Genomic DNA, 51,625 nt, shown 5'->3' with positions numbered 1-51,625 from the left:
CGTCCCGGGTCGCGATGATCCTCGCGGTCCTCGAGCGGCAGGCGGGCATCCCCCTGCGGCGCTGCGACGTCTACGTGTCGACCGTCGGCGGCGGGGGCGGCGTCTAGGGGCAGTGTGCGACGGGCGGCCGCGGCGGATCGGACGCGCACGTGGTCGGGCGGAGCTGTCGGGCAGTGTCCATCGAGCCCGTGTTCGCCTCCGGTGGCGATCCTCGACCATGCGATGGACGGGGGCGCCGGCGGCTCCGAGCGGTGGTCGGGTGCGTGTGCAGCGTGCCGGGGACGCGGCCGTCAGTGCGTGGGCACCCGCTCTGGACGGATGCGCTCGGGAACGGGGACGAGCGCGTGGGTGATCGCGCTCGAGAGGGTGAAGGCGCTGGAGTCGAGGTGCGAGGAGTGCCCGAGTCGTGTCGCTTCGGAGGCGCGCTGCTTCGCTCCGGAGGCGGGCCGGATGTCTCCCGAGAGGCTGATCTCGCCGAACGCGGCGATCCCGGGCCGCAGCGGCGTGTAGGCGTGGGCGGAGGCGATGGCGACTGCGATCGCCAGGTCCGCCGCCGGCTCCATGAGCTTCACGCCGCCGACGGTCGACACGTAGACGTCGCAGCGCCGCAGGGGGATGCCCGCCTGCCGCTCGAGGACCGCGAGGATCATCGCGACCCGGGACGCGTCGACTCCGTTCGTGACGCGGCGGGGGTGCTCGCCGTCGTTCGCGATCACGAGCGCCTGGATCTCGACGGGGAGCGCGCGGCGTCCCTCCATCGCGACCGTGACGCAGATGCCCGGGGTGGGGAAGCGGGTGCGGCTGAGGAACAGACCGCTCGGGTCGGGGATCTCGGCGATGCCCTCGGCGGTCATCTCGAAGCAGCCGACCTCGTCCGTCGGGCCGAAGCGGTTCTTGAGCGAGCGGACGAAGCGCAGTGCCGTCTGCCGGTCGCCCTCGAAGTGGCAGACCACGTCGACCAGGTGCTCGAGCAGGCGCGGCCCCGCGATGGAGCCGTCCTTCGTGACGTGTCCGACGAGCACGAGGGGGAGCGCCCGCTCCTTGCAGACGCGGATGAGGGTCGCGGCGACCTCGCGGACCTGGCTGGGACCGCCGGGCAGGCCGTCGACGGTGTCGCTCGCGACCGTCTGCACCGAGTCGACGATGAGCAGGTCCGGCCGGACCTCGTCGATCTGGCCGAGCACGGTGGCGAGGTCGGTCTCGGCCGCGAGGAAGAGGCTGTCGTGCATCGCGCCGGTGCGCTCGGCTCGCATGCGCACCTGCGCGGCCGACTCCTCCGCGCTGACGTAGAGGACCCGCTGGCCCTCGGCCGCGGCGCGGCTCGCGACCTCGAGCAGGAGGGTCGACTTGCCCACGCCGGGCTCTCCCGAGAGCAGCACGACCGCGCCGGAGACGATCCCGCCGCCGAGCACGCGGTCGAGCTCGCCCACGCCGGTGGGGCGGTGCGCCGCCGACGTGGTCTCGATCTCGGTGATGGGCCGCGCGATGCGGCCGGCGGCCGGAGCCACAGCGGCGACCGCGCGGACGAGGCCGGTGCGCTCGGTGCTCTCGATCACGGAGCCCCACTGCTGGCACTCGCCGCAGCGGCCTACCCACTTCGCGGTCGTCCACCCGCACTCCGAGCAGCGGTACGGGGCGGTGCGCGTCTTCGAGGAGGCCATGAGGTCCTTTCGGGGCGGAGGAAGGGGACGAGCGCGACGCTACGGGGGACCCCCGACACCGCCGCTCGTTCGAACGTGTCTTCGACAGTACCGTCGACCACCGACGCCGCGAGCGGGGCGCGCCAGGCCGGGGGAGAGGTCTCGTGGAGGCCGCCTGTGGAGGAGCGTCGTCGCGGAGGAGCGGAGGCGGAGGATCGCGCCTCGGAGAACGACTCAGCCCCGAGCGCCGCTCCGTCGGCGTCGGACGTCTGCGGGAGACTGGGGGACATGCCCTCGACAGTGCACGTCCTCAAGTCCGGCCGCCCGCTCGGAGTCAGCTGGTCCGGCCCCGAGGGCTCAGAGCGGGTCGTCGTCCTGGCGCATCCCGCTCCCGGCTCCTCGGACTTCGACCCCGACCCGGAGGCGACCGCGCGCCACGGGGTGCGCCTGCTCTCGTTCGACCGCCCAGGCTACGGCGCTTCCTCCCTCCTGACCGACCTCGACCCCGCCGGAGCGGGCGTCGGCGCCAGCCCCGAGCAGGCCGCCGCCGACATCGCCGAGTACCTCGCGACCGTCGGCATCGCCTCCGTCAGCGTCGCCGGCTGGTCGGCGGGAGGCCGCGTGGCCCTCGCGCTCGCCGCGAACTACCCCGGCCTCGTGGAGCGCGTCGCCGTGATCGGCACGCCCGCTCCCGACAGCGCCGTGCCGTGGGTCGGCGACGAGAACCGCGCCGAGCTCGCCCGCTTGGCCGACCTCCCGCTCGACGAGGCCGTCCGCGCGCTCACCCGCACGCTCGAGGGCGCCTTCGGCCCGACCCCAGCCCCGGATGCCCTGCTCGGGATGCTCGGCTCCGGCGACGCCGACACCGCGGTGCTCGAGGCCCCCGGAGTCCGCGAGCGGCTCTCGCGCATGCTCGAGCGTGCCGCCGCCCAGGGCGCCCTCGGCATGGCCGCCGACCTCATCGGCTACGGCGTGCAGGAGTGGGGCTTCGCCGTCGAGTCCGCCGAGCCGCCCGCGCTCCTCCTCTACGGCGCCGAGGACGCGGTCGCCGGCCGCCGCCATGCCGAGTGGTACGCCGCCCGGCTGCCCGACTCCCGCCTCGAGGTCGTGCCCGGCCGCGGCCACCTGCTCGCGATCCCGGAGTGGGACCGCGTGCTCGGCTTCCTCCTCCCCGCCTGACGGCGGCCCGTCCGCTCGATTGGCGCGACTTCCGGCCGTCGCGTACACTCGACCCCGGTACCGTGTCCGAGCGGCCGAAGGAGCATGTCTCGAAAACATGTGTGGGCTTGCGTCCACCGTGGGTTCAAATCCCACCGGTACCGCCAACGAGAAGGGCCCCCCGCTTCCACGGAAGCAGGGGGCCTTCGTCGTTCTCGGCGTCGTGCGGCGGTCGCGACGTGCGGGTAAGCCGGCGCGGAGCAGCCAGGAGCCGCCGGCGCGCAGGGCCCGGTACAGGCGCCTGACCGCGTGGTCGGCCTCGGCCGAGCCGACGTCCGAGAAGGAGCCCGCCCCGCCCCAGAGCCCGAGCGCGTCGGCGGCCGCCGCCCGGACCTCTCGGCGGGTCGTCGCTCCGGCGAACAGCTCGTCGAGCCGGTCCGCGACGCGGGCCCGCGCGCCGTCCTGCTGCGACCGTGCGACGTCGCGCACCTCGGCGACGGCCGCCGTGATCTCGGCGAGCACAGCGGGGATCGTGCGGTCCATCCTCCTGAGCCTAGGAGCGCGAGCGCGAGCGCTGCGAGGCGGCGTGGGTCAGGAGCGTCGCCACGACTCCGACGAGCACGCCCAGCGCGGTCTCGAGCGCCCGGTCGCGCAGCAGCACGAGCTCGTCGACGGGGTGCGCGAGCTCGACCATGAGGATCGCGAGCGGAGTGACGAAGGCGAGGGTCAGACCGTAGTTGCGGCCGACGACGAGCTCGGCGGTCATCTGGAGGAGCACCACCACCACGATCACGGCGAGCGGCGAGAGCGGCAGGGCCAGGAGCGCGGCCGCGATCAGCACTCCGACGATCGTGCCGAGCATCCGGTGGCCCGCGCGCACGAGCCGGGCGCCCGCGTCCGCTCCCGAGACGGCTGCGACGGCGGAGACCATCGCCCAGTAGGGGTGGCCCAGGCCCGTCGCGGTCGGGATGGTGCCTGCCACCAGGACGACGGCCCCGAAGCGGAGCAGGGCGGCGCGCGTCGCCGGACGGGCCGCCGCCGCGCGGAACGAGGTGCGCCACGGCGTCGGGGCGAGGCGGCGTGCGCGGGGGAGCGCGAGACCGCTCAGGCCGACGACGAGCGAGAAGGCGGCGGAGCCCGCGGCGAGAGCGACGGCGAGCGGGATCCGCGAGGGCTCGGACGGGACGGACGCGCACGCCGTGACGGCGAAGACCGGGAACAGCGGGCCGGGCGGGTGCCAGTGCAGGGCGTCGCTGAGGTAGGCCGCCGCGACGGTCACGGCGACCACGACGGGGATGATCAGCCAGTCGCGGTGAGGAGAGAGGGAGACGACGGTGCCGAGGGTCACGGTGGTGACGAGGAACGCGGCGGCCGACAGCTGCATCAGCAGGCGCGGCCGGTGCGTGTGCTGGCGACCGTAGAGGGCCGTGAAGGCGCCGAAGGTCGCGTAGAGGGCGAGATCGGTGCGGCCGAGCGCCCAGAGGACGAGCAGCGGGACGGCGATCGAGACGCCGGCGCGCAGGGCGACGCGATGAGCGCCGGCGTGCGGGCCGAAGGCGAGGAGCTCGCGGGGGTGGGGCAGAACGGGGGTGGCGGCCATCGGGTCCTCTGATCGGGGTCCGAGCGGCGGCGGCCGGAGAAGTGTTTCACGGGTGAAGCAGATATACTTTACGTGTGAATCAGTCTGAAAGCCAGCCGGGCGACGCGGTCGACGAGATCAGGGCGGGCTGGGCGGTGCTGCGGCCCGAACTCGACACCTCCGCCGTCGACGTCGTCGGGCGGCTGATCCGCGCCTCCGCGCTGATCGTCCGGGCGACGGAGGAGCTGCTCGCCGCCCACGGGCTGACCCGCGGCGAGTTCGACGTGCTCTCCACGCTGCGTCGCGCCGGCGCTCCGCGGTCGCCGACGACCCTCCGGACGATCGCCCTCGCCTCCGCTCCCGCGATCACCAAGCGTGTGCACTCGCTGGAGCGGCGGGGCCTGGTGCGGCGCGCCGCGAACCCGGCGGACGGGCGCGGCTCGCTCATCACGCTGACTCGCGAGGGGGAGGAGCTGGTCGACCGGGCCTTCCCCGAGGTGCTCGACGCCGAGCGGGCGCTGCTCTCGGGGGTGCCCGCCGATCTGCGGGCGGAGGCGTCGCGCTCGCTCCGCGCGGTGCTCGCGAGCGTCGAGGCCGCCGCGAGCCGGTGACCCGCGTGGTGACTGCGAGGCGGCGGGCGCTCGCTACCGTGGTCCCATGCGCCTGACCTCGAGCTTCACCGTGCCGACGCGGCCGCCGGTGCTGCAGCTGGTCAAGACGGCGGCGGCCACGGTCGTCACCTGGCTCCTCGCCGGCGTCGTCTTCCCGGGGACGCTGCCCGTCTTCGGCGCGATCGCCGCGCTCCTCGTCGTCGCGCCGAGCATCAACCAGTCGTTCTCCAAGGCCCTCGAGCGCTCGGTCGGCGTCATCATCGGCGTGATCGTCGGATCAGTGATCGGCACGGTGCTCGGCGGCGAGAGCATCATCGTGCTCCTCGCGATCGTGGCCGCGATCGCCGTCGGGTGGGCCGTGCGCCTGACCCCCGCCTCCGCGGTGCAGATCCCGATCAGCGCGATGCTCGTGCTCTCGGTGGGCGCGGTCACGCCGAACTACGCGCTCGACCGCATCCTCGAGACCCTCCTCGGCGCGGCCGTCGGAGTCGTCATCAACGTGCTCATCGTCCCTCCGGTCGTGCTGGCACCGGCCGAGCGGGCGATCGGAGACCTCACCGCTCAGCTCGCCGCCGCCCTCGACGACCTCGGCGACGCCCTCCAGGCCCCCGTCCCGCGACGTCGGCTCGACGAGCTGCTCATCAACGCCCGGCTGCTGCAGACCATGCAGAGCAAGGCGGAGGAGGCGATCGCGACCGGCGAGGAGTCCCTCCGCCTCAACCCGCGCCGCTCCGCCCACCGCGACCGGCTGCTGGCCCTCGACTCCGTCGTCCCGCGGCTGGGGCGCATCGTGACCCGGGTCCGCGGCATGACGCGGACCGTGCACGACCTCTACGACGACGAGCTCGTCGGGGAGCCGACGATCGCCGACATCGCCGTCCAGCTGCACCGGGCCGCCCACGATCTGCGGCTCCTCGTGCAGTCCTCGGTCGACGTTCCCGAGCCGGAGGCGATCACCGACGAGCTGCCCGCTCTCACCGCGCCGCTCGTGATCGCGACTCCGCATCCGCAGCACTGGATCCTGCTGGGGGCGCTCGCCGAGGACCTGCGGCGCATCCGCGAGGAGATCGTCGGCGCGGAGTCCTGACGGGCGGGCGCGGAGTGGCGTCGGCGGGAGGGCTGCTCTTGCTGCGCTCGGCGTCTCACGCCGCGCGACGTGCGGGTCGTGGTGGCCTGTGGTGGTCAGCCGTCCTGCTCGCCGTCCTCCCTCGATCCGCCGCCCTCGACGAGCTCGCCGTCGCCCGCGTCCGGAGCGACCTGGTGCAGTGCCTCCGGATCGCTCGCCTCGGCGTGGAGGGTCTTGCCCTCGGCGATGAGGGAGTCGTCGTCCACGAGGATCCCGGCCAGCTCGGTGATGCGTCCCCGGAGAGCGCCGATCGGGTCCTCGGTGGGCGCGTCCTCCTCGGAGTGGTCGACCTCCGAGTCGGGGTAGCGGCGGAGGGCGGCCTCGTCCCGGTCGGGCTGCGGCGCCCGCGCGTGCTCGACGCAGAGGCGGGCGACCTCCTCCGCGTGCGCATGCATCACGGAGTGGGAGGCGTCGGGGATCTCCCAGGCCCGCGCGTGCGGCATCGACCGGGCGATCTCCTCCGCCCACTCGCGCGGAACGAGCCGGTCGAACTCGCCGCGGATGACGAGGGCGGACGCGCGGATCCGGGGGACGGTCTCCTCGATCCGGTAGTGCATCATCTCGGGCAGCACGCGGGAGAACCAGCGCGGTCCGCAGAGGAGGTAGGCGCCCGCGGCGAGGATCGCGACCTTGAGGGGCTCGCGGACGCTCGACTGGGCGAAGCGGAGCGCGGCGGTCGGGAGGCGGCGCTCGTGCCGGTTCATCACGGGTCCGAGCAGGACGATGGTGGTCAGCTCCGGACGGCGCGCGGCGAGCTCGGCCACCACCTGCGTCCCCATCGAGTGGCCGAGGACGACGGGATCGTCGAGGCCGAGCTCGTCGATGACGGCGCCGACCAGCTCGGCGTAGTCGCCGATGTCCATGCGCCGCGCGTCGATCGGGTGCGGTACGCCGCCGAAGCCCGGCAGGTCGAGAGCGTGCACCGGACCGAACTCGTTGAGCGCGGGCGCGAGGCGCTCGAAGTAGGTGGCCGCGACTCCGATCCCCGGCACGAGGACGAACGTGCGCTCGCCGTCGCGCCCCACTGTGCTCACCCGCGCCCAGACGTCTCGGTGGTGCACCCGCTGGACCGAGACGTCGGTGCTGCGGGTGCGGCGGTGCGGATCCCGCCCCCGGGAGCGCGTGGTCGCGAAGACGTCGCGGACTCCGCGCCGCAGGGTCGTGGCGAGAGTGGGGAGGAGGTCGCTCGGGCGGAGCACGGGGCCTCCTTCGATCGGGGGAGTCGGTCGCTGCGAGCCTAGGCGCTCGCCGCCGGGCTCAGATCAGCATGTCGTCCGACCTGTGGAGGATCAGGCGGGCCGGCCCGGTGTGGAGGACGCCGTTCGTCAGGGGGGGCGGTGCGGACGCCGCCGCGCCTCCGCATCGCCCGGAACGCCCCGGGGGCGAGCACGACGTCCATCCAGGCGCAGGGGTTGGCCGGTCGTCCGCCCTGGAACTCGATCCGCTCCCCGCCCTGCTCGATCGCGAACGTGCGGCTGGCGAGCGCATCGACGTCGGCGCCGCGGACGAGGATGTTGCGGCGGGCGTCGGCGGGGTCGAAGGGCCCTGCGCCGAGCTCGGCGGCGATGTGCTCGAGGGTCTCGACCGCGAAGAGCGTGATCGCCGCGGGGCGGTGCGCGCGCTGGGCGAAGAAGCGGTCGCCGACGATGCCGAGGCCTGCGCGGATCTCGATCCGCTCGGGCTGCTCGTTGCCCTCGGACGGCACCGGGCCATCGGCGGGGCGGCCCTCGTAGCGGTGCAGCGGAGAGACGACGAAGCCCACGAGCTCGATCGCGGCGGCCTCCATGAGCCCACGGTACGCCGTGAGGGGGAGCAGCGGCGTCCGCCCGTCGGAGGCTCTGCGACGCGTTCCGAATTGCCAGGGAGGAATGGGCGCCCGGGCGCCACAGGAGCGTCCAGGGAGGGAGCCCTCGCTGCCGCCGCCGCCGATTCGCGGAGGGGGCTCCCGACATGTATAGTCGTACCTCGTTGCGTGAGCCTCTGGCCCACGCGATGGATTGCGCCCGTAGCTCAACGGATAGAGCATCTGACTACGGATCAGAAGGTTGGGGGTTCGAATCCCTCCGGGCGCACTCTGGTTGAGACAGAGCAGAACGGCCCGCTTCGGCGGGCCGTTCTCGTTTTAACGGTCGCGGGTTCCGGTGGGTGTCGCCGTCGGTCTCACGGAGAGCGCACGGCGACGGTACGGCCGGTCCTCCGCCTTCAAGGGCGTGTCCTCTCCACGTCGTCGACAGTGCGGGACGTCCTTGGCCCGCGAGCTCATCGGCACCCGCGATCACGCCTCGCACGCTCTGCGATCACGTGACCGGACCGCGCCGCTCGCCCCTTCCCGCGCGCCGTTTCCTCCTCCACAGCGCCCATCTCGCGCCGTTCTCCACGGATGCAGCTGCCCCTACTGCGAGGACGTCGAACCGAGCAATACTCTCCTTCCGTGGGGCTGAACGGTCGCCGCCGACGCAGTGCGCTCGGTCGGCAGAGGAGAGGACACCGGATGAGTCGAACGGAACAGTCGGGGCGGGACGAGCGCGGACGACCCCGAGCGCGGACGGCACGAGCGCTGGTCGGCACGACGGCGGGCTGCGTGCTCGTGAGCGGGCTGCTGGGCGGAGGCCTCGCGCCGCCGCCCGCCCTCGCCGCCGACGGTCCTCACACGACGATCGAGAACACCCTCCTGCAGGGAGGCGCGACGAACGCCGGCGTGACGACCGTCTCGGCCTGGGTCCAGAAGGGCGAGACGCTCCGGGTGGACCTCCACCCGCTCCAGGCGGGCTCGGGGACCGGCGAGGGCGAGACCGGCGGCGGTACCGCCCGGGTGACGGCTCCGGGCGGAGCCGTCCTCGACGAGCAGGACTTCGCGCCCGGAGCGGCGCCCTCGGTGTCCGCCGGGGGCTCGTTCGTGGCGGACGAGACCGGGGTCTTCCAGATCCGGGTGTCCGACGACGACGTGACGGCGCCGGTGAACCTCGTCTGGAGCATCGGCGTCCAGGACGCGCGGGGCGCGGCGGTCGCGGGCCGGGTGTGGTCCGAGTCCTATGCGATCCAGTCCGGGGCGAAGGAGTCCTACTCCTCGCCCGAGGAGCGGCGCTCCTCCTTCACGCTTCACGCCGTCACGGAGACGGGCGCCCGCTACGAGCTGGGGCTGCGCGGCTACGACGGAGTCGCCTCGACGGTCCAGGCCACGAACAAGGGCAATGTGAAGGTCGGGTCGTCCGATCCGTCCTACCTCTCGGTCCCCATGCCGCAGTCGAGCGAGGCGGGCGGGATCGGGGCTCAGTACGTGCAGGCGTCCGGACGCTCCGGGATCGACGGCCTGCAGACCTACAAGCTCTTCCTGGACCCGCCGTCGTCCGACCTGCCGGAGTCGATCGCTCCGGCTTACCGCGCGCCGACGATCGAGGGCCTCGCCTTCCGGCGGTCGTCCGCGGGCTCCGACGCGGGCACGCTGACGGGCGTCCTGGGGACGCAGCCGGGCACCGTCGTCGTGGACGTCGATGCGGACGGGGACGGCTCCTACGACAGCGAGCGCGACGTGCACCTCACCCGGATCGCGGGGACGACCGGTCCCTTCTCGGTCGACTGGGACGGACGGGACGCGAAGGGCGGAACCGTCGACGTGACCGACCCCGACGTCACCTTCCGCGCCTCCATCGGTCGCACGAACGAGTTCCACTTCACGCGGGTCGACGCCGAGACGTCCGCCGGCGGCGTGTCCGTCGTGCGGTCGACCGGCGGCGGCGACGACCCGTCGACGGTGCACTGGGACGACTCGCTCCTCGCCGGATCGAACTCGGAGCGGTACTCCGGCACCTCCGCGGTGACGTCCGGCGACGGCGGCACCGACTCGTCCGGCGGGGTGCACCGCTGGGAGGGCGACGACTCCGGGCGGGGCCGCGTCCCCAACGCCAACGACTCGGTGCACGGCTCCTACGGCGACCTGCGGGCGATCGACGACTGGGCCTACGGCTCGGACGGTGCGGTCGCGGTCGCACGCCTCGATCCGCTCGCGCCGCACGTGAGCATCGCGAAGACCTCGTCGGTCGACTCCGCCACTCCGCTGCTCCGCGGCGCCCGCGTGCCCTACCGGGTGACGCTGACCTCGGACGGGACCGGGGACTACTCCGACGCCGCCGTCATCGACTACCTCGACAAGGGCGTGCTCGACGACGCCGAGCTCGACGCCGTCTCCCTCCGCACCTCGCAGGGCACGGCCACGATCGACGCGGAGACGGGCCGCATCTCCTGGGCGGCCGGCAGCCTGCCGGTCGGGGCGACGGCCGAGCTGACCTTCGACGTGATCGTGACCGGCGAGGGGGACCGTGCGCTGACGAACACGGCCTGCCTCGCCGATGCGCCCTTCGCTCCCGCCTCGTCCGGCACGGGGACCGACGCGAATCCCTGCGCCACCGTCCCGCACGACATCGGCGAGGGGTCGCTCCTGATCCGGAAGACCGCGTCCCAGGCGAGCGCCGAGCACGGCGGCACGGCGGGCTTCGACATCGTCGTGGCGAACACCGGAACGGTCGACGCGACGGACGTGACCGTGACCGACGTCCCGACGCTCGACCACCTGCTCGAGGCGACCATCGAGAACGGCGCCGGAGGAACGCAGCCGGCCACGGAGCCCGTCACGGGTCTCGACATCCCCGCCGGCGGCCAGGTGTCGCTGCACGTCAGCGGCCGGGTCGCCGACGGGTACGACGCCGCGACCCTGCCCAACCGCGTCTCGATCACCCACCAGCCCGAGGGCTTCGACCCGCCGACGGTCGAGAACGCCTGCGTTGACGATGCGACGTCGTCCTGCGCCGAGATCCCGGTGCCGCCCGTCGAGGGCAGGCTCTCCATCGAGAAGACGGCGATCGGGAATCAGGTCGACCACGGCGGGCGTGCCGGGTTCCGGATCGTGGTCGCCAACGAGGGGGCTCGCCCGGCGGACGGGGTGACCCTCACCGACATCCCCGAGCTCGCGCACCTGAGCGACGTCACGATCTCCCGGGACGGCGGCCCGGCGTCGTCCGACCTGACTGTCGAGAACCTGTCTCTGGCAGCGGGAGCGTCGACGACGTTCACCGTGACCGGACGGGTCGCCGACGGCGTGGACGCGTGGACCATCCCCAACCGGGCGCGCCTGACCGAGGTCCCGGAGGGCTTCGATCCGACGACCGTCCTGCACCCGTGCGCGGACGACGGCGGAGCCAGCTGCGCCCAGGTGGCGGTGCCTCCGGTCGGACTCGTGCCGACGGTGCTCGCCTCGACGGGAGCGGCGGCCGGGCCCCTCGCGGCCGGAGCGGGCGCTCTGCTCCTGGCCGGCGGCGCCCTGACGGCGCTGCGCCGTCGCTCGACCCGCACCTCGTGAACCGGAGCCCGGGCCGCTGCAGCGCGGCCCGGGCTCCCGGACCCTCTCCTCGAAAGGCACTACTGCATGACCGAGCACGGCCTCCCGTACCGCATCACCGAGCGCTTCCCTCTCCCCGATGGACGCGTCGGCGTCAGCACCTGGTGGTCCGCCGACCCGGAGCAGCTGGAGCAGCAGCTCCGCACGCGCTCCGGACATCCGCATCCCGAGAGGGAGCCGGTCCGGAGACTGCACCTCGCGACCGCGACGATCGTGCTGATCGAGGAGCGGACCGCTGGAGGCTTCCGCCCGCTCGACCCCCACCTCCGGGCCCGCACCGATCCGCGCTGGCGCCGGGCTCTCCTGCGGTCGCGCAGGTCGGCCCGGCTCCGACGGGTCATCGGTCCGCGGGACCTGCCGAGGACGGATCCGCCGGTCGAGGTGTCAAGGCACGTCGATGCGACACGTCGAGTGTGAAGGAGGCGGGCGGAGAGCTCGGCACCTGATGCGCGGTGAGGGTCTCCTCGCAAGGACGCCGTCGGGTCAGGCGGCTTCCTCGAGGTCGTCCTCGACTGCGACGGGCGCGTCGACCGGGGCGCACGGGGGAGCCGACTCGGCTGGGGATGCCGAGGCCGCGATGCGCGAGCGCTCGAGCCCGGCGAGGAGCACGGCGAAGGCCTCCTCGAGCTCGGCGGTGTCGCGGAGCAGGACGCGCTCGCCGCTCGTCGGATCGAGGCGGACCGTCCGGTAGGCCGGGCGGGGGAGATCGGAGACCAGGGTGATGATGCCGAGGACGACGCCGCTGCGGCGGGCGCGCGCGGTCCAGCGGTTGGCGTGGGTGCGGAGAAGGATCATGACCGGGGCCGTCCTCGGTGACGTGGTGCAGGAGCGGGGGGAGGGGGGTGTCGCTGGCGGTGCGGGGATCCTCTCGAAGCTTGCTGCACGAAGGGCCACCGCTTCCTGTGCTTGACAGCAGAGCCGAGCAGCGGTCACCGGCGCCGGGCGGCCGCCGCGGCGTGCAGGGCCCGCAGGAACTCGGGGACGACCGGGTTCCCGGTGTCGCGGGCGAGCACACCGATCTCACGGCTCGCGCCCGGATCGTCGATCGGGATCTCGCGGACGTCGTCGTCGACCGAGGACGGGCTCGGCGGCAGGATCGTGAGTCCGAGGCCGGCTGCCGCGAGTCCTCGGGCGGCGCGGTAGTCGCCGACCTCGAACGCCGGCACCGGGTCGCGGCCGTCCACGGCGAGCAGGCGCCGGGCCGACTCGTGGAGGCCGTAGCCGGGCGCCAGCATGATCAGGTCGAGGCCGCGGAGGTCCTCGACCGTGACCGAGCGCCGCGAGGCCAGCGGATGACGAGGGTCCACGACCGCGAGGAGAGGCTCCGAGTAGAGGGTCGTCGTGGTGGTGCCGGGGAGATCGGGCGGATCCCCGACGATCGCCAGCTCGGACTCGCCCTCCGCCACGGCCCGCAGGCAGAGCGCTCGGGAGCCGTGCCGGAGCCCGAAGCCGACCTGCGGCCAGCGGCGGCGGAACCGGCGGATCACATCCGGCACGAAGCTCTCCCCGAGGAGCGTCTGGAAGGCGAGGTCGATCCGGCCGTGCTCCACGTCGCCCGCCTGCCGCACCTCCGCGAGGCCGGCGCGGATCACCGACATGCCGTCCTGAGCGGCCTCGGCGAGACGGGTCCCCGCCTCCGTCAGCACCACCCCGCGGCCCTCCCGGCGGACCAGGGGAGTGCCGACCAGAGCGGACAGCCGGGCGAGCGACCGGCTCGCGGTCGGCTGCGGGATCCCGAGCTCGGCTGCCGCCGCCGTGACGCTCCCGGTCTGGGCGACCGCGACGAGCAGGGGCAGGAGGCGGAGGGTCGCGGGCCAGTCGTCGGACACTCCACCACCCTAGATCCAGACATGACCAGAACGCATGAACAGGACGAGAAAGGGCATTAGTGATGCACCCGCAGGCGGTCTACCGTCGGAATCATGAGCACCGCCGCACGCACCCGACCGATGCGCGCAGCGGCGCCCTTCTCGCAGCGGCGGCTGACCATCGCCCTCCTCGCCGCCGGGGTCGCGACCTTCGCCGAGCTCTACGCCGTGCAGAGCGTCCTCCCGCAGCTCGCGCGGGAATGGGCCCTCGCCCCGTCCGACGCCGCGCTCACCGTCTCGGCCGCGACCCTCGGACTGGCGCTCTCGGTGCTGCCGTGGGCCTCGGTGGCCGAGCGCATCGGACGGCTCGAATCCATGCGGATCGCTGTCCTCACGTCCGTGGTCCTGGCGCTGCTCGCCTGCGTCGCCCCGACCTTCGAGCTCCTGCTCGTCCTGCGCTTCCTCGGGGGAGCGGCACTGGGTGCCGTCCCGGCGCTCGCCGTCGCGGCGATCCACGACCGGGTCGGAGGCGCCGGAGCGACGGCCGCCGCGACCGCCTACGTCTCCGGGACCACGATCGGCGGTGCCGCCGGACGACTGCTCGCCGGACCGCTCGCGGCGGCGCTCGGATGGCGCGGCGCACTGCTCGTCGTGACGGCCGTCTGCGCGGCGGCGGCGATCGTCTTCGCCGTGCTCGCGCCCCGGGGCGGCGGCGCGCGCGAGGCTGCTCCCGGCGGCTGGCGAGGGAAGACGGCGCAGGTGCTCCGCGATCCGATGCTCGTCGCGATCGCGCTGCAGACGTTCCTCGCGGTCGGCGTGTTCGTCGCGGTCTACAACTACCTGGCGTTCCGGCTCGAGGCGCCGCCGTTCGCGCTGGCGCCCGCGCTCGTCTCCCTCCTCTTCGCCGCCTACCTCGCGGGAACCGTCTCCTCCCGGCTCGCGGGGAGATGGGGGCCGCGGATCGGTCCCCGCCTCGTCATGCGGATCGGCGTCGCCCTGATGATCGTCGGACTGCTGGTGATGCTCGCCGAGAACGTCGCCGTGGTGATCGCCGGACTCCTCGTCTTCACGGCCGGCTTCTTCGCCCTGCACGCGACCGGCGCCGCCTGGACGGGAGCGCGCGCGGCTCCGGCACTCCGCGGGCACGCCGGCGCGGTCTACACGATCGCCTTCTACGCGGGCTCGGCCGCCGGCGGCTGGCTCCTCGGCCTGGCCGTCGGATCCGGTGGCTGGCCGGCGCTGACGGCGGTGACGATCGGCCTGCTGCTGGTCGGAGCGGGGATCGTCAGCCTCCCGTCGCGCACCACCGCGGCCGGGCGCTGAACCCCCGCCTCCGCCGACCGCACCCCGAGCTCCGCCCGACACCTCCCCGCAGCGGGCGAGGTGCGACATGATGGCCCGACTGCACGAAGCGGGGGACGGCATGGCGCGGAGCACCGGAGCGGACGGCTCCCCACGCGAGAGCGGCGGGACGGACGAGGGCGGCACCGACCCGCGCTACCACGCGGGCTTCCAGCGCGGCTACGACGGACGCGGCGCCGAGCGGCGCGGCAGCGGTGAGGAGCGCCTCCGCTCCCCGTTCCTGTCGGGCGGGGCTGCGGGCACCGGGCGATCGGCTGTCCGGCGAGGTGGCGGGTCCGCTCCCGATCAGGAGGACGTGCGATCGGTCGGCGGCCCGACGGGCTCCCGAGCCTCCGGCCGACGGACGGCTCCGGAGCGCGAGAGATCGGCGGTGCGGGCCGTCCCGACACCCGCGGAGCCGACCGCGCCCCGACCCGCAGAGCCGACAGTCCCACTCCCGACCGAGCCGACCGTCCCGCTTCCCGCCGAACCCGACCCCGCTCCCGGCGACGCGGCACCCGACTCCGGTGACCGCCGCGACGCGACCGACGCCGACCCCCGCCCCGCTGTCTCCACTCGCCGCATCGCCGGAGCCCTGGGGGTCGTCGGCGCCGTGAGCGTCCTCGTCGGACTCCTCGCCCTCTGGAACAGCTCCCACAGCTGGTACGACTACTCGCCGTCGCAGAGCGCCTTCGGGCCCGAGCAGTACCTCCGCGTGCTCAGCGACAACGCGATCGGACCGTTCCTCACCGTCGGCCTGATCGCCCTCGGCCTGGCGGTCGTGGTGCCGCTGCTGAAGGCTCCCCGCCGATGAAGCGGGTCCGCCTGCTCTGGGCCGCCGCCATCGCGGTCACCGTCGTCCTCTGGGCCGCAGTGCTCGCGCTCCCGGTCGTGGTCCTCCTGCTGCCGAACCAGTACCAGGGCGATTCGATCACGGTCCCGCCGGAGCTCTACGTGCGGCAGGCGCTCGCGATGGTCGCGCCGCCGCTCCAGACCGCCGCCCTGGTGATGCTGGGAGCGCTGATCGTCGTCGCGGTCGCGCGGCGCCCGCCGGCGAAGGCCCGTACGACGGACGCGGCGAGCGGCTGGGACGACGCCGTGCTCCTCGACCCGGACGGCCGCGAGCAGCGCGGGACGGGCCCCGCAGGCCGCTGAGCATCCGCTGCTGCGTCGGAATCCACTCGCTCCTCCCCGGTCGGAAGCCGCTCCTCCGGATGCACCCGCCCTTCACGCCGGCAGCAGCTGGAACCGCTCCCGCGCCGCTCCGCCGGCGACGAGGTCCGCGAGCAGCTCGCCCAGGACCGGGCCGAACGTGAAGCCGTGCCCCGAGAACCCGGTCGCCAGAGTCACGCGGCCCACGCGGTCGAGCACGAAGTCCTCGTCGGGCGTGCTGTCGTAGAGGCAGCTGATCGGAGCGGCGCTCGCCGCGTCCACGCCCGGGATCCACTCCGCGACGTAGCCGACGAGGCGGGCGAGCGCTCGGGGCTCGGGCTCGAAGGTGCGCTCGTCCGGATCGACGACGACTCCGGTGCTGTGCTCGCCCACCTTCACCCCGACTCCGGGCGTCGCGAGCCCGTAGACGACGGGCAGGCCGGCGCGGTGGTGGGCGAAGCTCGGCCAGGAGTCGAGGGGCAGGTCGGTCGCGAAGTGCGCGGGCTGCTCCTGCGTCACGCGCAGCGGAGGGAGGCGTCGGCCGGCCGCGCGGACGAGGCCGTTCACGAGCGGCGGCGTCCAGGATCCGCCGGCCACGACGACCGCGTCGGCGTCGAGGGCGCCGTCGGTGGTCAGCACGCGCACGTCGTCGGCGCGCTCCTCGATGCCCAGCACTCGCGTCCGCGTCCGGAGGACAGCGCCGCGTCCGAGGGCGGAGTCGAGCATCGCGTCGATCGCGGCCGCCGCGTCGAGGCGTCCGCCCTCGGGGTGCAGCAGGACGTCGGTCTCGAAGCGGAGTCCCGGCCAGCGCCGCTGCGCCTCGTCCGCCTCGACCCGCACCACGGGGATCCGGTCGCGCAGGAGGACCGCCTCGACGGCGGCCAGGACGGCGGGGTCGCCGTGGTCGATCGCGCCGACCGGATGCAGCAGGCGGCGGCCGGTCTCGGCTTCGAGCCGTGCCCAGGCGCGCCCGGCCCGTCCGGTGAGGGCGCGGTAGTCGTCCTCGAGGTAGCCGCGGCGGAAGATGCGCGTCTCGCCGTGGGACGACCCGCGGTCGTGGCCCCGCTCGAACTGCTCGACGAGCACCACGCGATCGCCGCGCTCGGTGAGGGCGCGGGCTGTCGCCGCTCCGACCAGGCCGGCTCCGACGACGACGACCTCTCGGGTCACGGGGTCTCCCGGGAGGCGCGGCGCACGCCGAGCAGGACGACCAGGCGGAGGAACCCGACGAGTCCCATGCCGATCAGTGCGGCGATCAGCATCAGCACGGCGACACCGGCCACCCAGGTCGTGTCGCCCGTCACCGACTGAGCTGCGAACTCGGTGCAGAACAGCGCCAGCCCCGCGTAGCTCAGGATGAGGACGGTGATCGTCCCGGGGCGGCGGAGGCGCTGCGCGGGCGTCCGCCAGAGGGCGGGCGGCTCGAGCCAGCGGCGCAGCAGCCGGATCACGAGGGTGCCGACCAGGCCGAGGAAGCCGGCCGCGATCAGGATGATGCCCGCGCCTCCCAGCCCCGACGCCTCGACGCCGGCCAGCTCGAGGGCGATCCCGATCGCGACGCCGACGGCTCCTGCGCCGCCCGCGATCATCGCCGCCCACACTCCGAAGCCGCCGCGGAGGACGCTCTCACGCTCGGGACGTGACGGGTCGGCGTCCATCGGACGCTGCTGACGCGGACGGATCGGCGCAGGGGGAGCCGACGCCGGCGCTGCTGCCGGAGCGGCCGCGGCCTCGGACACGCCCCAGACCGGAGCGGCGTCCGGCGTCTGCGACTCGATCACGTTCTCGCGCACCGGCACGTAGCGCAGCGGCGCGTCGATCCGCACCTGCGGCCGCCCGCGCACGACGATGGTCGCCCCCAGGTCGGCCCCGCGCTCCAGCGCGACGGGTCCGAGGAGGAGCCCGACCGCCGGATCGATCCGCCACGCGTCCGACCGGGGAGCCGACCCGTACCACTCCGCCGACACGGCCCCGCCGAGATCGACCGAGATCGGCCGCCCGTCGCTGTAGCTCGTCACCGGCACGAGCGAGCGGCCGGAGTTGCGCACCCGCGCGCCCACCCGCCACCAGCCGTCCCCGGCGTGCGTCAGCCGCACCTCGACGTCGACCAGCGACGCCGGCACCGCCCGCCGCCGTCCGATGACCACCGCGACGACCGCGAGCCCGGCGATGACCAGCCCGCCGAGCAGGCCGACCACTCCGATGAAGATCTCCATGGGAGCAGTCAAGCAGGCGCGGGTCGACGGCGCGGGCGCGACGAGGTGGCCTCCGGGAGGCTCGAGCCCGGTCGTCGACGCCGTCGCTCCGCGCGGCCGCGTCCTCCTCGACGCTCGGCCTGACCGCGAGCCCGGAGCCGGTCACTCCGCATACTGAGGAGGCGCGTCGCGTCGACCGCATCGCGGGTCTCGTCGCAGGAGGGGTCGATCATGCGCCACTGGTCAGCTGCCCCCGTGCGCGGGCGCCCTCGGCGGCGGGCCGGTGCGGTCCTTGCTCTGCTGGGGGCCGCGGCGCTCGCCGTCGCAGCCGTCGCGCTGTCGGAGACGGCGGGAGGAGGCGGACCGGCGGCGGTATCCTCCCCGGCCGGTGCTTCTGCGGCGTCGAGCAGTCCCGCTGCTCCCGTGCCGAGCAGCCCGCCGGCGGTCGTCGAGCCGTCCGCTCCGGAAACGGAGCCGTCCGCTCCAGAAACGGAGCCGTCAACTCCGTCCCTCGCGACGCTGGCCGCTCTCCCCTCGGTCGAAGGCCCCGCCGCCGTCCCCTACGACCGCGACCTCTTCGGACAGGCGTGGTCGGACGTCGACCGCAACGGCTGCGACACCCGCAACGACGTCCTCGGCCGCGACCTGCTCGCCCCCGTGTTCAAGCCCGGCACCCGCGACTGCAAGGTCCTCACCGGCACCCTGATCGACCCCTACGACGGCGCCTCGGTCGCCTTCGTCTCCGGAACCGACACCTCCCGCCTCGTGCAGATCGACCACGTCGTCGCCCTCGGCTGGGCGTGGCACCACGGCGCCTGGTCGTGGACGGACGAGCAGCGCCTCGCCTTCGCGAACGATCCCGCGAACCTCGTCGCCGCCTCCGAGCAGACCAACCGCGCGAAGAGCGACGCCGGCCCGGGGGAGTGGCTGCCACCGGCCGCGGAGCTGCGCTGCGGGTACGTGGAGCAGTTCGTGGCGGTGCTCAGCGTCTACGGGCTCGGGATTGACGCGCGGGACCGGGCGGCGTCGGAGGCGGTGCTGGCGGGGTGCGGGGAGTGAGGGGCCGGTCCGGCCGTCGCGAGCGGAGCGTCGGCGACGGATGTCGGTTGCGCCGGCCAGAATGGCTGAGCCGAGAGGGGGCCCGATGACCGGGAGCGCGTACGAGGACTTCGACTACGAGGGGGAGCTGCCGATCGTCTGGAGGCGGGCTCTCCCCTGGCTCGAAGGGCACGCGACCGCCGACAGGGCGGTGCTCCGCTCCGTGCTCGCGGAGGCGGACCCCTCGGATCCGAGCGCGCGCTCGGCCGTCGTCGAGCACATCGTCGAGCACAGGTCCGCTTCGACCATGGGCGAGCTCTTCCCGTCCGTCCGGGTCCGCGGCCTGCCCGAGCGCATCGACAGCGTCCGGCTCGCCAACGTCCTCCTGAGGGAAGGACTCGTGGACTTCGAGGCACTGGCGCCGATGCGCGTCCGGGGGCTCATGGTCGTGCGCGGCATGGGCGCCCGCAGCCTCACGGATCTCCTGAGCTGGTACGTCGGAGAGGCTCTCCGGACCGGAGAGGACCGTGCGGCGCCGCTCGCCGAGCAGTCTCCGCCGTCTCGACGTTCCCGTCAGGCGGCCGAGGCCACCCCGCGCACGCGGCTCCTCGATGCGCTCCACCTCGCCTCCGCCTGGAACGAGGCGCTCGGCCTCAGCGACGAGCCGCTCCTCGCCGGTTCCCGGGACACGGCGAACGCTCCGGCCGAAGTCGTCGAGGCGTGGTCTCTGCTCGACTCGCTCACCTCTGCGGAGTGGAGCGGAGGAGCGCCGGCAGCGACGCTCGCCGAGCAGCTCGGAGTCCACCTGTCGGAGCTGGACGACCGTCAGCGGGTGATCCTGCTCGAGCGGCACACAGCCGGTCGCCGCGCGACCCTCGACGTTCTCGGGGAGCGGTTCGGCGTCACTCGCGAACGGGTCCGCCAGCTCGAGGTGCGCCTGCGCGCCGCTCTGCCCCTCTGGCTCGAGCGCGATCAGGCGCTGGCCTTCCGCGCCTCCGCGGTGAGGGCCCGCATCGGAGCGCTGTCCCACCTCGACGGGCTGTCCGACGTCCCCGGACTCCTGGACGAGATCGACGACGACGGCACGTCGGCGCTCGCCGTGCTGGACGCCGTCGACGACGGCTTCGAGGGCGACGGCGCCTGGTTCGCCGCGCCCTCTCTCGGGGCCGCACGCGCCGAGACGGCCGTCCGGTTCGCCGACCTCGTCGATCCTCACGGCGGAGCGACCCACGCGGAGGTCCTCGCCTCCTTCGCCGAATGGACGTCGCTCAGCGAGAAGAGGGTCGTCGAGTGGATGGCGATGCTGGGCCACGTCCGCATCGGGGACGTCTGGACGAGTTCGCGTCGGAGGTCGATCGGCGATCTCGCAGTCGTCCTGCTGAGCAGCGAGGGCGAGCCGAGGTCCGTCGACTGGATCGAGGCCGCTTTCGAGGGCGAGCGCGAGGTCCGGTCGATCCGCAACGCCCTCGCAGCCGACGCGCGTCTGGTCCGGGTCGGCCGCGACGACTGGGCGCTCGCCGAGTGGGGCGGAGAGGCCTACACGAGCATCAAGGACGCCATCGCCGCAGAGGTGCGCCGCAACGACGGAGCGGTCGCGCTCGACGCGCTCCTGGAGGATCTACCGGAGCGGTTCTCGATCTCGGCGAACAGCATCAGGACCTACGCCGGAGGCTGGCCCTTCGTCGTCCAGGCCGGAGTGGTGCGCTTCGCGGAACGCAGAGCAGTCGTCCGAACGAAGCCGGGGATGACCAGGAACCTGTACTTCCTCGACGAGGGGCGCATCGCCTTCCGCATCGACGTCACCGGGGAGCACCTGCGGGGGAGCGGGACCATGCTCTCGTCCGGAGTCGCCCTCGCGCTCGGCGTGGCCCCCGGGGAGACCAGGCAGTGGAGCGGGGACGGGTGGGGTCTGACGATCACCTGGGCCCGCACGCAGCCGATGATGAGCACCCTCCGCGCAGGGCTCGCGACCATCGACAGCGCGGCCGGAGACAGCGTGCGGCTCGTCTTCGACGGCGAGCACGTGACCGTGGCCGGCATCGAACGACCGGACGACCTGCTCGCCGTCATGGGCATCACCACCGCGGACTCCTCGACGATGGCCCGCGCGGTCGGCCTGCCCGAGGAGGCGAGCCGTGAGGAGCTCGAGGCCCGGCTGGAGGATCGGGGCGAGGGGGAGCTCGCGAGCGGGCTGGCTGAGGCCGGCCTGGGCTGAGGGGAGGGCGGCGGGGCGACCGCCTCAGTAGGCGTCCGCGGCGATGAGCCCGTGCTCCGCTACACGAGCCAGTGCTGCGAGAGCCCTCGTGGCCTGCCGCTCGGTCGGGGGCTTCCCCGGAGCAGTGAGGCGCTCGATCTGGGCGCGCTCGATCGGGCTGACGATACCCCGCTCGACGCCCTCGCCTAGGGCAGTCGTCCACACCGCCGACGGGACGTCGAGCACGCGCTGGACAGGATCCGCCTGAGGTGCCGGGTCCAGATCGGACTGGGGGGCCTCTGCGGCAGCATGCGCTCCTCCCACCTCGACCAGCTCGTCGACAAGGGCGGCAGGCAGGACGAACCGTCTCTTCTTGGCCGAGTCCCAGCACGCGACCTGCTTCGCCCACTGCGTCACGTTGATCTGCAGGCGGTAGGGGTCGGTAAGCACTCCGTGCATGGCATGCGCGAGGTCGAGGAGGACAGCCTCAGTGCGTGGTCCGAGCCGCTGCTCGCGCCAGACCCGCTCGAAGTCGAATCGGTAGCCGGGCATCTGTCGTCCGAGCTCGTAGGCGAACTTGGATATGGCGTAGGAGACGATGTTCGCGAGGTAGCCGGTCGAGTACCAGTCCGACTGCATGACCGCGGCGCGCAGCCGGTTGTACATGATGACCTTCGCGATGCTGTGCCGGAAGTACTCGTCGTCCACGGCGTCGGAGGCCTCTTTCCAGAGCCGGTCCGTCTCGGCGGCGAATGCCACGAAATTGCTCTGCGCACCCCTGCTGACCTCGTGGGGCTTCTGGTCCCAGGAGAAGGCGAACTTCGCCCAGTCCGTCTTCGCGATCACCTGGGCCCGGGGGAACTCGAGCTCGAACCGCTTCTGCTCCGGCGCCGAGCGCGCATTCTTCGAGTTCTCGTACTGCCCGCGGGTCCGCTCGTAGAACCAGCCGGTCGTGAACTGTGCACCGTCCTTCGCCGGTGCCTTGACTCGGAGACTGATCTGCTCGAGCTTCACGTGGTACGGGCTGTTCGAGAAGAAGTCGGCCTCGCTGACCTTGTTCTGACTGTTCGCGTAGCGGGAGACCTTCGCAACGAGTTCCTGAGCCTTGACAGGGGCAACCTTGACGAGCTTCATCTGGACGAAGACGCCGTCGAGCGACCTGTCCTTCGCCTGACGAACGAAGTGAGCGAGGGAGGACGTCGTCTGGCCTCCGTTGACGATCTGCCAGTTGTCGATCGCGGTCAGGTACGTCCCCCCGTCGCGCTGCTCGACGGTCACGTCGGAAGCGGTCGTGGTCAGGCCGTTGTTGTAGGCAAGGAACATCTCGGGCTCCTCAGCCAGCGTGGTCTGGATCCCCTTGTTCACCTTCCCCCGCGCACTCAGGAAGGTCCTCACATTCGATTCCAGCAGCTGGCTGCCGAACCGCTGGAAGGCGTCGGCGAGCACGCGGCCGGGGAGGACGGCGAGGTAGCTCTGAGCCTCCGCGCCGTTCTCCGCTCCGACCAGGCAGGGGAGGCCCTCGGGCATCCACTCCGTCAGGTCGAGCCGGATGTCATCCCGGCCGCTCTCCGAGGCGGCCAGCTCCTCGAAGCGGCGCAGATCCCAGATCGAGTAGGACGCAGGCCTGTCGAGGACGACCTCATCGTTGATCGTCGTGACCCTGGCGCTCAGAGTGGCATCGGTCACGAGGAGGAATTTGAAGCGCTGGAATCGGGCCAGATTGTCCCTCAGATACGCGGCATAGTCAGCCTCTCGGGAGCTGGGCTCGAGGTGCTCGGTGAGCCATCCGTCGAGTGCGTGCTCCAGGAAGGCGGCACCAGCGCCGAAGATCTTGTCCGACTCGGACTTCGTCAGCACGGCGCCCGTCGTCCCACGGAACGTCCCGACGATGATCACCAGCGAGTCGTCCGCGGAATCCTCTGCGGAGCCGAGGAGCTCGAGCTTCCTGCCCCGTCGCCCGATGCACCGCAACGGCTCGACCGTGGCATCGAAGACGACCTCGGCGTCCTCGAGACGCTCCACGAGCTCCTCGCCGAAAGCCTGGACTGCGAAGGAGGACGAGCCGGCGGCGCGCAGGGCGATCTGCTCGCGGAGATCTTCCTCGAATGTCATTGGTGCGTACCTCGTGTTGCTGATCAGTGCAGTCGGAGACTGGCGGTGAAGTCGGACAGCGACGTGATGTCCAGGCGGTAGCTGACGCTCCTGACGGCGGCCGGCACCGAGTGCGCGCGGATGCGCGGGAAGCCCTCCAGGACGTCGAAGGCGAGCATCTCGCCGAGGCGGAACCACCAGTCGGCGTAGTACGCATCGTCGCGGTCGAAGCCCAGCGTCTCGACCGCGTCCCGCCACAGCTTCCGGGAGACAGGATCAGCATCGGCGGCCTCTGCGAGCGCGTCGAAGAGCTGAAGGAGATTCCTGGCCTCGCCGTCGTCGGCGTTCGAGCGCTCCATCGGAAGGACCGCGAGCTGGAGAGTCGTGTTGGCGGGCTCGAGCTGCTGAAGACTCGAGATCGTCACCTCCATCGACGGCAGGCGTGCTGACTTCACCTCGACGCAGTGCCCCGAGGGGAAGATGAAGTCCTTGCTGTTGCCGTAGGGGCCGCTCCAGGCGCGGAGAGCGCCCGACAGGGAGTCCGCTTCGTCTGCAAGGCTCTCGAGGATCGAGAGCTCGGCCATCAGTCCGCGGAGCGCATCCTCTCCCAGACGGCCCCGGGGCCTGGCGAGGAGGTCCCGGAACGACTCCAGGCTACGCGCGAAGATGTCCACGCTCGCTGAAGCGCCGTCCGCTCTCCCGCTCTCGTCCAGGAGGTACTGGCACAGCGCCAGGAAGGCCGGCTGCACCTCTGAGTCCGACGAGCTGATCCTGAGGTAGCTCGTCGCGGAATGCACGGACTGCGTGAGCTGGACGTTAAATCCTCGACCGCCGTCGATGAAGTAGGCCGGCATAGACGGAAGCTCGAGGACGAGCGCAGGTTTCTGCTGGCTGTTCTGCGCGAAGACGCGCAACCACAGGTGCCGAAGCTTGACTACCTGGCCATCCGTCCCTCTCAATACCGCAGCGAATGCCTCGTCGAGTCTCACTCCTCGTCCCCCGCGAGCTCCTCGTCGTCGGGAAGTCCCAGGTTGAGCCGGGCGAAGACGGTGTTCGCGACGAAGCGAGCGACTCGATGCTTCTTGCTCCCAGCCCGCTCGGCGTCGTCGGGTGAAACAGGAAAAGCCACCACTACAGCGATCAGGGGGTCCTCCGGGGTGAACTGCAAGTCTGACTTGCGATCGCCGCCAGCTTCATGCTTCGACAGCATTTCAGAAGAGGAGTTCTTGTTGATCACAGAGAAGACGAGGAGAAGGGGGCGTACCAGCGCGCCCCTGATAACGTCCTGGTCGGACAGGCGCCTCTTCTTGCCCGAAACGTCGACCTCGAGCCCGTCCTCCAACTCGAGGATGCGAGCCGTGTCCATCGCGTTACGAATATCTGCGCCAGCTGCTACTCGCCGATTCCCGAAGCGCACCGAGCCGCCTGAGGCCGCCTCGAGGTTGTTGCGAATGCTCGGTTTAATCGCCCGGGGCAGTCCGAGCACGTTCGTCGTCTCATCATGCCGGCCTTCAACGAAGCCGACGTCCCAGGTCTCCGAGTTGACTGCATCGGCCAGGTGCGCGGCGAGCTGGGCCTTCCCACCGCTCTTGTTCGTCCTCCCGAAGAAGGTCTCGCTGTCGTGGCCGCGGAAGCGCGAGAAGAATCGCGCAACCACCTCGGCAGGCACGTTCGACCACACCATCGAGGAGCGCGTCTCATCCGGACCGCTGCCCGCATCCTCCTGCAGCGTCTCGGCCAGCTCCCTCGCCGCGTCCAAGTTCCTCTTCCTGTCGAGGGGATCGTTCGACAGCACATGAGACTCGAACGATGCGCCGTCGATGTCGACCTCGCCCTCGATCTGCGCGGCGTGCTTCTGCTTGTTCGCTGCGGTGATGAGGAACGCCTCGGGATGCCGTCGCATCTTCAGGCCGAACTGCTGAGGCGTCATCTTCAAGGAGTTCATCAGCCGCAGCGAGCCCCGCAGGTCGTCGGAGACGTCGGCGACGTACTTGAAGAGATCCACCACTGTGGAGTCGATCCAGACTCGGACAAGGTCCTCGTAGCCCGGACGGTAGCCGAACCACCGCCCCATCTGGAGGAGCGTGTCTGCTGCGGCGGCCTTGCGCACGAAGTAGCTGACCTGGAGCCCCTCGAGGGTGAGACCTCGAGCCAGCACATCGCCTCCGACGAAGATCGTCGGTAGCCGGGACTCGGCCTCCCGATCCTCTCGGGACATCTCGCTCAGCCGCTTGTTGCGCGGGCCCATCGTCCCGCTGTTGACGAGCACGACGCTCACCTCCTCGACGATCTGGAGGAGCAGCGGTCGCAGCTCGGCCCAGGAGGCTTCGTCGGCGAACTCGCCGTCGAAGGTGTCCTTCAGGATCGAGGCGGCTGTCGTCGTGTCGCCCTCCTCCTCCGGCATGGCGTACTCAGCCAGCACCGCCCGCCGGACATCGTCCACGAAGTTCTGGACCTCCGCGGTCACATTCGACTGGACGTCGTTGAAGCGCGAGACGTTGATCATCATCGATGCCGGTCGCACTGATCCATCGCGCCGGCGCCGGATGGCTGTCCCGACGAGGAACGCGCTGATGGCCTCAATCAGCGTGCCGGGGAGCTCGTCGAGCTGCGCCGTCCGCTTGTGAGTGAAGGGCAGCACCTCCAGGCAGTCCTGGACGTCGGTCCTGATCCGCGGGTCGGAGCCCCCCGCGTCGCGACCGAAGTACGCCTCGACGCCCGTGTAGTTCGAGGGGCTCTCCAAGGCCTGGATGAAGTCGCGAGGGAAGAGGTCCTCCTCGACAGAATCGTCGATCAGCACATTCGCGAAGGGCGTCGCCGTGATGCCGAGGTAGGAGCTGCGGCTGGAGGTGGCGAGCAACCGGCGGATGACGCGGTTGACTGCCGCCGCGTCATCCTCGGTCTTGGTGTTGACTGACGCCCAGTCGGCCTCGTCGTCGACGACGACGAGCGGCGCGGTGAGCTTCCCCTGGTGGGCCTGTCCGACGAGGTAGTTGGCGAGGTTCGCGAGCACTCGGGCGTTCTTCTTCACGACGAAGATCGTCGGAGTGTCGCCGCCCAGCGCTACGACCCCGGCGTTCTTGCTCGCCGCGCTGAAGTCGGAGCGGGTCGTCGTGAGTATGTTGCTCTGGATGGACCCGTCGATCGCTCCGACCCCGATGCGCATGTTGGCGTAGCGGGAGTCGATGTTGTCGGCGATGTACACCGAATCGACGCCGGTCATGTCCTTGTCGAGGCGCTGCTGCGTCTGACGGCGGAGGTCCTCCGTGTGTCCGCCGATGACGACGACGATCTTGTAGCCGTAGTCGATGGCCTTGTTGAGGATGCCCAGATAAGTCGCTGTCTTCCCCGACTGGACCTCGCCGATGACAAGTCCGCGACGGGCCCACTCGCCGCCCACTTTGGGATCGCCCATGCGCTCGAGAATGATGTCCGTCTGCTCGTCGAGCTTCCTGATGACGGTCGGGCCCCACTCCCGGTTGACGAGGAGCTGCTGGTACGCGTTCCAGCGCTTCGTCTCAATCGTCTTCTTGCGCTTCTCCAGCCACTCCGTGAAGGTCGTCGGGTCGACGACGACCGGCCCGATGATGATTGTGACCTCGTGGAGCTCCGTCACTCGTGCGATGACGGCGTCGACATCCCCTGGTTGCAGGTGCGGACCGACGATCGGCGCGAACAGGCGCGCCTTCGTCTCGAGCTCGTCCAGCTCGATTGAGTCATCGTTGACGAGCAGACCGGTGAGCATGTCCAGGAGCTTCTTCTTGTCCTTCTCGACGGCGGTGGTCGTCATGCGGGTGCGCTCCAGATCTGAGTGATGAGTCCGTCGAGGTCCTCGACGCGGTCGAAAGGCTCCGTGGCGCGGAGAGTGGAGGCCACCTGCGCCGGAGGAAGGTCGCCGAAGCCGCCCGAACGGCGGAGTGCCGCGAGCTGCGCGAGAACGTCGGCGGTAGCTGCCGCCGGTGCGGTGCTCGTCTGGCCCTTGGCGGCTTCGATGTAGAGATCCGCGGTCGGGAAGGTCTGGGCGAGATCGGTCAGCAGCCGGGAGAGCTGGCGCTTCTGCTCGTCGGTCATCGTCTCCTGCAGTGCCGCGACGAGCGGGTGCTCGGCGTTCACCTGGTAGCGGGAGCCCTCTCGATCGGTGATCTTGTCCCACATCCTGGCGATGGTCTCGCCGGACACGCGCCTTCCTCGGAACGTGTGGACCCGCTTGCTGCGATCGATGACCTTGTCCATGACCCGCCGGAAGTGGAGGCGGAAGGCCTGAGGCGGCTCCGCACGTGACTTCTTGATGTCGAGCTGCCAGAGGTGGTCGACGGTGTTCGGGATGTCGACCATCACGCGGGACTGCTTGGAGAGCTCCTCGCGACGGGAGAGCCCGAACCAGTGGCCGTAGGAGATGAGGCGGCGGTTCCGGTAGATGTAGAAGCCCTGGCGCTCGCGCATCCCGGCGCTCAGATCCCAGCGCTCGCGGTCCTTCTTCGAGAGTGCCGACGGGTGCGGGAGCGTGTAGGCCTGGAACTCGATCCTCTGCCCCTCGATCGTGAGCGGCTCGCGGTGGGACTGCTGCGTCCGAGGGTTCTTCGACAGGAAGGGATCGAGCGCCGGAACGTCGAGGCCGTTGACGCTGATGACGAGGGGGCTGCGCGTTCCGTCGTCGAGGAACCGGTGGAAGGTGAGGGAGAGGTGGCCCCTGAGGTCGGCCAGCCGCTCCGCCATGACGAGATCCGGCCGTGACGCGGCGCCGAGCATGTAGTCGAGCTCCTGCCACACGATCAGCGTCCCCGACGGTCGGGAGAGGAGCGCATCCGCCCGGGGAAGCGACGTGTACTCGTTCTCGGCAAGCACGCTCAGGGACCATTCACCCGACGAGAGGACGTGGTCGATGTCCCACTGGAGAGCCGTCGTCTGAGCGTTCTTCCGGGTGAGCACGGTCAATCGCCGCGCCTGCGAGAGCGATGCGGTCTTGAGGCCGAGGCCGAACCGTCCGAGGTCGTTTCCCGCTCTCGTCGTCGTGCGCGCGCTGCCGGCGAGCTGCAGTGCTGTCCGAGCCTCGTCGGGGCTCATCCCCGCGCCGTCGTCCAGGACGGTGAGGAATGAGGAGTCCACCGGGTCGCCGACGATCTCGACTCGGACCGCCCCAGCGCTGATGCTGTTGTCCACCAGGTCTGCGATAGCCGCGTGGAACGAGTACCCGACGGAGCGCATCGATTCGAGCAGCTCCACGCCGGGAACAAGAATCTCGTGCTGCAAGCCGCCCCCTCGATGAACTCATCGACAGCCTAAGGGCAGGAAAGGACACTGAGTTCTCCGCGGAATGCCGAGGCCGGGTGCGATGAAGCAGGAGATGAGGCGCAAGCTGGTGGGCCTTCGGGCATTCCCGCACCCGTGCAGCCGACTCCTCCGGGAACGGTAAGCTGCTCCTGGCCCGACGGGGCATCGCGCGTGCTCAGCGGGGAACGCTCGCGCGGCGGTGCGCAGCTGCTCCGCTCTGCGCATGTCAGTGGCAAGCCGCACACTGTGTCGGGGTCGAACGAGAGGCAGCACGTGGACTTCAAGATGGGTGAGCTCTTCTGCGGACCGGGCGGGATGGCGCTGGGTGCGCATCGCGCTGCGCAGGGCCTCGATGTTGGCCTCGAGCACGTCTGGGCCAACGACTACGACGCGGACACCTGTGAGACCTACCGTCTGAACATCCCCGGCGCCAGCCGGGAGTCCGTGATCCACGGCGACGTCCGCACCCTCGACACCGCTGCGCTCGACCCGATCGACGGCTTCGCCTTCGGATTCCCGTGCAACGACTTCAGCCGTGTCGGCGAGCGCAAGGGGATGATGGGGCGCTTCGGGCCGCTCTACAAGTACGGCGTGAACGTGCTGAACGAGCACTCGCCGTCCTGGTTCGTCGCCGAGAACGTGGGCGACCTGAAGGGCGCGAACGACGGCCACTCCTTCCGTCGGATCCTCCGCGAGCTGGAGGAAGCGGGGGACCAGGGCGGATACGTCCTGACTCCGCACCTGTACAAGTTCGAGCAGTACGGGGTGCCCCAGCGCCGGCACCGCATCCTCATCGTGGGCATCCGGAGGGACCTCGACGTCGAGTTCCGCATCCCGGCGGTGGAGCCCTATGCGCACATCGACAACTCGGCGGGCAATCGGCTCGAGAACCCGCCTATCGGCCCCGACGTGACTCAGAACGAGCTCGCCAAGCAGAAGCCCTGGGTCATCGAGCGGCTCACGCACATCAAGCCGGGGCAGAGCGCGTTCACTGCGGAGCTCCCTGAGCACCTCCGACTCAACGTCACAGGCGCGACGATCAGCCAGATCTACAAGCGTCTCGAGAGGGACAAGCCCTCGTACACCGTCACTGGTTCGGGCGGCGGCGGTACCCACGTCTACCACTGGGATGAGCCGCGAGCGCTGACGAATCGCGAGCGCGCCCGACTCCAGACGTTCCCGGACCAGTACCAGTTCGTCGGGGGAAGGGACAGCGTGCGACGCCAGATCGGCATGGCCGTGCCGGTGGAGGGGGCGGAGGTCGTCTTCTCCGCGCTCTTCAAGTCATTCCTCGGGGTGGACTACGAGACGACGCACACCAACCTTCCCCGCTCCGTCGCGAGCGTCCTGAGCTGAGGCCGGACCGCGGAGTGGGGGCAGAGTCGTGGGCGAGCACGCCCGGCTCCCGCCGGTCCATGCTCGGCAACAAGCGAAGGGACACCCGTCCTGAGCTCGAGGTGCGCCGTCGACTCCATGCCAGGGGGCTCCGCTACCGGGTCGATCACGCTCCGCTGCCGGGACTGCGGCGGCGTGCAGACGTCGTCTTCACCGCTCGTCGGATCGCGGTCTTCATCGATGGCTGCTTCTGACACAGCTGCCCCGAGCATGCCACGCAACCGAAGCGGAACGACGGCTACTGGACGGCCAAGCTGCAGGCGAACACCGCGCGGGACCGCGACACGGATGAGCGACTGATTGGAGCGGGATGGCTGGTGCTCCGCTACTGGGAGCACCAGGATCCGGATGAGGTAGCGGCAGATGTGGAGAGCGAATGGCGCAAGGCGGTCCTGCGCGGTGCGCGACTCAATCCAGGTGGAATGCCGTGATCAGGACCTCGATCAGTTCGCGCGCCATCTTCTCGTCGAGCTGGAGGCTCTGACTGCTCTTGGGGCCGGATTTGCGGTCATCTGATCCGAAGGTCGACAGATGGACGTAAGTCTGGCCGTCATCGGACTGGATCTCCTGGAAGGTGCAGTCGACCTCGGTCGGATGAACGGTGACCCGCTGGTCGCCGCGCTCCAGCGATCTGATCCTGGCCATTGTTTGCTCTTCTCCATGCTCATCCGGATGAGGTCGACGACTACTCTCGCACCGGCACGAAGGAAAGAAATCGTCCGGCTCTTCGTGATGAAATCTCGTGTCGTTGGAACGGATGAGCTCGATCTCGAAGCACCCCCCTCTTTGACGCCCCACCCACCCCCGTGTTAGCGTCGCTCTCGGACATGTGACTGGTCGTGCAGGCAGGATCCGACGAAACGCGTATTGAGCGTCGTCGGGTCCTTTTTTTGTGCCCGGACGCCTCCTGACGCTCCGCCGGAGCACCGATGACGGTGCCGGAGGGGGCGGGGACGGCGACGGACGGCCGGGCAGCACAGCGCAGGGAAGCGCGCGTCCCCACACACCCGGAGGAGTACCGATGAGTACCCAGGAGAGCGCGAAGGCGATCCTCGAGCACGTCGGCGGCGCCGCCAACGTGGCGAAGCTGCAGCACTGCTCGACCCGTCTGCGGTTCGCGCTGGCGGACGACGCGAAGGCCGACGTCGAGGCGCTGAAGGCGGTGCCCGGCGTGATCGGCGTCGTCACAGGCCCGCAGACGCAGGTCATCGTCGGCAGCGGCGTCAGCGAGATGTACGCGGCGGTCGAGAAGCTGCGCGGCGGCACCACCGCATCCGCGGAGCAGGCGAAGCAGCCGCGGTCCCTCAAGCGCCTCGGCGCGACGATCATGGACTTCGTGGTCAGCGTGTTCACGCCGATCATCCCGGCCATCGCGGGCGCCGGCATCTTCAAGTCGTTCCTCGTCCTCGCCTCGGCGCTGGGCTGGCTCGACCCGGCCTCCGACAACTTCAAGCTGCTGTCCGCCATCCCGGACGCGGTGTTCGGCTTCCTGCCGCTGCTCGTCGCCTACACGAGCGCGAAGAAGCTCGACGTGAACCGGCCGCTCGCGCTCGGGCTCGTCGGCGTCCTGGTCTTCCCGGCGTTCACGACGCTGCTCAACCAGGAGGGCGGCGTCGCGCTCTTCGGCATCCCGGTGCCGGTCATCGCCTACAACGCGCAGGTGTTCCCGGCGATCCTGGCCGTGCTGCTGCTCTCGGTCGTCGAGCGCTTCTTCAGGAAGCACTCGTGGGGCCCGATCCGCACGTTCTACGTGCCGCTGATGTGCCTGGTGATCGTCGCTCCGGCCACGATCTTCCTGCTCGGCCCCCTCGGCTACTGGCTCGGCTCGATGCTCACCGGCGCGATGATCGGCCTCTACGGGGCGCTCGGCTGGGTGGCCGTCGCGCTGCTGGCCGGCGTGCTCCCGCTGATCATCTCGGTCGGCATGCACAAGGCGTTCATCCCGCCGACCATCGCGACGATGGCCAGCGCGGGCAAGGACACCTTCTACCTCGCCTCCTCGCTCGCCCACAACGCGGCGGAGGCGGGCTCCAGCCTCGCGATCGCCCTGCGCACCAAGAGCGCGACCCTCCGCGCCACCGCCTTCTCGGGCGGCCTCTCGGCCCTCTTCGGGATCACCGAGCCGGCGCTCTACGGCGTCACGCTGCAGAACAAGCGCGCCCTCGTCTCCGTCATCACGGGCAGCGTGGTCGGAGGCGCCTACATCGGCGCCACGCAGGTCGCCGCGTTCGCGCTGGTCAGCCCCGGCGTCGCGAGCATCTCGATGTTCATCGACGGGCTGAACCCCTGGAACCTGCTCAACGCCGTGATCGGCCTGCTGATCTCGGTCGCCGTCTCGTTCGTCGTCTCCTTCGTCATCTGGCGCGACGACGCCTCCGCCAGCGTCCAGGCGCTCGGCGACGTGGCGGCCGACGCCGGGAGCCCGCTCGCGCTGCAGGCGCCGCTCACCGGCTCCGTCATCCCCCTCTCGGAGGTGCCGGACCCCGTGTTCTCGGCCGGCGTGCTCGGCGAGGGGCTGGCGATCCGCCCCACAGACGGAGCCGTCCGGGCGCCGTTCGCGGGCGAGGTCATCGCGCTGCTCTCCTCCCGCCACGCCGTGGGGCTCCGCCGCGCGGACGGCGTCGAGGTGCTCATCCACGTCGGCATCGACACGGTGCAGCTGGACGGCGCGCCGTTCGAGGCGCACGTCGCGGTCGGCGACCGGGTCGAGGTCGGGCAGCTGCTCCTCACCGCCGACCTGGCCGCGATCACCGCGGCCGGCTACGACACCACGACCCCGGTGCTCGTGACCAACTCCGCCGAGTACACCGTGCTCGTCGAGGCCGCCGAGCGGATCACCGCCGGCGACCGGATCATGACCGTGACGCAGAGAGAGAAGGAGCTCGCCGATGGCGCTTCCTGACGGATTCCGATGGGGCGGCGCCCTCGCCGCCAACCAGGTCGAGGGCGCGTGGCGCGAGGGCGGGCGCGGCCCGGCGGTCAGCGACGTCGCCTCCTACAAGCCGAAGGCGGACCCGAAGGAGTACGCGATCCACCACCGCAACACGGTGGAGAGCATCACGGCGGCGATGTCCGACGACGACACCGAGTACTACCCCAAGCGCCGCGGCATCGACTTCTACCACCGCTACCCCGGCGACCTCGCGCTGTTCACCGAGATGGGCTTCACCACCCTCCGCGTCTCGATCGCCTGGACCCGCCTCTACCCGACGGGGGAGGAGGCGGAGCCGCTCGAGGAGGGCATCGCCTACTACCTCGCCCTCTTCACCGAGATGCGGCGCCTCGGGATAGAGCCGCTGGTCACGCTCTCGCACTACGACCCGCCGCTCGCGCTCGCGCTGAAGCACAACGGCTGGGTCGACCGCCGCACGATCGGGCTGTTCGAGCGCTTCGCCCGCACCTGCTTCGAGCGCTTCGGCCACCTCGTCGACATGTGGCTGACCTTCAACGAGATCGACGGCATCATCCGCCACCCGTTCACCTCGGGCGGGATCATCGAGGAGACCGTCGAGGGCAGCGTGGAGCAGGCCTGCTACACGGCCCTGCACCACCAGTTCGTCGCCTCCGCCTCGGTCACGAGGACGCTGAAGGAGCTGTGGCCCGAGTCGCGGATGGGCTGCATGCTCACGATGCTGACCACCTACCCCAACACCTGCCACCCCGACGACGTCGCGGCGACGCAGGCGAAGGAGCGGATGCTCTACCTCTGCACCGACGTCCAGGCGGGCGGCGCCTACCCGCGCCTGGCGCTGCGGGCGCTCGAGAGCCGCGGAGTCGAGATCCCGTTCGAGGCGGGCGACGCCGAGCTGCTGCGCGAGCACCCCGTCGACTTCATCTCGTTCAGCTACTACATGTCGATGACGGAGTCCGTGCGCCCCGACGCCGAGCGCACCCCCGGCAACACGGTCCTCGGCGTCAAGAACCCGTTCCTCGAGTCGAGCGAGTGGGGCTGGCAGATCGACCCCGTCGGGCTGCGGATCTCGCTGATCGACCTCTACGACCGCTACGGCAAGCCGCTGTTCATCGTCGAGAACGGGCTCGGGATGCGCGACGAGCTGACCGAGGACGGCCGGGTCCACGACCCGTACCGGATCGACTACTTCCGCGCGCACTTCGAGCAGATGATCCAGGCGGTGGACGAGGGCGTGGAGCTGCTCGGCTACGTGAGCTGGGCGCCGATCGACCTGATCAGCGCCTCCAGCTCGCAGATCTCGAAGCGCTACGGGTTCGTCTATGTCGACATGGACGACCTCGGCCACGGCAGCACCGAGCGCTACCGGAAGGACTCGTTCTTCTGGTACCAGAAGGTCATCGCCTCCAACGGCGCGGATCTGGGATGATCCTCCTCTGCCCGGAGGCGCCGTCCGGCTCTCCGGGCAGAGGCCCCGCCACCCCCACCCCAGCCCTGACGCGGCCGTCGACGGAGACACGCATGCAGACCATCAAGAAGGTGCTCAACTCGAGCGTCGTCCTCGTCGTCGACGAGCGCGGCGTCGAGCGCGTGCTCCTGGGCAGGGGGATCGGCTTCGGAGCGAAGGCCGGCGAGGCGATCGAGCCCTCGAGCGTCGACCAGGTGTTCGTGGCGCTGGACGACTCGGATCAGCGCAACCTCGTCGAGCTCCTGGCGCAAATCCCGCCGGAGTTCGTCGAGCTCACCCGCGCGGTCGTCGCCGACGCGGAGGAGCAGGGGCTGAAGCTCGACCCGCACGTGTACCTCGCGCTCACCGACCACCTGCACTTCGCGGTGGAGCGGCAGCGGCGCGGGCTCTCGGTCGCCAACCGGCTGGCCTGGGAGATGCGGACGGTCTACCCCGTGCAGTACGCGGTGGGGGAGCGGGCGGTCGAGCGGATGCGCGAGCGCCTGGACGTGGAGCTGCCCGCCGACGAGGCCGCGAACGTCGCCTTCCACCTCGCCAACGCGGAGCTCGGCAAGGTCGGGATCGACTCGCTCCGGATCGTGCAGCTCATCCGCTCGGTGACCGCGATCATCCAGCACTCCAGCGGAGCCGCGCTCGACCGCGACGACCTCCGCTCCGCCCGCTTCGTGGCGCACCTGCAGTACTTCGCCGAGCGCTTCTTCTCGGGCGGCCTGCTCGAGAGCGAGGACGACTTCCTCTTCACCAGCCTCAGCGCCCGCTACCCGCGCGCGATCGCCTCCGCCGAGCGGGTCCGCTCCTTCGTGGCGGCCGAGTACCAGGCCGCCCTGCCCAACGAGGAGGTCGCCTTCCTGGCCCTCCACATCGCGCGCGCCGCTCCGGAGTAGCGCGCTGACCCCGGAGAACCGCATGCACCGCACCACCCCCGCCTGCCTGACCACGCCTGCGAGCGCGCGCCCGTGACCGGCACGATCCACCTCGTCCGCCACGCCGAGACCCTCTTCAACGTCGCCGGCCAGCTGCAGGGCTGGTGCGACTCGCCGCTGACCGAGCGCGGCGAGCGCCAGGCGGCGGCCCTCGGCGAGCGGATGCGCGGCGTGCCGCTCGTCGCGGCGTTCACGAGCGACCTCACCCGCACCCGGACCACGGCGGCGGCGGCGCTCGCCGGGCACCCGTCGCTCGAAGCCGAGCCGATGGTCGAGCTCCGCGAGTGGCACTTCGGCGCCTTCGAAGGGCAGCCGAACGCCTCGCTCTGGGAGCCGGTGTTCGCCGACCACGGCTACTCCTACGTGCCCTCCTCCGCCGACTGGCCGCGGATGACCGACGCCGGGCTCGACTCGGTGCTCGACGCGATCCACCGCCACGACCCCTCCGGCCGGGCCGACAGCGGTGCCACCGTGCGCGCCCGCGTGGAGGCCGCGATCGCGCGGTTCGCGCCGGCGGCGGAGCACGGGGACGTGCTGGTCGTGACGCACGGAGCGGTGCTCGGGAGCATCCTCCGCGCGCTCGACCCCGCGCACCGGCCGCAGCGGGGCTACCCGAACTGCGCGGTCGTGTCGGTGACGGACGGCGTCATCGGCGAGGTCGACGGGAGCTGCGCGACGGCCTGACCCCGCCCCTCCTCCTCCACGGACGCCCCTGTGCGCTCCGGTCGCCGACCGGACGAGCACGGGGGCGTCCGTCGTGCTCGGGACGCCGGCGGCCCGCACCCGGGCCGCCCCCGGACCTGCACGCGCGGCCGCCTCGGGACCTGCACGTCCGGTGATCCGGGACCTGCACTTTCGGCCACCTCGGCGCTGTACCGAAGTACAGGAGCCCGTCGCGAGAGCGTCCGTAGCGTCTGAGGAGTCAAGAGAAACGACTTCGAGGAGATGACATGCGAGGGCTTCAGCTCAGCGGCGTGAGCCGTGCATTCGGCGGCCACCGGGTCCTGCACGACGTGGACCTGTCCGTGGGCCGCGGCGAGATCGTCGGCTTCATCGGCGGCAACGGCGCCGGCAAGACCACGACGATGCGGCTGATCCTGGGCCTGCTCACCCCCGACACGGGGACCATCACCTGGGACGGCGCGCCGATCACCGCCGAGGACCGCCGCTCGATCGGCTACATGCCGGAGGAGCGCGGCCTCTACCCGCAGATGCGGGTCCGCGAGCAGGTGATCCACTTCGCTCTGCTCGAGGGGCACGACGCCCGGGGAGCCCGTGAGACCGCCGAGGAGGTGATCGACGCGCTGGGCCTGGCCGAGCGGGCCGACACCCTGGTGCAGGACCTCTCGCTCGGCAACCAGCAGCGCGTGCAGCTGGCCGTGTCCCTGGTGGGCGATCCGTCGCTCCTGGTGCTGGACGAGCCCTTCTCGGGGCTCGACCCGGTCGCCGTGGAGACGATGGCCGGCCTGATCCGGCAGCAGTCCGCCCGCGGCGTCGGCGTGCTCTTCTCCTCCCACCAGCTCGACCTGGTCGAGCGCCTCTGTGACACCGTCTGCGTGCTCGACTCCGGCCGCGTGACCGCGAGCGGAGCGGTGGCCGAGCTGCAGGACGACGGCCGCAGCCGCTGGCAGCTGCAGTTCTCCCGCCCCCTGGACGACCTGCTCGTCGCCGAGCTCGGCGTCACACCGGGACTGTCGGCCGAGCCGGTCCCCGGTGAGCCGGAGTCGCTGCTCGTCTCGATTGAGGGCAGCGGCCGGGACGTCCCCGAGCAGGTGCTCGCGACCCTCACCCGCCACGGCGGCCTCCGGAGCATCCGCACTGCGCAGCGCTCGCTGACCGAGCTGCTGTCCGAGCGGCTCACCGCCGCCTCCACCCCTGCGGCCGAGCGCCGCCTCGAGATCCAAGGAGCAGGACGATGACCACCACGCACCCCCGCGCCGCCCACGCCCGGACCGCCGAGAGCTCCGCTCCTCCGACGCCGGCCCGGGGAGCCGCGACGATCGTCCGCCGCGAGATCCTGACCCGCACCGGGAACCGCACGATCCTCACCGCGACCCTCGCGCTGGCCGCGATCGCCGGCCTCGGCGCCGGGATCGGCGGCTGGTTCCTGGTCGACGCGACGAGGGAGGCGGGGACCGTGGTCCTCGACACCCGGATCCTGTTCGCGACCGCGATGATCAGCGCCCTGCTCGCCGCAATGGTCTACTCCTCGTCGAGTCTGGCCTCGGGGGTGGTCGAGGAGAAGTCGTCCCGGATCGTCGAGATCCTGCTGACGAAGATCGGCGTCGCCCCGCTGCTCGCCGGGAAGATGATCGGCGTCGGCCTGGTGACCCTGGCCCAGCTGCTCGTGATCGGCGGCGCCGTCGTCGGCGGGTTCAGCGTGGTCGGCGGGTGGTCGGTCCTCGAGATCGAGCTCGGCCCGAGCCTGGTCTGGTTCCTCGTCTGGTTCCTGCAGGGCTACGTGCTCTTCGCGCTCCTCAGCACCCTGCTCGCCTCGACCGTGTCGAGGCAGGAGGACCTGGGCACCGCCGCCATGCCGCTCTCCGTCGTGCAGATGGCGCTGCTGATCATCGCGCTCTACGTGGTGCCGGCGAACCTCGACGAGGCCTGGGTGCACGCGCTCTCCTTCGTCCCCCTCTTCTCCTCCTACCTGATGCCGATGCGCTTCGGCCTCGACTCGGTCGGCACCCCCGAGATGGTGATCGCCGCCGTCGTCGCCGCGATCACGGTGCCGCTGCTGTTCCGCCTGGTCGTCCGCGTCTACCGCAACAACGCGCTCCGCACCGGCTCCCGCGTCTCGCTCCGCGCCTCCCTCAAGGCCGCCGACGCCTCCTAGGCCCGGCTCCCGATATCCACCACCACCACCCCTCGGAAGGACACCACCATGACCACCTCGCGCACCGCCTCGACCCGCCCCTCGCCCCTCAAGAAGCTGCTCGTCAACACCGCCCTCCTCGTCGGGGGAGCGGGCGGCGCCTACCTCGTCGTCACCTACCTCTTCTGATCCGCTCGACCGACCGAAGGACACGATCGTGACTCTCCTCGCGACTCCCGGGCTCCGCCCCGCGACCCCTGGGCACCGCCCCGCGGATCCGGCGGCCCTCCGGGCGGCGGCCTCGACCGAGCGGCTGCTCGGCGGCGGACGCCACCGCGTCGCCGCGATCGACCGCCCCGCCTTCGCCGGCCGGAACGCGTCGTGGACGATGACCCTCGACGACGGCGCCCGCGTCTTCGTCAAGCACGTCTCGCCCCGGACGGCGGGCCCCGCGGCCTTCCGCCGCTCCAGGGACTTCGCCGGCTTCGCCGCCCGGAGCCCCGAGCACGCCCCGGCCGGACCCCGCCTGCTGGCGGCCGACGAGGACGACTCCCTGCTGGTGTTCGAGCACTGCCCCGGCACCAGCCTGGCCCTCCTGCTCGTGGAGGAGCGCGTCCCCGCGGACTTCCCCGAACAGGCCGGCCGGCTCCTGGCCCGGCTGCACGCCGGCCCGGTGGCGGGCCTCACCGCGACCTCGCACCCCAGCCCTCCCGTCGAGATGCTGCGCGTCGGCATCCCGCACACCCGCTACGTCGACCTCACCCTCGCCGAGCTCGCCTTCTGGGGCGACCTGCAGCACGACGAGCAGCTCGTCTCGGCCACGGAGGATCTCCGCGAGTGGGAGAGCGGCAACCGCACGGCCCCGATCCACGGCGACCTCCGCCTCGACCAGTTCCACCTCCGCGACGGGCGCCTCCAGCTGCTCGACTGGGAGGAGTTCGGGATCGGGGATCCGGCCCGCGACCTCGGCACGCTGGCGGGGGAGTGGATCCACCGCGCGGTGCTCGACACCGTGACCACCCGGGAGGGCGCCTCCGCTCCTCCCCTCGCCTTCGACACCGCGGCCGCGGACGCCCGCATCGCGGAGCGGATGGCGGCACTGGTCCCGAGGATCCGGCGGATGTGGCTCGCCTACGCCGCCGAGACCGCCGGCGCGGACGACGCCCTCGCCGTCCGCGCCACCGCCCACCTGGGCTGGCACCTCGTCGACCGCACCCTCGCCCGGGCCTCGATGGTCTCCCGCCTCCCCGGGATCGAGCGGGCCGCCGCCGGCATCGGCCGCCGCGTCCTGCTCGCCCCCTCCGCCTACTCCACCGCCCTCGGATTCGACAGGAGCCCGCGATGACCGCCCTCACCACCCGCTCCGTCCTCGACGAGGCCGTGATCAGCGTCGACGCCGCCCGGCTGCGGGCCGAGGTCGACGGGACCGTGATCGAGGCCACCGGGCCGATCGAGCTGCGGGCCCGACTCGCCGCCACCCTCTACACCCACCTGCACCTCCGGAACCCGCTGCTCGGCGAGACCGCCGGAGGCGACGGCCAGGACCTCGCCCCCCGGCTGATCGACGCGATCCCGCACCGCACGGTCCTGCAGCCCGCTCCCTCCGGAGTGCTCGGCTCCGCCACCGTGCAGGGGGAGGAGCGCCGGGTCGTCGAGCTGGGCCGCGTCCGGGTCCTCGTGCCCGAGGTCGATCTCGTCCGCTCCGCCGACGGGGCCGTCGCCGGCGTCCGGCTGCCGAGCTGGCGCACCCGCACCACTCCCGGCTACCTCCTCGCCCTCGGCCCGGTGGGACTCGATCCCGCCGACCGGGTCGTGCGCCTCTCGCTCGTCGCCGACTCGGCGGAGGACGCGCTCGCCCTGTGGGGCCCGCTCCTGGAGGCGCTCGCCGCCTCCGGAGCCCGCCACCAGGCCAAGGCGCTCTCGGACTCGCGGGCCTTCCCCCGCTCCGACGCCCTCGTCGTCTACCTGCCCGCCGACTCCGCCGACGACGTCGCCCGGAGGATCACTCCGCTGCTCGATGCCCGGCCCTCGCCCCGCACCGCCGTCTCGGCCTTCGCCGAGAGGCTCGCCGACGGCCTCGCCTACGCCGAGGACCCGGCCGACGAGCGCTCCTCCTACCGCGGACTGAGCTTCGGCCAGCACCGCTCCCGCGTCCTCGCCGAAGCGCTCCTGCGCTCCTCGGCCGAGACGATCCCCGCCGCCGACGCCTGGGCCGACGCCGCCCGCGCCGCGCGCATCGACCCGGACCGCCCGGGACTCACCGCCCGCTAGGGCCCCACGAACCTCCCCTCGATCCCGAGGGGACCACCACCTCAGCCCGAGGTACTCCACGAAAGGGACACATCATGACCACCATCTCCACCGACGCCCAGTCCGCCGACCTCACCGCCCTCGCGGGAGCGCACGACACCTTCGCCACCGTCGACGAGCTCGGCTCGGACGCCGCGACCGAGGCGCCCGCCACCACGCCCCTGTGCGTCGGCATCATCGTCGGCGCCACCCTCGGCGCGGGCTGCTGACCCGGCCCTCCTCCCGCCCGGGTGCTCCCGCAGCACCCGCTCCCCGGCCCTCCGGCCGGACCACCCGCACCACTCCCCGCACGACCCGGCGGATCCGCCGCCACCACTCATCCAAGGAGAACACCATGTCGACCATCACCGCCCAGACCGTCCAGTCCGCCGACCTCGCCGACCTCGCCACCGCCCACGACACCTTCACCGCCGCCGACGAGATCGGCACCGACGCCGCCTCCGAGGCGCCCGCCACCACCCCGTTCTGCGCCGGCGTCATCATCGGCGTCACCCTCACCGCAGGGTGCTGACGGGCACGGGGCGACCGGTCCTCGACCGCGTCGCCCCGGCCCCTCCCGGGCGCGTGCCGTCCGCTCGCGCCGTCCGCCCATCCCCGTCCGCCCTTTCCGCGGGCACGGTCCGCCCATCCCCGTCCGCCCTTTCCGCGGGCACGGTCCGCCCGTCCGCCGCCGTCCTCACCGCCGGCCGCGACCCGATCCGCCCTCCCGCCCGCCGCCCTCTGAGGAGACCGCCATGACCACCCCGCCCGGTGCGCAGAGCGCCGCACTCTCCGACCTCTCGCTCGGCCGCTTCGGCTACTCCCGGGTGGCCCTCGTCCTGACCGGCTCCGCCATGACCCAGGTCATGCCCTACTGGATCCAGTGGGCGCGCGCCGCCGCTCCGGCGACCGAGTTCCGCGTGCTCGTCCGCGACTCGGCCTACCGCTTCACCACCCGGCACAACCTGGAGTCGCGACTGCGCGGCCGGATCCAGGACGACCGCTGGGACGACGAGATCGTCGTCGCCCACGTCGACCTCGCCGAATGGGCCGACCTCATCCTGATCTACCCGGCCACCCTCGACTACGCCTCGCGCCTCGCGCACGGCATCACCGACTCCCCGTCGCTGCTCGCGGCCCTCACGACGGAGGCGCCGGTGTGCATCGCTCCGTCGCTGCCGCCGCGGGCGCTCGGCAACCCGGTCGTCGAGTCCACCCTCGCGCTGCTGCGCGAGCCGGCCAACTTCACCGTCATCGACCCCGTGCCCGGGCCGAGCGAGTCCAGCGACACGGCGCTCGCCTGGGTGCCGCCCGCGTTCCCCGCGGTGCTGCGCCACCTGGAGTCGCTGCGCACGGCACCGGCGGCCGCGGAGGAGGCGAGGTCGGCGTGAGCACCACCGCCCCTCCGCGGGCCCTCGTCACCGGGCTGCTCGTCACCGAGCTCTCGGAAGGACCCGACGGGACCACCGTCTGGACCCGCCGCCTCGGAGAGCAGGCGCCGCTGCCGTTCTCGCCGGTGCCCGTCCGCCTCGCAGCGCCCGATCCCCGGATCGTGCCGGGAGGCGCCGACCCGTCGATCCGCCGCTACCGCACCACCGCCCGCGCCCTGCTGCCCGCGCTCCTCCACGAGCTGTCGGAGGAGGCGCTCGTCTCCGTCGGCCGCGAGTGGAAGGGCGCGCTGGACGCGCTCCACGGCGCCCGGCCCGCCGGGGAGCCGCTCCCTCCGCGTCCGCTGCAGCGCGCCCGCGGCTGGCTCGCCGGTGGCTGGGCGCCCGCCGCCGAGGAGCTCGGCGCCGGCGGTCTCCTCGAGCTCGCCGACTGGGCGGAGGCGGTCGTCGCCTCGCCGGCCGCGGTCGTGGTCCACGGCCACCCCGGCCTCGCCCACCTCGTCGTCGGCGGGACCCGCGTCGCTCTGCTCACGGGCGAGGACGTCGGGCTCGCCGACCCGGTCTGGGACGCCGCCTGGGTGCTCGGGGAGCTCGCAGAGCTGCACGCCTTCCACCCCGCGCTCCGCCCGGCCCTCGACGCGCTCCGCCGCGGACTCTCGCTCGAGGAGGACCACGACGCCGAGCTGCTGCGCGTCGGCACCGCGTTCCGGCTGGCCCAGCACGCCGTCGACTGGCACCGCTCCGGGGGCGCCAGCAGCGATCAGGCGCGGCTGCTGCTGAGCCTGTCCGCCGCACAGCTGGGGGAGCGGGCGGAATGAGCGCCCGCGACGTCCCGACCCTGTTCGCCGCCCTGCCCTCCGGCGCCCGCGCGCTCGTCGTGCACCGGCCGGAGGTCCGCAACGACTCGGTCGCCCTCGCCGTGCCCGCCGGTATGCGCCACGAGCGCGACGGCGAGGAGGGGATGCTGCACCTGATCGAGCACCTCGTCTACCAGGACAGCGAGGGGGTCGCCGGTCTCGTCCGGCAGACCCGCGTCGCCGAGAGCGGCGGCGTCCTCGGCGGTCACACCCACCTCGACTACTCCGAGTTCTTCGAGACGGGCTCTCCCGGGTCGGCCGCCGTGATCGCGGAGCGGCTCGTCGAGCAGGTCTTCCGCCCCGCCTTCCTGCCGGAGCAGATCGCGGAGCAGATCCGCGCGGTCGCCTCTGAGCGGGCCGCGCGCCTCGCCCCCGCTCCGGGCGGCGTGCTGCCGTGGCCGCACCTGACCGCCCGCTACTGGGCCGACGCCCCCAACGCGCACGACGGCAGCGGCGACCTCGACCTCGAGGGCCGCGCGACCGAGCCCGTCCTGCGCGCGCTGCACCGGCGCCACTACAGCCCGGCCGGCTCCGTGCTGGTCGGCGTCACGGCCGACGACCCCGCCCGGCTCCTGGACCGCCTGGTCGCGGCCCTCGCGGAGGCGCCCGATCGCGCGGCAGGACCGGTCGCCGTCCCACCTGGGACGGCCTGCCCCGAGTACCGCGCCGAGCCCGCCGCCCGCCGGCTCGCCGCGACCGCCGCCGCGCCGTCGACCCGCGTCTCCGACGAGCTGCTCGGCGACCTGATCGCCGCCGAGGCGCTCGCTGCGCAGGCCGGACTCGACGCGAGCGCCGGACTCTTCGGCCCGGGCGACACCGTCGCCGACGACCTCTTCGTGCTGGTCGACGACACCGCCGTGCCCGTCGATCCGTGGCACCGCCTCCGCGCCCTCGCGGTGAGCGACGACTCCGCCCTCGAGCACGCCCGGCATCGCGCGGTGCTGCGTGCGGAGCGGCTGGTGCACGACGACGAGCGTCTGGCCCGCACCGTCGCCCGGGATGCCCTGCTGCGCGGTGCGCCCGGCTTCGCGGGCGAGCTCGTCGACTCCCTCGCCGCGCGGCCGCCGCGCCCGCTGCTCGCGGACGCCGCGGCCCGCCTGGCCGAGCAGCCCTTCGCCGCACTGGGCGTTCCCGCCGCCTCCACCCCTCCAGGAAGGAGGAGCCCATGACCGCCGCACCCCCGCTCGCCGTCGTCGACGAGCGCTCCCGCTTCGCCGTCGTCGCCCTCGGCTGGCGCGACCCGGCCGGAGACGACGGGCCCGACCGCACCGCCCGCCTCCGCTCGGCCGTTCCCCCCGGAGCGGTCTCGCTCGCGTGGACGGCGACGGCCGGGGCGCAGAGCCTCACCGCGGTGCTCCCTCCGGAGGGCGCCGCGGCCTGGACCGCCCTGACGCTCGAGCGCGCCCAGGGAGCCGGGGATCCGGTGCTCGCCGTGGTCGGGCCCGAACGCGCCGTCTGCGAGACGTCCCGGCCCGTCTCCGTGCCCGCCGCGGCTCCGCTGCCGAGCGCTCTGCACCAGTCCCGCGAGCAGGGCTACGAGAGCACGATCGTCACCGGCGCGGACCCGTCCGGCGAGGTCGGCCACGCCGCGACGTTCCTGGCGCTGTGCCGCCTCACCGCGGGGGCCGAACCGCTCGTCCCCGCCGCACTGCGCTCCGCCGGCGGCGATGCGGTCGCCCAGGTCGCGCGGGGCCTGCGCTCGAGCCGCCCCTCCCTCACCTGGCAGGTCGTCTCCCCGGCCGGCCAGGGCATCCCGACCCTCGAGACCGTGCTGCGCACCGTCCTCGACGGCCGCGCCGCGCACGGGGAGGGAGCACGCGCCGCGCACGCGTTCGCGCGGGCGAACCTCCTCCGCGCCTGGCGGTCGCCCGAGACGCTCGCCCGCACCCTGGTGGAGTACGAGGTGATGGGCTGGGGCGGCGCCCTGGTGCTCGATCCGGAGCCGGCGCTCGCCGCGGTCGACGAGAGTGCGCTCGAGCGGGCGGTCGCGGGGCTCGTGCGGCCCGTCGCCGACGTGGTCGGCTGGGGCTGAATCCGGCGGGCTCGATCAGCTCCGGCCGGGACGCGTCCCCAGGTCGACGAGCCCGTGCTCGATCGCCGAGACCAGGATCTGCACCCGGTCGCGCACGCCCAGCTTCTCCATCACCTTCACGAACCGCGCCTTCACGGTCGACTCGGTGACGAACAGCTCCTGCGCCATCTCGCGGTTGCTCATCCCGCGGGCGAGCAGGCGGATCACCTCGAGCTCCTTCTCGGTGAGCGCCTCGAGCAGATCGGGGTCCGGCACCGTCTCCGCCGGCACCGACTCCTCGAGCCCCTTCACCACGTGGCGCGTGACCTCGGCGGAGAGCACGGACTCGCCCGCGAGCACCGCGTGCACCGCCGCGATGATCTCCCGCGGCTTCGTGTCCTTGACCAGGTAGCCGGAGGCGCCCGCGCGGAGCAGGTCGACGACGTAGCGGTCCGTGGTGAACGTGCTGAGCCCGAGGATCGCGATGCCCGGGTGCTCGGCGTGGATCCGCTCGGTCGCGGCGACGCCGTTCATGACCGGCATCTGCATGTCCATCAGGATCAGGTCGGGCTGGAGCGTCGCCGCCTGCTGCACCGCGATCCTCCCGTCGGAGGCCTCGCCCACCACCTCGATCGCCGGGTCCTGCGAGAGGTAGTCGCGGAGGATCTCGCGGGTCATCGATTCGTCGTCCACCAGCAGCACGCGGGTCATCGCTCTCGTCCTTCGTCGGTCGCCCCCGCGACGAGCGCACCGGACGCCCGGCCCTCGAGGGGGATGGTCATGGTCGTGGTCCAGCGGCCGCCGCGGGCTCCCGCCTCCAGCCGCCCGCCGAAGACGGCGCAGCGGGCCGACATCGCCTCGATCCCGAGGTGCGAGGAGACGATCGGAGCCGCGGAGGCGATCGCGTTGGAGGAGCTCAGCTGCACCTCGCCCCCCGACACCTCGAGCCGGAGCTGCACCTCACCGGCGGTGTCGCCGTGCTTGAGCACGTTCGTGCCCAGCTCCCGGACCGTGCGCCGCAGCACCTGGCGGAGGCTCGCGGGCACCTGCGCCACGGAGCCCGCCACGTCGAGGCGGACCCGGAAGCCCGCGCGCTCGATCGCGTCGGCGACGTTCCGCACGTCGTGGACGAAGCCGACAGCGGTGGTCGTGGCGCCCGAGACCTCCGGGGTCCCGAGCAGGTCGGAGTCGCCGCGGGCGGGAGCGCCTGCCTCGTCCTCGTCCTGGAGGAGCGTCACGAGGCTCCGCAGATCCTGCAGCGCCTGCTGCGCCGCGTCGCCGATGCTCTCGAGGATGCGCTCGGTCTTGGCCGGGTCCTCGACCGAGGTCGCGCGGCGGGCCTGCATGGCGATGATGGTGACCTCGTGCGCGACGATGTCGTGCAGCTCGTGCGCGAGCCGGGTCCGCTCCTCGTTGCGGATCCGCGCCTGCTCCTCCTGGATGCGGTCGGCCCGGCGCTCGCTCCGCTCGCTGCGGCCCCGGAAGGCGTTCAGGCCCAGCCCGGCGGTGCCGCCGAAGAGGACGAACGCGCCCAGGACGTAGACGGCCGTGCCCATGGCGCGGTCGACGAGCAGCACCGCGGGCAGGAGGACGAGGGTGCCGAGCACGAAGACGAGCCCCGCGCGCCAGGGGAGGAGGAAGGTGACGAAGCCGACCACCACGATGGTCGGGAAGATCAGCGCCGCGAGCAGCAGCGGCGGGGCGCCGAGCATCAGGACGACGGCGTAGACGAGGTAGAGCGAGACCGCCGCGGGGATCGCGCCGGCGAGCAGCGCCAGGAGCGGCAGGTAGGGGAGCGCCAGCTCGATCCAGCCGCGGACCGACGTGAGGTCGACGCTGCCGCCCATCAGGTCGATGACGACGAGGAGCGTGAAGGAGCCGAGGAGGAGGGACCGGGTGATCCAGCCGCCGGGCAGCGTCCGCACGTCGTTCGTCCACCGCGTCGTCCCCACCACGGGACCAGGGTACCGAAGCCTTCTCCGAGCCCCGTCGGCCTTCCGTACAAGGGCGGACTGGTCTTTCGTACAGGAGCGGTGCGACGGGGCGTCGCCATGCTGGTGGAGCGGTCGAGCCGATCGCACCCCTCGATCACAGGAGAACGACCATGGCCCCGATCCTCGCCGCCGCCGCACTCGCCCTCGGAGCCGTCCTCGCTCCCGCCGCTGCTCCTGCCGCCGCTCCCGTGCAGGCCGCCTCGTCCGCCGGCGTGCAGACGGTCGCCGCCTCCTACGAGCTGCCGAAGGTGCAGAAGCCGGGCGGCATGGAGTCGATCCAGGACCGCGGCGCCCTCTGCAACCTCTTCGGGATGTGCTGAGCGCAGCTCTCGGACCGGGTCAGCCCTTCAGCGGGTCGTTGCCCCAGTTCATCAGGGAGTAGCGCCACTTCGTCTCGGTGACATCGCCCGAGGGACGCTGCTTCGCGTGCCGGTGCACGTAGCCGACGACCTTCGTCATGTGGGCGTAGTCGTCCTCGCTCAGGTCGGCCTGCTTCGTGCCGAGCAGGTCGACGATGCGGCGCCCGCTCTCGTGGCCGACGGACTCGCCGCCGCCCTCCGGCTTCTGGCCGACCTCCTTCGACTCGTCGGTGCCGAGCCACTCCTCGAGCTCCTTCGCGGTCATGTTCACGGCGTCGTGGAACTCGTCGCGTGTCGTCCGCTTCTCGTCGTCGGTGGGCATCGCGGGGCTCCTCGGGTCGGTCGGTCCGGGTCGGTCGGTGACCTCCAGCGGAGCGTGTCGGAGGGGGAGAGGTCAAGCCCCGTGCGCGGTTCCAGGGCGCGCGTAGCGTCGGAGGAGTCCGCACCAGCCGACCACCGCCGACGTCCGCCGCCGGCAGAGAAGAGGCCCACATGCCCTCCCGCAGCACCCTCGTCCGCAGTCTCCACGACCTCGGAGCCGCCGCCTGGTTCGGCGGCTCGCTCATGGGCGCCGTCGGCCTGAACGGCGCCGCGTCCACCTCGTCCGACCCGGCGGAGCGCCTCCGCCTCTCCTCGAACGGCTGGGCCCGCTGGACCCCTGTGCAGCTCGCCGCGATCGCCGCCCACGGCGTCGGCGGCATCGGACTCGTCCTCGCCAACAAGACCCGCCTGGCCAACCAGCAGGAGAGCCGCACGAACACCGTCGTCAAGACCGTCGTGACCGGGCTCGCCGGTGCCGCCTCGGTGATCGCCGCGGTCGCCGGAGCGACGCAGGCCAAGCACGCCGACGAGGGCGCCCCCGGCGTGACCGAGGCGTCGGAGCACAACTCACAGGAGCTGACCACGGCCCTCCGCGTGCAGAAGGTCACCCAGTGGGCCATCCCCGTGCTGACCGCCGTCATCATCGTCCTCGGCGCCCAGCAGGGCGAGCAGCAGCGCCCCGTGAAGGGCCTCTTCGAGACCACGGCGCGGATGTTCCGCAAGTAGTCCCCGCGCTCGCGCGCAGACCGTCGGCTGAGAGTGCCCGCCGTCCCCCGAGGGTGGAGGGCGGCTGCTCTCGGCCGACGTTCTGCGTGCGGGGTCCGGCTAGCGGCGCGAGGGCCGGCGGCGGACGGTCAGTACGAGGGCTCCCGCTTGCGAACACGTCGCCTGGTCGGCGTCGGAGCCCTCGGTCCCCTTTTCGACCGTCTCCGGGAACACGCGCCCACCGATCGCTGCCTCTCGATCAGGCGCTACGCTCCGGCGTCCCGCTGCTCCTTCTCGGACGTCAGAGCGTCGATCCCGTTCTCGTGCCCGACACAGCTGGCGACCGTGTCCGGATCGATGCCCAGCGCGTAGCGGACCTCTTGTCCGGCGCTCTGCTGTTCAGTCGTGGCCTCAGGGAACGTCGAGTAATAGGCGTCACTGAAATCGGCCGAGTTGGCCATCGTGTTGAGAGTGGACATCTCGGCGATGTAGGAGCCGCGGATCGTCGCGATCTGCTCGGAGACATCGCTCGGCCAGTGGTAGTACGAGTCGTCCAGGAGCGTGAGTGTCCGTCTTGTCAGATCGAGCCGAGCAGACGCAGCGGCGTGCACGCCGGAAGGGTCCGGGTCGCCACCGTTCAGAAGCTCGTCCTCGCCGGATGAGAAGGCGTCGCTCAGATTCTTGATCGCGATGTTGTTGGGGCAGACGAGATCGAGATAACGGGACGCCGCTTGTGCGGTGTCGAGCTCGACGAACGCAGGTGTCGCGGGCGCCGCAAGTGCAGGGGTCGTCGACTCGGCCGGAGCTGCTGCGGGCGCGGAAGCCGTGCAGGCAGTCAGGAGGAGCATTGCCGCACTGAGAGCTGCAGGGAAAAGGGCTTTACGCACGGCGGCTACTCCGGGGTCGCCGAGCAGAGCGCCGACGCGAAGGCCCCGGTGCTGGTCTGCTCGGCGATGACCTCGCCGTCGAGGGTGATTCGGCAGCTGATCTCGCCTTCGTCATCGATGCCGTTCGAGGCGGTCAGCGTGAAGCTCTGGAAGGTGAAGTCGCCTCCGGTCTGGACTTGCAGCTCCTTGGTGAAGGGGAGCGCCTGACCGGTGGCCTGCTCGGAGCCGGAGGTTCCTCCGTCGTAGGTCGACCAAGTGATGGAGGCCGCGGTAGCCGAGCCGGTGACCTCATAGACGAGCGTCCGCGGCACGGCAGCGGCCTCGGAGCTCTCGGCCTGCGCGGTGGCGATCGCGTTCGAGACGCCGCTCGCGAATCCGGCCGTGTAGACGATGGCGAGAATGATCGAGAGGACAAGCGCGATCACGTTGAGGACGGTGCCGGCGATGGCCGTGCCGCGAGAGCGGCCCTTGAGGAAGAGGCCGATGATGCCGAGGACGAGTCCGATGAAGGCGAGGAAGCCCGAGGCGTAGTTGACGATCGGGATAAGGGCGCCGATGAGCGCGAGGATTCCGATGATGAGGGAGGCGAGGCCCAGCCCGTTGCCGGTCTTCTTCGGAGCGGAGGGGGCGGAGCCGGGGAATACGGCGGGGTTGAACTCGGTCATCTGCGGAGTATGTCAGAGGCTGACAGGCAGCTGAGAATCCAGAGAGCGGTATTGCTTAGAGATGCCGTCCCGCCCGTGTTGACCCGGCTATCTCTACATAGGTAGCCTCAATCCCGTGCAGCCACTCCCTCGCCTCACGTCCGCCACCGCGGACGTCCTCCGGACCCTCCTCGACGCCGACGGCCCGACCTGGGGCATGGTCGTGATCAAGGCCACCGGGCGACCGGCGGGCAGCGTCTATCCGATCCTGGAGCGGCTCGAGGGAGCGGGCTGGGTGGTCTCGGAGTGGGAGGCCGCGAGCGAGCGGAGCGGCCCGCGTCGCCGGCTCTACGAGCTGACCGCGGAGGGTGCCCCGGCAGCCCGGGCCGCCGTCGAGCGGATGCGGTCGACCGCGCGGTCGGCGCCGCGAGCGGCGGAGGCGACCGCGTGAGCGCGCTCCTGCGGCTCCTGTCGCTGCTGCTGCCCCCGCTCGCCCGCGAGCGCTACCTCGAGGAGTGGCGGGCCGACCTGGCCGGGGCCGCCGAGCTGGGACTGCCCCGGCGCGGCGTCGTCCTCGGAGCGCTCGCCCTGCTGGTGAGCGTCGACCGCGACCTGCCCGCGCACACCGGCGAAGCGCGGGGCACGCTCCCGCGCCGCCTCGCCCGCCGCGGACTCGCGCTCTTCGCCGCGGCCGCGCTCATGCTGAGCGGCATCGCGCTGACCGGCGGCGGGATCGTCCCCGAGCCGGGTGCCGCCTCCGACACCGCCCTGGCCGCCGTCGGCGCCGTGCAGACCGCGGTGCTCGTCGCCGCCGTCGCGGTCGCGGTCCTCGGCGCGGTCCACCTCCTCGGCGCTGCGGCGTCGGCCCGCACGGTGCTCGCGCGGATCTCCCTGGTCGCCGCCGTCGTCGGCCCGGTGCTCACCGCGGCCGGCCTCCTCCTCCCCGGACCCCTCGCCCTCGTCGGCCTGCCCGTCTCCCTCGCTGGCCTCGTCTGCGGGTCGATCGTCCTCGGCGGCTCGCGGACCATCGCCCTCGCACCGCGGACGGCGACCCGCGCTCAGCGCCTCCCCGTCACCCTCGCGGGCCTCGCGCTCGTGGCGGGCGTCACGGTGGTGGGCGCGGTGGATCTGCTGGTCTGGAATCCGCAGGCGAAGGTCCCCGGCGTGGCCCTGGCGGAGATCTACGCCACCATGTCCGAGCGCGACGGCTTCGAGTTCGGCTCCCACGCGATCTGGGTCACCGGGTGGGCTGCGTTCTGGACGGCCGCCGCGATCGTCGTGACGGCCGGCGCCCTCGTCGGCCGGAGGTCGCCGCTCACTCCGCGGCGGATCGCGGTGCTCATGCTCGCCCTGGTCGCCGGCGCCGTCGTCTTCCGCTTCTTCGCAGGGTTCGGCTTCGGGATGTCGGTCGCCGACACCTTCGTCACGTCCGGCGGCGACGGCTCCCTGGTCTCGGCGATCCTGCCGCCGCTCGGACAGCTCGCGCTCGCCGGCGCCGCGATCGCGGTGGGCTGGGCGCCCCGGGTCGCCCGGCCGACGGCGGCCTCCGCGGCCTGATCGTGCTCGTGCCGGCGGAGACTTTCCCCCGGGCGGCTCGGAATCCGCGAGATCGGGGCAGCCTGCCGACTTACCTCCCTTCCTTGTGAACACGAACGGCCCGTTCCGGCGCGGCCGAGCGCCCTCCGACCTACTCCAGCCGCCGCAGGAAGCGGGCCGGCTGGTCGAGGAAGCCGCGCCAGGTCCGCACCAGGTCGAGGTCGTCGTAGCGGCACCGGCGCAGGCCCGTCTCGTCGAGCTCGTAGAGGTCGGCTCCGGGGAGGGCCGCGAGGATCGGCGAGTGCGTGGAGAGGACGACCTGCGAGCCGCCGGCGACCAGGTCGCGCAGCTGCCCGATCAGGGCGAGGCAGCCCGACACCGAGAGGGCCGACTCGGGCTCGTCGAGGAGCCAGAGTCCGCTGATCCGGGAGCGGTTCGCCACGATGTCGAGGAACGACTCGCCGTGGCTCCGCTCGTGGTACCCGCCGTCGATCCCCACCTCCTCCAGGTAGCTGAAGAAGCCGTG

The 51,625-nt window shown here is 72.1% G+C and carries 48 protein-coding genes and 2 tRNA genes (1 of these 50 only partly in view); 31 read left to right on the top strand and 19 right to left on the bottom strand.

Features of this window, described 5'->3' with window-relative positions; all coding sequences use genetic code 11:
- Nucleotides 1-290: 290 nt before the first annotated feature.
- A complete protein-coding gene (gene radA, locus C5C55_RS07905) occupies nt 291-1,661 on the bottom strand; it encodes a DNA repair protein RadA (RefSeq protein ID WP_104224086.1) in 1,371 nt (456 codons plus the stop codon).
- A 267-nt stretch (nt 1,662-1,928) separates the two neighbouring features.
- Between radA and C5C55_RS07900 the strand changes: the two genes are divergently transcribed.
- Complete coding sequence (locus tag C5C55_RS07900; protein WP_104233500.1) at nt 1,929-2,819, top strand: alpha/beta fold hydrolase; 891 nt, start codon at nt 1,929-1,931, stop codon at nt 2,817-2,819.
- A 56-nt stretch (nt 2,820-2,875) separates the two neighbouring features.
- Nucleotides 2,876-2,965, top strand: a tRNA-Ser gene (locus tag C5C55_RS07895).
- A gap of 386 nt (nt 2,966-3,351) precedes the next feature.
- Here C5C55_RS07895 and C5C55_RS07890 read toward each other — a convergent pair.
- On the bottom strand, nt 3,352-4,398 hold the full coding sequence (locus C5C55_RS07890) for an FUSC family protein (protein ID WP_104233499.1): 1,047 nt from the start codon (nt 4,396-4,398) through the stop codon (nt 3,352-3,354).
- Nucleotides 4,399-4,472: 74 nt separating this feature from the next.
- Here C5C55_RS07890 and C5C55_RS07885 point away from each other — a divergent pair, with 74 nt between their 5' ends.
- Together C5C55_RS07885 and C5C55_RS07880 are read left to right on the top strand one after the other, a co-directional pair.
- Nucleotides 4,473-4,988: a MarR family winged helix-turn-helix transcriptional regulator gene (locus C5C55_RS07885; protein WP_104233498.1), complete on the top strand. Its 516-nt coding sequence runs from the start codon at nt 4,473-4,475 to the stop codon at nt 4,986-4,988.
- Between the two features lie 46 nt (nt 4,989-5,034).
- The gene (locus tag C5C55_RS07880) at nt 5,035-6,075 is read left to right on the top strand and encodes an aromatic acid exporter family protein (protein ID WP_104225996.1); all 1,041 of its coding nucleotides are present in this window, start codon (nt 5,035-5,037) and stop codon (nt 6,073-6,075) included.
- A gap of 95 nt (nt 6,076-6,170) precedes the next feature.
- Here the strand turns inward: C5C55_RS07880 and C5C55_RS07875 are convergent, their stop codons facing one another.
- Nucleotides 6,171-7,313 (bottom strand): alpha/beta fold hydrolase, encoded by a 1,143-nt coding sequence (locus tag C5C55_RS07875; protein ID WP_104339728.1) that lies wholly within the window; start codon nt 7,311-7,313, stop codon nt 6,171-6,173.
- A gap of 38 nt (nt 7,314-7,351) precedes the next feature.
- Entirely contained in the window at nt 7,352-7,900 is a 549-nt protein-coding gene (locus C5C55_RS07870) for an MOSC domain-containing protein (protein WP_104233496.1), read from the bottom strand.
- Between the two features lie 213 nt (nt 7,901-8,113).
- Here C5C55_RS07870 and C5C55_RS07865 point away from each other — a divergent pair.
- A tRNA-Arg gene (locus C5C55_RS07865) sits at nt 8,114-8,186 on the top strand.
- A gap of 419 nt (nt 8,187-8,605) precedes the next feature.
- The gene (locus tag C5C55_RS07860; RefSeq protein WP_146080908.1) at nt 8,606-11,467 is read left to right on the top strand and encodes a DUF11 domain-containing protein; all 2,862 of its coding nucleotides are present in this window, start codon (nt 8,606-8,608) and stop codon (nt 11,465-11,467) included.
- A gap of 522 nt (nt 11,468-11,989) precedes the next feature.
- Here C5C55_RS07860 and C5C55_RS07850 read toward each other — a convergent pair.
- Together C5C55_RS07850 and C5C55_RS07845 are read right to left on the bottom strand one after the other, a co-directional pair.
- Nucleotides 11,990-12,301 (bottom strand): hypothetical protein, encoded by a 312-nt coding sequence (locus tag C5C55_RS07850; protein ID WP_104233493.1) that lies wholly within the window; start codon nt 12,299-12,301, stop codon nt 11,990-11,992.
- A 134-nt stretch (nt 12,302-12,435) separates the two neighbouring features.
- On the bottom strand, nt 12,436-13,335 hold the full coding sequence (locus C5C55_RS07845; RefSeq protein WP_104233492.1) for a LysR family transcriptional regulator: 900 nt from the start codon (nt 13,333-13,335) through the stop codon (nt 12,436-12,438).
- Between the two features lie 93 nt (nt 13,336-13,428).
- Between C5C55_RS07845 and C5C55_RS07840 the strand changes: the two genes are divergently transcribed.
- The 3 genes from C5C55_RS07840 to C5C55_RS07830 all read left to right on the top strand — a co-directional run bounded on the left by C5C55_RS07840 (nt 13,429) and on the right by C5C55_RS07830 (nt 15,810).
- Nucleotides 13,429-14,637: an MFS transporter gene (locus C5C55_RS07840; protein WP_104233491.1), complete on the top strand. Its 1,209-nt coding sequence runs from the start codon at nt 13,429-13,431 to the stop codon at nt 14,635-14,637.
- 70 nt (nt 14,638-14,707) lie between these two features.
- Nucleotides 14,708-15,469, top strand: a complete 762-nt coding sequence (locus C5C55_RS07835; RefSeq protein WP_181067809.1) for a hypothetical protein — start codon at nt 14,708-14,710, stop codon at nt 15,467-15,469.
- Nucleotides 15,466-15,810: a hypothetical protein gene (locus C5C55_RS07830; protein ID WP_104233489.1), complete on the top strand. Its 345-nt coding sequence runs from the start codon at nt 15,466-15,468 to the stop codon at nt 15,808-15,810. Before C5C55_RS07835 ends, C5C55_RS07830 begins: the two co-directional genes overlap by 4 nt.
- A gap of 72 nt (nt 15,811-15,882) precedes the next feature.
- Here C5C55_RS07830 and C5C55_RS07825 read toward each other — a convergent pair whose 3' ends face one another.
- Nucleotides 15,883-16,977: an FAD-dependent oxidoreductase gene (locus C5C55_RS07825; protein WP_104233488.1), complete on the bottom strand. Its 1,095-nt coding sequence runs from the start codon at nt 16,975-16,977 to the stop codon at nt 15,883-15,885.
- Nucleotides 16,974-18,023, bottom strand: a complete 1,050-nt coding sequence (locus tag C5C55_RS07820; RefSeq protein WP_104233487.1) for a hypothetical protein — start codon at nt 18,021-18,023, stop codon at nt 16,974-16,976. Before C5C55_RS07820 ends, C5C55_RS07825 begins: the two co-directional genes overlap by 4 nt.
- A 402-nt stretch (nt 18,024-18,425) precedes the next feature.
- Between C5C55_RS07820 and C5C55_RS07815 the strand changes: the two genes are divergently transcribed.
- Together C5C55_RS07815 and C5C55_RS07810 are read left to right on the top strand one after the other, a co-directional pair.
- Complete coding sequence (locus tag C5C55_RS07815) at nt 18,426-19,061, top strand: HNH endonuclease family protein (protein WP_181067808.1); 636 nt, start codon at nt 18,426-18,428, stop codon at nt 19,059-19,061.
- Between the two features lie 85 nt (nt 19,062-19,146).
- Nucleotides 19,147-21,255: a sigma factor-like helix-turn-helix DNA-binding protein gene (locus C5C55_RS07810; protein ID WP_181067807.1), complete on the top strand. Its 2,109-nt coding sequence runs from the start codon at nt 19,147-19,149 to the stop codon at nt 21,253-21,255.
- Between the two features lie 24 nt (nt 21,256-21,279).
- Here the strand turns inward: C5C55_RS07810 and C5C55_RS07805 are convergent, their stop codons facing one another.
- Genes C5C55_RS07805 through C5C55_RS07790 form a run of 4 tightly spaced genes read right to left on the bottom strand, consistent with a single transcriptional unit; the run spans nt 21,280 to nt 28,575 of the window.
- A complete protein-coding gene (locus C5C55_RS07805; RefSeq protein ID WP_104233484.1) occupies nt 21,280-23,346 on the bottom strand; it encodes an AIPR family protein in 2,067 nt (688 codons plus the stop codon).
- A gap of 23 nt (nt 23,347-23,369) precedes the next feature.
- The gene (locus C5C55_RS07800; RefSeq protein WP_104233483.1) at nt 23,370-24,314 is read right to left on the bottom strand and encodes a PD-(D/E)XK motif protein; all 945 of its coding nucleotides are present in this window, start codon (nt 24,312-24,314) and stop codon (nt 23,370-23,372) included.
- Entirely contained in the window at nt 24,311-27,115 is a 2,805-nt protein-coding gene (locus tag C5C55_RS07795; protein WP_104224064.1) for a Z1 domain-containing protein, read from the bottom strand. The genes C5C55_RS07800 and C5C55_RS07795 overlap by 4 nt, the downstream gene beginning before the upstream one ends.
- A complete protein-coding gene (locus C5C55_RS07790) occupies nt 27,112-28,575 on the bottom strand; it encodes an ATP-binding protein (RefSeq protein WP_104224063.1) in 1,464 nt (487 codons plus the stop codon). Before C5C55_RS07790 ends, C5C55_RS07795 begins: the two co-directional genes overlap by 4 nt.
- A gap of 294 nt (nt 28,576-28,869) precedes the next feature.
- Between C5C55_RS07790 and C5C55_RS07785 the strand changes: the two genes are divergently transcribed.
- Both C5C55_RS07785 and C5C55_RS16945 read left to right on the top strand, forming a co-directional pair.
- Nucleotides 28,870-29,952 carry a DNA cytosine methyltransferase gene (locus tag C5C55_RS07785; RefSeq protein WP_104224062.1) on the top strand — a complete coding sequence of 361 codons (1,083 nt, stop codon included), beginning with the start codon at nt 28,870-28,872 and terminating at the stop codon, nt 29,950-29,952.
- A gap of 59 nt (nt 29,953-30,011) precedes the next feature.
- Nucleotides 30,012-30,185 carry a hypothetical protein gene (locus C5C55_RS16945; RefSeq protein WP_308471116.1) on the top strand — a complete coding sequence of 58 codons (174 nt, stop codon included), beginning with the start codon at nt 30,012-30,014 and terminating at the stop codon, nt 30,183-30,185.
- A 214-nt stretch (nt 30,186-30,399) separates the two neighbouring features.
- Here C5C55_RS16945 and C5C55_RS07775 read toward each other — a convergent pair whose 3' ends face one another.
- The gene (locus C5C55_RS07775) at nt 30,400-30,636 is read right to left on the bottom strand and encodes a hypothetical protein (protein WP_104233482.1); all 237 of its coding nucleotides are present in this window, start codon (nt 30,634-30,636) and stop codon (nt 30,400-30,402) included.
- A gap of 376 nt (nt 30,637-31,012) precedes the next feature.
- Between C5C55_RS07775 and C5C55_RS07770 the strand changes: the two genes are divergently transcribed.
- From C5C55_RS07770 to C5C55_RS07715, 14 genes are all read left to right on the top strand, one after another.
- Entirely contained in the window at nt 31,013-32,893 is a 1,881-nt protein-coding gene (locus tag C5C55_RS07770) for a beta-glucoside-specific PTS transporter subunit IIABC (protein WP_104233481.1), read from the top strand.
- Nucleotides 32,880-34,331, top strand: coding sequence for a glycoside hydrolase family 1 protein (locus tag C5C55_RS07765; protein ID WP_104233480.1), 1,452 nt, complete (start codon nt 32,880-32,882; stop codon nt 34,329-34,331). The genes C5C55_RS07770 and C5C55_RS07765 overlap by 14 nt, the downstream gene beginning before the upstream one ends.
- A 92-nt stretch (nt 34,332-34,423) precedes the next feature.
- Complete coding sequence (locus C5C55_RS07760; RefSeq protein WP_104225973.1) at nt 34,424-35,254, top strand: PRD domain-containing protein; 831 nt, start codon at nt 34,424-34,426, stop codon at nt 35,252-35,254.
- Nucleotides 35,255-35,326: 72 nt separating this feature from the next.
- Nucleotides 35,327-35,977, top strand: a complete 651-nt coding sequence (locus C5C55_RS07755; protein ID WP_104266689.1) for a histidine phosphatase family protein — start codon at nt 35,327-35,329, stop codon at nt 35,975-35,977.
- Between the two features lie 290 nt (nt 35,978-36,267).
- Nucleotides 36,268-37,212: an ABC transporter ATP-binding protein gene (locus C5C55_RS07750; protein WP_258059757.1), complete on the top strand. Its 945-nt coding sequence runs from the start codon at nt 36,268-36,270 to the stop codon at nt 37,210-37,212.
- On the top strand, nt 37,209-38,129 hold the full coding sequence (locus tag C5C55_RS07745; RefSeq protein WP_104225127.1) for an ABC transporter permease: 921 nt from the start codon (nt 37,209-37,211) through the stop codon (nt 38,127-38,129). Before C5C55_RS07750 ends, C5C55_RS07745 begins: the two co-directional genes overlap by 4 nt.
- Nucleotides 38,130-38,325: 196 nt before the next feature.
- Nucleotides 38,326-39,453, top strand: coding sequence for a class V lanthionine synthetase subunit LxmK (gene lxmK / locus C5C55_RS07740; RefSeq protein ID WP_258059357.1), 1,128 nt, complete (start codon nt 38,326-38,328; stop codon nt 39,451-39,453).
- Nucleotides 39,450-40,379, top strand: coding sequence for a T3SS effector HopA1 family protein (locus C5C55_RS07735; protein WP_104233479.1), 930 nt, complete (start codon nt 39,450-39,452; stop codon nt 40,377-40,379). The genes lxmK and C5C55_RS07735 overlap by 4 nt, the downstream gene beginning before the upstream one ends.
- 74 nt (nt 40,380-40,453) lie before the next feature.
- Nucleotides 40,454-40,627, top strand: a complete 174-nt coding sequence (locus tag C5C55_RS16540) for a hypothetical protein (protein WP_181027122.1) — start codon at nt 40,454-40,456, stop codon at nt 40,625-40,627.
- A 125-nt stretch (nt 40,628-40,752) separates the two neighbouring features.
- Nucleotides 40,753-40,929: a hypothetical protein gene (locus C5C55_RS16535; protein WP_181067805.1), complete on the top strand. Its 177-nt coding sequence runs from the start codon at nt 40,753-40,755 to the stop codon at nt 40,927-40,929.
- 223 nt (nt 40,930-41,152) lie between these two features.
- Nucleotides 41,153-41,788: a flavoprotein gene (locus C5C55_RS07730; protein ID WP_104225100.1), complete on the top strand. Its 636-nt coding sequence runs from the start codon at nt 41,153-41,155 to the stop codon at nt 41,786-41,788.
- Nucleotides 41,785-42,603, top strand: a complete 819-nt coding sequence (locus C5C55_RS07725) for a hypothetical protein (RefSeq protein WP_104233478.1) — start codon at nt 41,785-41,787, stop codon at nt 42,601-42,603. Before C5C55_RS07730 ends, C5C55_RS07725 begins: the two co-directional genes overlap by 4 nt.
- Nucleotides 42,600-43,811, top strand: a complete 1,212-nt coding sequence (locus C5C55_RS07720; RefSeq protein WP_104233477.1) for a pitrilysin family protein — start codon at nt 42,600-42,602, stop codon at nt 43,809-43,811. Before C5C55_RS07725 ends, C5C55_RS07720 begins: the two co-directional genes overlap by 4 nt.
- Entirely contained in the window at nt 43,808-44,674 is an 867-nt protein-coding gene (locus tag C5C55_RS07715) for a hypothetical protein (RefSeq protein WP_104233476.1), read from the top strand. The genes C5C55_RS07720 and C5C55_RS07715 overlap by 4 nt, the downstream gene beginning before the upstream one ends.
- 15 nt (nt 44,675-44,689) lie before the next feature.
- Here C5C55_RS07715 and C5C55_RS07710 read toward each other — a convergent pair whose 3' ends face one another.
- Both C5C55_RS07710 and C5C55_RS07705 read right to left on the bottom strand, forming a co-directional pair.
- The gene (locus tag C5C55_RS07710) at nt 44,690-45,364 is read right to left on the bottom strand and encodes a response regulator transcription factor (RefSeq protein ID WP_104225096.1); all 675 of its coding nucleotides are present in this window, start codon (nt 45,362-45,364) and stop codon (nt 44,690-44,692) included.
- Entirely contained in the window at nt 45,361-46,608 is a 1,248-nt protein-coding gene (locus tag C5C55_RS07705; RefSeq protein WP_258072517.1) for a sensor histidine kinase, read from the bottom strand. Before C5C55_RS07705 ends, C5C55_RS07710 begins: the two co-directional genes overlap by 4 nt.
- A 149-nt stretch (nt 46,609-46,757) precedes the next feature.
- On the opposite strand from C5C55_RS07705, the gene C5C55_RS07700 reads away from it, so the two are divergent.
- Nucleotides 46,758-46,967 carry a hypothetical protein gene (locus C5C55_RS07700; RefSeq protein ID WP_104225965.1) on the top strand — a complete coding sequence of 70 codons (210 nt, stop codon included), beginning with the start codon at nt 46,758-46,760 and terminating at the stop codon, nt 46,965-46,967.
- Nucleotides 46,968-46,986: 19 nt separating this feature from the next.
- Here the strand turns inward: C5C55_RS07700 and C5C55_RS07695 are convergent, their stop codons facing one another.
- A complete protein-coding gene (locus C5C55_RS07695) occupies nt 46,987-47,328 on the bottom strand; it encodes a DUF3140 domain-containing protein (RefSeq protein ID WP_104233475.1) in 342 nt (113 codons plus the stop codon).
- 170 nt (nt 47,329-47,498) lie between these two features.
- Between C5C55_RS07695 and C5C55_RS07690 the strand changes: the two genes are divergently transcribed.
- The gene (locus C5C55_RS07690) at nt 47,499-48,053 is read left to right on the top strand and encodes a hypothetical protein (RefSeq protein ID WP_104233474.1); all 555 of its coding nucleotides are present in this window, start codon (nt 47,499-47,501) and stop codon (nt 48,051-48,053) included.
- A gap of 245 nt (nt 48,054-48,298) precedes the next feature.
- Here the strand turns inward: C5C55_RS07690 and C5C55_RS07685 are convergent, their stop codons facing one another.
- Both C5C55_RS07685 and C5C55_RS07680 read right to left on the bottom strand, forming a co-directional pair.
- Nucleotides 48,299-48,880, bottom strand: coding sequence for a hypothetical protein (locus C5C55_RS07685; protein ID WP_104233473.1), 582 nt, complete (start codon nt 48,878-48,880; stop codon nt 48,299-48,301).
- A 44-nt stretch (nt 48,881-48,924) separates the two neighbouring features.
- Complete coding sequence (locus C5C55_RS07680; protein WP_104233472.1) at nt 48,925-49,584, bottom strand: MmpS family transport accessory protein; 660 nt, start codon at nt 49,582-49,584, stop codon at nt 48,925-48,927.
- Nucleotides 49,585-49,699: 115 nt separating this feature from the next.
- On the opposite strand from C5C55_RS07680, the gene C5C55_RS07675 reads away from it, so the two are divergent.
- Nucleotides 49,700-50,014 carry a PadR family transcriptional regulator gene (locus tag C5C55_RS07675; protein ID WP_104233471.1) on the top strand — a complete coding sequence of 105 codons (315 nt, stop codon included), beginning with the start codon at nt 49,700-49,702 and terminating at the stop codon, nt 50,012-50,014.
- Nucleotides 50,011-51,120: a hypothetical protein gene (locus C5C55_RS07670; protein ID WP_104233470.1), complete on the top strand. Its 1,110-nt coding sequence runs from the start codon at nt 50,011-50,013 to the stop codon at nt 51,118-51,120. Before C5C55_RS07675 ends, C5C55_RS07670 begins: the two co-directional genes overlap by 4 nt.
- 130 nt (nt 51,121-51,250) lie before the next feature.
- Here the strand turns inward: C5C55_RS07670 and C5C55_RS07665 are convergent, their stop codons facing one another.
- Nucleotides 51,251-51,625: the 3' portion of an AAA family ATPase gene (locus C5C55_RS07665; protein WP_258072516.1), read on the bottom strand. 333 nt of this gene lie beyond the right edge of the window; 375 of the gene's 708 nt are visible here — the last part of the coding sequence; its start codon lies beyond the right edge, outside the window — the gene reads right to left on this strand; its stop codon occupies nt 51,251-51,253.

The organism is Rathayibacter sp. AY1C2, from assembly GCF_002931195.1.
Taxonomy (GTDB): domain Bacteria; phylum Actinomycetota; class Actinomycetes; order Actinomycetales; family Microbacteriaceae; genus Rathayibacter.
Note: the sequence above shows the minus strand (reverse complement) of the source record. Positions and strands in the feature narration are given on the sequence as shown.

What these genes read in the sequence shown, in the direction of transcription:
- radA (WP_104224086.1), bottom strand. Translation starts at nt 1,661, where the DNA reads ATGGCCTCCTCGAAGACGCGCACCGCCCCGTACCGCTGCTCGGAGTGC.
- C5C55_RS07900 (WP_104233500.1), top strand. Translation starts at nt 1,929, where the DNA reads ATGCCCTCGACAGTGCACGTCCTCAAGTCCGGCCGCCCGCTCGGAGTC.
- C5C55_RS07890 (WP_104233499.1), bottom strand. Translation starts at nt 4,398, where the DNA reads ATGGCCGCCACCCCCGTTCTGCCCCACCCCCGCGAGCTCCTCGCCTTC.
- C5C55_RS07880 (WP_104225996.1), top strand. Translation starts at nt 5,035, where the DNA reads ATGCGCCTGACCTCGAGCTTCACCGTGCCGACGCGGCCGCCGGTGCTG.
- C5C55_RS07870 (WP_104233496.1), bottom strand. Translation starts at nt 7,900, where the DNA reads ATGGAGGCCGCCGCGATCGAGCTCGTGGGCTTCGTCGTCTCTCCGCTG.
- C5C55_RS07860 (WP_146080908.1), top strand. Translation starts at nt 8,606, where the DNA reads ATGAGTCGAACGGAACAGTCGGGGCGGGACGAGCGCGGACGACCCCGA.
- C5C55_RS07850 (WP_104233493.1), bottom strand. Translation starts at nt 12,301, where the DNA reads ATGATCCTTCTCCGCACCCACGCCAACCGCTGGACCGCGCGCGCCCGC.
- C5C55_RS07840 (WP_104233491.1), top strand. Translation starts at nt 13,429, where the DNA reads ATGAGCACCGCCGCACGCACCCGACCGATGCGCGCAGCGGCGCCCTTC.
- C5C55_RS07835 (WP_181067809.1), top strand. Translation starts at nt 14,708, where the DNA reads ATGGCCCGACTGCACGAAGCGGGGGACGGCATGGCGCGGAGCACCGGA.
- C5C55_RS07830 (WP_104233489.1), top strand. Translation starts at nt 15,466, where the DNA reads ATGAAGCGGGTCCGCCTGCTCTGGGCCGCCGCCATCGCGGTCACCGTC.
- C5C55_RS07820 (WP_104233487.1), bottom strand. Translation starts at nt 18,023, where the DNA reads ATGGAGATCTTCATCGGAGTGGTCGGCCTGCTCGGCGGGCTGGTCATC.
- C5C55_RS07810 (WP_181067807.1), top strand. Translation starts at nt 19,147, where the DNA reads ATGACCGGGAGCGCGTACGAGGACTTCGACTACGAGGGGGAGCTGCCG.
- C5C55_RS07805 (WP_104233484.1), bottom strand. Translation starts at nt 23,346, where the DNA reads ATGACATTCGAGGAAGATCTCCGCGAGCAGATCGCCCTGCGCGCCGCC.
- C5C55_RS07795 (WP_104224064.1), bottom strand. Translation starts at nt 27,115, where the DNA reads ATGACGACCACCGCCGTCGAGAAGGACAAGAAGAAGCTCCTGGACATG.
- C5C55_RS16945 (WP_308471116.1), top strand. Translation starts at nt 30,012, where the DNA reads ATGCTCGGCAACAAGCGAAGGGACACCCGTCCTGAGCTCGAGGTGCGC.
- C5C55_RS07775 (WP_104233482.1), bottom strand. Translation starts at nt 30,636, where the DNA reads ATGGCCAGGATCAGATCGCTGGAGCGCGGCGACCAGCGGGTCACCGTT.
- C5C55_RS07770 (WP_104233481.1), top strand. Translation starts at nt 31,013, where the DNA reads ATGAGTACCCAGGAGAGCGCGAAGGCGATCCTCGAGCACGTCGGCGGC.
- C5C55_RS07765 (WP_104233480.1), top strand. Translation starts at nt 32,880, where the DNA reads ATGGCGCTTCCTGACGGATTCCGATGGGGCGGCGCCCTCGCCGCCAAC.
- C5C55_RS07760 (WP_104225973.1), top strand. Translation starts at nt 34,424, where the DNA reads ATGCAGACCATCAAGAAGGTGCTCAACTCGAGCGTCGTCCTCGTCGTC.
- C5C55_RS07745 (WP_104225127.1), top strand. Translation starts at nt 37,209, where the DNA reads ATGACCACCACGCACCCCCGCGCCGCCCACGCCCGGACCGCCGAGAGC.
- C5C55_RS07735 (WP_104233479.1), top strand. Translation starts at nt 39,450, where the DNA reads ATGACCGCCCTCACCACCCGCTCCGTCCTCGACGAGGCCGTGATCAGC.
- C5C55_RS16540 (WP_181027122.1), top strand. Translation starts at nt 40,454, where the DNA reads ATGACCACCATCTCCACCGACGCCCAGTCCGCCGACCTCACCGCCCTC.
- C5C55_RS16535 (WP_181067805.1), top strand. Translation starts at nt 40,753, where the DNA reads ATGTCGACCATCACCGCCCAGACCGTCCAGTCCGCCGACCTCGCCGAC.
- C5C55_RS07730 (WP_104225100.1), top strand. Translation starts at nt 41,153, where the DNA reads ATGACCACCCCGCCCGGTGCGCAGAGCGCCGCACTCTCCGACCTCTCG.
- C5C55_RS07720 (WP_104233477.1), top strand. Translation starts at nt 42,600, where the DNA reads ATGAGCGCCCGCGACGTCCCGACCCTGTTCGCCGCCCTGCCCTCCGGC.
- C5C55_RS07715 (WP_104233476.1), top strand. Translation starts at nt 43,808, where the DNA reads ATGACCGCCGCACCCCCGCTCGCCGTCGTCGACGAGCGCTCCCGCTTC.
- C5C55_RS07710 (WP_104225096.1), bottom strand. Translation starts at nt 45,364, where the DNA reads ATGACCCGCGTGCTGCTGGTGGACGACGAATCGATGACCCGCGAGATC.
- C5C55_RS07700 (WP_104225965.1), top strand. Translation starts at nt 46,758, where the DNA reads ATGGCCCCGATCCTCGCCGCCGCCGCACTCGCCCTCGGAGCCGTCCTC.
- C5C55_RS07695 (WP_104233475.1), bottom strand. Translation starts at nt 47,328, where the DNA reads ATGCCCACCGACGACGAGAAGCGGACGACACGCGACGAGTTCCACGAC.
- C5C55_RS07690 (WP_104233474.1), top strand. Translation starts at nt 47,499, where the DNA reads ATGCCCTCCCGCAGCACCCTCGTCCGCAGTCTCCACGACCTCGGAGCC.
- C5C55_RS07685 (WP_104233473.1), bottom strand. Translation starts at nt 48,880, where the DNA reads ATGCTCCTCCTGACTGCCTGCACGGCTTCCGCGCCCGCAGCAGCTCCG.
- C5C55_RS07680 (WP_104233472.1), bottom strand. Translation starts at nt 49,584, where the DNA reads ATGACCGAGTTCAACCCCGCCGTATTCCCCGGCTCCGCCCCCTCCGCT.